Origin of the sequence: Streptomyces sp. NPDC006174, from assembly GCF_040614075.1 — a bacterium.
GTDB lineage: Bacteria > Actinomycetota > Actinomycetes > Streptomycetales > Streptomycetaceae > Streptomyces.
The window spans coordinates 629,200-685,809 of the sequence record NZ_JBEXTJ010000002.1 but is presented as its reverse complement, the minus strand read 5'-3'; the positions used below and the strand labels follow the sequence as shown (position 1 = coordinate 685,809).

The 56,610-nt window shown below is 71.7% G+C and carries 50 protein-coding genes and 1 pseudogene; 20 read left to right on the top strand and 31 right to left on the bottom strand.

All coding sequences use genetic code 11. The annotated features are described in order from the left end of the window. Positions 1–459 precede the first annotated feature (459 nt). The 5 genes from proC to ABZ267_RS07590 form a co-directional block, all read right to left on the bottom strand. Positions 460–1,269 (bottom strand): pyrroline-5-carboxylate reductase, encoded by an 810-nt coding sequence (gene proC / locus ABZ267_RS07610; protein ID WP_356754328.1) that lies wholly within the window; start codon positions 1,267–1,269, stop codon positions 460–462. Between the two features lie 102 nt (positions 1,270–1,371). Beyond that, on the bottom strand, positions 1,372–2,133 hold the full coding sequence (locus ABZ267_RS07605; RefSeq protein WP_356754330.1) for an ABC transporter permease: 762 nt from the start codon (positions 2,131–2,133) through the stop codon (positions 1,372–1,374). Further along, the gene (locus ABZ267_RS07600; protein ID WP_356754332.1) at positions 2,130–2,927 is read right to left on the bottom strand and encodes an ABC transporter ATP-binding protein; all 798 of its coding nucleotides are present in this window, start codon (positions 2,925–2,927) and stop codon (positions 2,130–2,132) included. The genes ABZ267_RS07605 and ABZ267_RS07600 overlap by 4 nt, the downstream gene beginning before the upstream one ends. A gap of 84 nt (positions 2,928–3,011) precedes the next feature. Continuing rightward, positions 3,012–3,536, bottom strand: a complete 525-nt coding sequence (locus tag ABZ267_RS07595; RefSeq protein WP_356754334.1) for a hypothetical protein — start codon at positions 3,534–3,536, stop codon at positions 3,012–3,014. Between the two features lie 58 nt (positions 3,537–3,594). Further along, positions 3,595–3,930 (bottom strand): SH3 domain-containing protein, encoded by a 336-nt coding sequence (locus ABZ267_RS07590; RefSeq protein WP_356754336.1) that lies wholly within the window; start codon positions 3,928–3,930, stop codon positions 3,595–3,597. A gap of 134 nt (positions 3,931–4,064) precedes the next feature. Here ABZ267_RS07590 and ABZ267_RS07585 point away from each other — a divergent pair, with 134 nt between their 5' ends. Further along, a complete protein-coding gene (locus ABZ267_RS07585) occupies positions 4,065–6,224 on the top strand; it encodes a protein kinase (RefSeq protein ID WP_356754530.1) in 2,160 nt (719 codons plus the stop codon). Between the two features lie 220 nt (positions 6,225–6,444). Here the strand turns inward: ABZ267_RS07585 and ilvD are convergent, their stop codons facing one another. The 4 genes from ilvD to ABZ267_RS07565 form a co-directional block, all read right to left on the bottom strand. Further along, entirely contained in the window at positions 6,445–8,295 is a 1,851-nt protein-coding gene (gene ilvD, locus ABZ267_RS07580) for a dihydroxy-acid dehydratase (protein ID WP_356754338.1), read from the bottom strand. 156 nt (positions 8,296–8,451) lie between these two features. Further along, positions 8,452–9,069, bottom strand: a complete 618-nt coding sequence (locus ABZ267_RS07575) for a TetR family transcriptional regulator (RefSeq protein ID WP_356754340.1) — start codon at positions 9,067–9,069, stop codon at positions 8,452–8,454. Between the two features lie 49 nt (positions 9,070–9,118). Beyond that, on the bottom strand, positions 9,119–9,955 hold the full coding sequence (locus tag ABZ267_RS07570; RefSeq protein ID WP_356754532.1) for a sugar phosphate isomerase/epimerase: 837 nt from the start codon (positions 9,953–9,955) through the stop codon (positions 9,119–9,121). A gap of 175 nt (positions 9,956–10,130) precedes the next feature. Continuing rightward, entirely contained in the window at positions 10,131–11,081 is a 951-nt protein-coding gene (locus tag ABZ267_RS07565) for a Ppx/GppA phosphatase family protein (protein ID WP_356754342.1), read from the bottom strand. 39 nt (positions 11,082–11,120) lie between these two features. Here ABZ267_RS07565 and ABZ267_RS07560 point away from each other — a divergent pair, with 39 nt between their 5' ends. Beyond that, a complete protein-coding gene (locus ABZ267_RS07560; RefSeq protein ID WP_356754344.1) occupies positions 11,121–11,972 on the top strand; it encodes a hypothetical protein in 852 nt (283 codons plus the stop codon). 13 nt (positions 11,973–11,985) lie between these two features. On the opposite strand, the gene ABZ267_RS07555 is transcribed toward ABZ267_RS07560, so the two are convergent. Further along, a complete protein-coding gene (locus tag ABZ267_RS07555; protein ID WP_356754346.1) occupies positions 11,986–13,854 on the bottom strand; it encodes a hypothetical protein in 1,869 nt (622 codons plus the stop codon). 158 nt (positions 13,855–14,012) lie between these two features. Between ABZ267_RS07555 and radA the strand changes: the two genes are divergently transcribed. Together radA and disA are read left to right on the top strand one after the other, a co-directional pair. Next, entirely contained in the window at positions 14,013–15,434 is a 1,422-nt protein-coding gene (gene radA, locus ABZ267_RS07550; protein WP_356754348.1) for a DNA repair protein RadA, read from the top strand. 81 nt (positions 15,435–15,515) lie between these two features. Continuing rightward, complete coding sequence (disA, locus tag ABZ267_RS07545) at positions 15,516–16,640, top strand: DNA integrity scanning diadenylate cyclase DisA (protein WP_003968311.1); 1,125 nt, start codon at positions 15,516–15,518, stop codon at positions 16,638–16,640. A gap of 171 nt (positions 16,641–16,811) precedes the next feature. Here disA and ABZ267_RS07540 read toward each other — a convergent pair whose 3' ends face one another. After that, a complete protein-coding gene (locus ABZ267_RS07540; RefSeq protein ID WP_356754534.1) occupies positions 16,812–17,561 on the bottom strand; it encodes a hypothetical protein in 750 nt (249 codons plus the stop codon). A 325-nt stretch (positions 17,562–17,886) separates the two neighbouring features. Here ABZ267_RS07540 and ABZ267_RS07535 point away from each other — a divergent pair, with 325 nt between their 5' ends. The 5 genes and pseudogenes from ABZ267_RS07535 to cseC all read left to right on the top strand — a co-directional run bounded on the left by ABZ267_RS07535 (position 17,887) and on the right by cseC (position 22,659). After that, the gene (locus tag ABZ267_RS07535; RefSeq protein ID WP_356754350.1) at positions 17,887–18,801 is read left to right on the top strand and encodes an A/G-specific adenine glycosylase; all 915 of its coding nucleotides are present in this window, start codon (positions 17,887–17,889) and stop codon (positions 18,799–18,801) included. A gap of 147 nt (positions 18,802–18,948) precedes the next feature. Continuing rightward, a pseudogene (locus ABZ267_RS07530) lies at positions 18,949–19,476 on the top strand (SigE family RNA polymerase sigma factor); the annotation flags it as partial. Positions 19,477–19,913: 437 nt separating this feature from the next. After that, the gene (locus tag ABZ267_RS07525) at positions 19,914–20,564 is read left to right on the top strand and encodes a hypothetical protein (RefSeq protein ID WP_356754352.1); all 651 of its coding nucleotides are present in this window, start codon (positions 19,914–19,916) and stop codon (positions 20,562–20,564) included. A gap of 18 nt (positions 20,565–20,582) precedes the next feature. Then, positions 20,583–21,302 (top strand): two-component system response regulator CseB, encoded by a 720-nt coding sequence (cseB, locus tag ABZ267_RS07520; protein ID WP_356754354.1) that lies wholly within the window; start codon positions 20,583–20,585, stop codon positions 21,300–21,302. A gap of 34 nt (positions 21,303–21,336) precedes the next feature. Beyond that, entirely contained in the window at positions 21,337–22,659 is a 1,323-nt protein-coding gene (gene cseC / locus ABZ267_RS07515) for a two-component system sensor histidine kinase CseC (RefSeq protein WP_356754356.1), read from the top strand. A gap of 203 nt (positions 22,660–22,862) precedes the next feature. Here the strand turns inward: cseC and ABZ267_RS07510 are convergent, their stop codons facing one another. Next, complete coding sequence (locus ABZ267_RS07510; RefSeq protein ID WP_356754358.1) at positions 22,863–23,576, bottom strand: M23 family metallopeptidase; 714 nt, start codon at positions 23,574–23,576, stop codon at positions 22,863–22,865. A gap of 457 nt (positions 23,577–24,033) precedes the next feature. On the opposite strand from ABZ267_RS07510, the gene ABZ267_RS07505 reads away from it, so the two are divergent. Then, positions 24,034–24,390 (top strand): trypco2 family protein, encoded by a 357-nt coding sequence (locus tag ABZ267_RS07505; RefSeq protein ID WP_356754360.1) that lies wholly within the window; start codon positions 24,034–24,036, stop codon positions 24,388–24,390. 2 nt (positions 24,391–24,392) lie between these two features. Beyond that, positions 24,393–27,647, top strand: coding sequence for an NACHT domain-containing protein (locus tag ABZ267_RS07500; protein ID WP_356754536.1), 3,255 nt, complete (start codon positions 24,393–24,395; stop codon positions 27,645–27,647). A gap of 92 nt (positions 27,648–27,739) precedes the next feature. On the opposite strand, the gene ABZ267_RS07495 is transcribed toward ABZ267_RS07500, so the two are convergent. Next, positions 27,740–30,268, bottom strand: coding sequence for an ATP-dependent Clp protease ATP-binding subunit (locus tag ABZ267_RS07495; protein ID WP_151513002.1), 2,529 nt, complete (start codon positions 30,266–30,268; stop codon positions 27,740–27,742). A gap of 450 nt (positions 30,269–30,718) precedes the next feature. Here ABZ267_RS07495 and ABZ267_RS07490 point away from each other — a divergent pair, with 450 nt between their 5' ends. After that, positions 30,719–31,357 carry an SCO3374 family protein gene (locus tag ABZ267_RS07490; RefSeq protein ID WP_356754362.1) on the top strand — a complete coding sequence of 213 codons (639 nt, stop codon included), beginning with the start codon at positions 30,719–30,721 and terminating at the stop codon, positions 31,355–31,357. Here ABZ267_RS07490 and ABZ267_RS07485 read toward each other — a convergent pair. The 10 genes from ABZ267_RS07485 to ABZ267_RS07440 all read right to left on the bottom strand — a co-directional run bounded on the left by ABZ267_RS07485 (position 31,336) and on the right by ABZ267_RS07440 (position 39,610). Beyond that, positions 31,336–31,671, bottom strand: coding sequence for an Lsr2 family protein (locus ABZ267_RS07485; protein WP_356754364.1), 336 nt, complete (start codon positions 31,669–31,671; stop codon positions 31,336–31,338). The genes ABZ267_RS07490 and ABZ267_RS07485 overlap by 22 nt on opposite strands. A 166-nt stretch (positions 31,672–31,837) precedes the next feature. Next, positions 31,838–32,407 carry an amino-acid N-acetyltransferase gene (locus ABZ267_RS07480; protein WP_356754366.1) on the bottom strand — a complete coding sequence of 190 codons (570 nt, stop codon included), beginning with the start codon at positions 32,405–32,407 and terminating at the stop codon, positions 31,838–31,840. A gap of 9 nt (positions 32,408–32,416) precedes the next feature. Beyond that, positions 32,417–32,887, bottom strand: a complete 471-nt coding sequence (locus ABZ267_RS07475; protein ID WP_356754368.1) for a BlaI/MecI/CopY family transcriptional regulator — start codon at positions 32,885–32,887, stop codon at positions 32,417–32,419. Positions 32,888–32,998: 111 nt separating this feature from the next. Further along, complete coding sequence (locus ABZ267_RS07470; RefSeq protein WP_015609335.1) at positions 32,999–33,178, bottom strand: hypothetical protein; 180 nt, start codon at positions 33,176–33,178, stop codon at positions 32,999–33,001. A gap of 84 nt (positions 33,179–33,262) precedes the next feature. Continuing rightward, complete coding sequence (locus tag ABZ267_RS07465) at positions 33,263–33,856, bottom strand: hypothetical protein (RefSeq protein ID WP_356754538.1); 594 nt, start codon at positions 33,854–33,856, stop codon at positions 33,263–33,265. Positions 33,857–34,018: 162 nt separating this feature from the next. Next, on the bottom strand, positions 34,019–34,816 hold the full coding sequence (locus ABZ267_RS07460; protein WP_356754370.1) for a type III pantothenate kinase: 798 nt from the start codon (positions 34,814–34,816) through the stop codon (positions 34,019–34,021). Further along, complete coding sequence (nadC, locus tag ABZ267_RS07455) at positions 34,816–35,871, bottom strand: carboxylating nicotinate-nucleotide diphosphorylase (RefSeq protein WP_356754372.1); 1,056 nt, start codon at positions 35,869–35,871, stop codon at positions 34,816–34,818. The genes ABZ267_RS07460 and nadC overlap by 1 nt, the downstream gene beginning before the upstream one ends. A gap of 69 nt (positions 35,872–35,940) precedes the next feature. Next, positions 35,941–37,626 (bottom strand): L-aspartate oxidase, encoded by a 1,686-nt coding sequence (locus tag ABZ267_RS07450; RefSeq protein ID WP_356754374.1) that lies wholly within the window; start codon positions 37,624–37,626, stop codon positions 35,941–35,943. Next, positions 37,623–38,672 (bottom strand): pantoate--beta-alanine ligase, encoded by a 1,050-nt coding sequence (gene panC, locus ABZ267_RS07445; protein WP_356754376.1) that lies wholly within the window; start codon positions 38,670–38,672, stop codon positions 37,623–37,625. The genes ABZ267_RS07450 and panC overlap by 4 nt, the downstream gene beginning before the upstream one ends. Continuing rightward, positions 38,669–39,610, bottom strand: coding sequence for a DUF2520 domain-containing protein (locus tag ABZ267_RS07440; RefSeq protein WP_356754378.1), 942 nt, complete (start codon positions 39,608–39,610; stop codon positions 38,669–38,671). Before ABZ267_RS07440 ends, panC begins: the two co-directional genes overlap by 4 nt. A 169-nt stretch (positions 39,611–39,779) precedes the next feature. Between ABZ267_RS07440 and ABZ267_RS07435 the strand changes: the two genes are divergently transcribed. Further along, entirely contained in the window at positions 39,780–41,000 is a 1,221-nt protein-coding gene (locus ABZ267_RS07435) for a beta-eliminating lyase-related protein (RefSeq protein WP_356754380.1), read from the top strand. Between the two features lie 59 nt (positions 41,001–41,059). Here ABZ267_RS07435 and ABZ267_RS07430 read toward each other — a convergent pair whose 3' ends face one another. Beyond that, positions 41,060–41,260, bottom strand: a complete 201-nt coding sequence (locus tag ABZ267_RS07430) for a hypothetical protein (RefSeq protein ID WP_356754382.1) — start codon at positions 41,258–41,260, stop codon at positions 41,060–41,062. Between the two features lie 105 nt (positions 41,261–41,365). On the opposite strand from ABZ267_RS07430, the gene ABZ267_RS07425 reads away from it, so the two are divergent. Further along, positions 41,366–42,478 (top strand): DUF5937 family protein, encoded by a 1,113-nt coding sequence (locus tag ABZ267_RS07425; RefSeq protein ID WP_356754540.1) that lies wholly within the window; start codon positions 41,366–41,368, stop codon positions 42,476–42,478. Positions 42,479–42,489: 11 nt separating this feature from the next. On the opposite strand, the gene ABZ267_RS07420 is transcribed toward ABZ267_RS07425, so the two are convergent. Then, a complete protein-coding gene (locus ABZ267_RS07420) occupies positions 42,490–43,161 on the bottom strand; it encodes a response regulator transcription factor (RefSeq protein ID WP_356754383.1) in 672 nt (223 codons plus the stop codon). Between the two features lie 39 nt (positions 43,162–43,200). Then, positions 43,201–44,403: a sensor histidine kinase gene (locus ABZ267_RS07415; protein ID WP_356754385.1), complete on the bottom strand. Its 1,203-nt coding sequence runs from the start codon at positions 44,401–44,403 to the stop codon at positions 43,201–43,203. Between the two features lie 96 nt (positions 44,404–44,499). On the opposite strand from ABZ267_RS07415, the gene ABZ267_RS07410 reads away from it, so the two are divergent. Next, positions 44,500–45,504, top strand: coding sequence for an SAM-dependent methyltransferase (locus tag ABZ267_RS07410; RefSeq protein ID WP_356754387.1), 1,005 nt, complete (start codon positions 44,500–44,502; stop codon positions 45,502–45,504). A 72-nt stretch (positions 45,505–45,576) separates the two neighbouring features. Then, positions 45,577–46,719: an NADH-quinone oxidoreductase subunit D gene (locus ABZ267_RS07405; protein ID WP_356754389.1), complete on the top strand. Its 1,143-nt coding sequence runs from the start codon at positions 45,577–45,579 to the stop codon at positions 46,717–46,719. A 16-nt stretch (positions 46,720–46,735) separates the two neighbouring features. On the opposite strand, the gene ABZ267_RS07400 is transcribed toward ABZ267_RS07405, so the two are convergent. The 4 genes from ABZ267_RS07400 to ABZ267_RS07385 form a co-directional block, all read right to left on the bottom strand. Further along, positions 46,736–47,917 (bottom strand): hypothetical protein, encoded by a 1,182-nt coding sequence (locus ABZ267_RS07400; RefSeq protein WP_356754391.1) that lies wholly within the window; start codon positions 47,915–47,917, stop codon positions 46,736–46,738. A 141-nt stretch (positions 47,918–48,058) separates the two neighbouring features. After that, positions 48,059–49,030 (bottom strand): ABC transporter substrate-binding protein, encoded by a 972-nt coding sequence (locus tag ABZ267_RS07395; protein WP_356754393.1) that lies wholly within the window; start codon positions 49,028–49,030, stop codon positions 48,059–48,061. Between the two features lie 66 nt (positions 49,031–49,096). Further along, positions 49,097–49,771 carry an ABC transporter permease gene (locus tag ABZ267_RS07390; protein ID WP_356754395.1) on the bottom strand — a complete coding sequence of 225 codons (675 nt, stop codon included), beginning with the start codon at positions 49,769–49,771 and terminating at the stop codon, positions 49,097–49,099. Between the two features lie 3 nt (positions 49,772–49,774). Further along, positions 49,775–50,584, bottom strand: coding sequence for an ABC transporter permease (locus tag ABZ267_RS07385; RefSeq protein ID WP_356754397.1), 810 nt, complete (start codon positions 50,582–50,584; stop codon positions 49,775–49,777). Between the two features lie 170 nt (positions 50,585–50,754). On the opposite strand from ABZ267_RS07385, the gene ABZ267_RS07380 reads away from it, so the two are divergent. Then, the gene (locus ABZ267_RS07380; protein ID WP_356754399.1) at positions 50,755–51,927 is read left to right on the top strand and encodes a betaine/proline/choline family ABC transporter ATP-binding protein; all 1,173 of its coding nucleotides are present in this window, start codon (positions 50,755–50,757) and stop codon (positions 51,925–51,927) included. A gap of 51 nt (positions 51,928–51,978) precedes the next feature. Here the strand turns inward: ABZ267_RS07380 and ABZ267_RS07375 are convergent, their stop codons facing one another. Continuing rightward, positions 51,979–53,100, bottom strand: coding sequence for an alpha/beta hydrolase-fold protein (locus tag ABZ267_RS07375; protein ID WP_356754401.1), 1,122 nt, complete (start codon positions 53,098–53,100; stop codon positions 51,979–51,981). A gap of 186 nt (positions 53,101–53,286) precedes the next feature. On the opposite strand from ABZ267_RS07375, the gene ABZ267_RS07370 reads away from it, so the two are divergent. From ABZ267_RS07370 to ABZ267_RS07360, 3 genes are all read left to right on the top strand, one after another. Next, on the top strand, positions 53,287–55,110 hold the full coding sequence (locus tag ABZ267_RS07370) for a phosphatidylglycerol lysyltransferase domain-containing protein (protein WP_356754403.1): 1,824 nt from the start codon (positions 53,287–53,289) through the stop codon (positions 55,108–55,110). Between the two features lie 93 nt (positions 55,111–55,203). Further along, a complete protein-coding gene (folP, locus tag ABZ267_RS07365; RefSeq protein WP_356754542.1) occupies positions 55,204–56,001 on the top strand; it encodes a dihydropteroate synthase in 798 nt (265 codons plus the stop codon). Next, positions 55,998–56,471 carry a nuclear transport factor 2 family protein gene (locus ABZ267_RS07360; RefSeq protein ID WP_356754405.1) on the top strand — a complete coding sequence of 158 codons (474 nt, stop codon included), beginning with the start codon at positions 55,998–56,000 and terminating at the stop codon, positions 56,469–56,471. Before folP ends, ABZ267_RS07360 begins: the two co-directional genes overlap by 4 nt. Positions 56,472–56,610 lie beyond the last annotated feature (139 nt).

Below are 56,610 nucleotides of genomic sequence, written 5' to 3'. Positions count from 1 at the left end.
CGGGCGCTTCCCTTCATGTACTTCTTTGTCTTGCTGTCTTGCGTTTCCGACTCTATCAGACTCTTTCGTGTCCGATTCCCGGTCGAAGCGGGTCGTGCAGTTTCGCTTTCCAGGTTCTTCGCTTTCGCGTTTTCCCTTTCCGGCGAGTCCGACTCTATCAGATCCTTTCGGGTCTGATCCCCAGTCAGCGGGACTTGTCCTCCCGGCTGTTGGGCCGTTCCGACGAGTGAGACATTAGCGGATTCTTGGCCCCCGACGCTAATCGGGGTGCGTCCCTTCGAACGCGGATTCCTCATTTCGCGAATGCGCACGAAAAAGCAGGCGACACGGAGTCGCTGCTGGTCGTGGTCACTGCGGAATGGCTGTCCGGGGACCGACCGAGGTCGGCGCTCACGTCGGACAACTCGGAGCACATTACGGTTCCGGCCGGGGCGTGTCAACCCCCGGCCGGGACGGGGGTCAGCCGTTGCCGGAGGCCAGTTCGCGGCTGCGGTCGCGGGCGGCTTCGAGGGCGGCGATGAGGGCGGCTCGTACGCCGTGGTTCTCCAGCTCGCGGATGGCGCTGATCGTGGTGCCGGCGGGGCTGGTGACGGCCTCGCGGAGCTTGACCGGGTGTTCGCCGCTGTCCCGGAGCATCACGGCGGCGCCGATGGCGGCCTGGACGATGAGGTCGTGGGCCTGGGCTCGCGGCAGGCCGAGCAGGATGCCGGCGTCGGTCATCGCCTCGACCAGGAAGTAGAAGTAGGCGGGGCCGGAGCCGGAGAGGGCGGTGGCCGCGTCCTGCTGGGACTCCGGGACGCGCAGGGTCTTGCCGACGCCGCCGAAGATCTCCTCGGTGGTGGTGAGGTGCGCGCCGGTGGCGTGGCTGCCGGCCGAGATGACGGACATGCCCTCGTCCACGAGGACCGGAGTGTTGGGCATGACCCGGACGACCGGCGTGCCCTGCGTGAGGCGCTCCTCGATGAAGGTGGTCGTGATGCCGGCGGCCGCGCTGATGACCAGGCGGTCGGCGCCGACGTGCGGGGCCAGTTCGTCGAGGAGCTTGCCCATGTCCTGCGGCTTCACGGCCAGGATGAGGATGTCCGCGGCCTTGGCTGCCTCGGCGTTACCGATCGACTCGACTCCGTACCGCGTGTGCAGTTCCTCGGCCCGTTCGCTGCGGCGCGTGGTCACCAGGAGGTCGGCCGGTCGCCAGCCTGCCCGGATCATGCCGCTGAGGAGGGCCTCGCCGATCTTGCCGGTGCCGAGGACTGCGACTGTCTGGGTCATGTGTTCACCCTCCGGGCGGTGCTGGGGTCGGGATGCGTCGGATGCGTAGCCGTCGTCTTGCCGTCATCCTCGCACCGGGGTCCCGGAGCGTGCGGTGGCGTCTCACTGCGTGCGGCGGCGGAGCGTGATCGCGCCCAGGCAGAGGACCAGGAGCGCGCTGCCCGCGACGACCGCGATGTCCCGGAGAAAAGCGCCGGTGAGGTCGGCGTGGTGGAGGACCTGGTTCATGCCGTCGACGGCGTACGACATCGGCAGGACGTTCGAGATCGCCTCCAGGACCGGGTGCATCCGGTCGCGTGGGATGAACAGGCCGCAGAGCAGGAGCTGCGGGAAGATCACCGCCGGCATGAACTGGACCGCCTGGAACTCGGAGGCGGCGAACGCCGAGACGAAGAGGCCGAGCGCCGTGCCGAGCAGGGCGTCGAGCAGCGCGACCAGGAGCAGCAGCCACGGTGAGCCGGTGACGTCCAGGCCGAGCAGCCGGACCGAGACGGCCGTCGCCAGGACCGACTGGAGGACCGCGACCGTGCCGAACGCGAGGGCGTACCCGGCGATCAGGTCGCCCTTGCCGAGCGGAAGGGCGAGGAGGCGTTCGAGCGTGCCCGAGGTGCGTTCGCGCAGCGTGGCGATCGAGGTCACCAGGAACATCGTGATCAGCGGGAAGATGCCGAGGAGCGAGGCTCCGATCGAGTCGAACGTCCCGGGTGCGCCGTCGAAGACGTAACGGAGCAGCGTGATCATCGCTACCGGGACGATGAGGAGGAGTGCGATCGTGCGCCGGTCGTGGTGGAGCTGGCGCAGGACCCGGGCCGCGGTCGCTGTCGTACGGGCGTAGGTGAGCGGGCTGGTGGTGGTCGCCGTCATGGCTGCGGCTCCTTCCCTTGGGTGGCTGCCGCTTCGTCGACCAGGTGGAGGAAGGCCGCCTCCACCGTCTCCGTGCCGGTGCGGGTGCGGAGGGCCTCGGGAGTGTCCTCGGCGAGGATGCGGCCCTCGCGCATGAGGAGGAGGCGGTGGCAGCGTTCGGCCTCGTCCATGACGTGGGACGAGATGAGGAGCGTGGCGCCCCGGTCGGCGGCGAGGCGGTGGAAGAGGTCCCAGAGGTCGCGGCGGAGGACCGGGTCCAGGCCGACCGTCGGTTCGTCCAGGACCAGCAGGTCGGGCGTGGAGAGCAGGGCCACCGCCAGAGAGACGCGGCTGCGCTGGCCGCCGGAGAGTGCGGCAGCGAGCGCGTCGGCGTGGGTGGTGAGGTCCACCTCCGCGATGGCCCGGGTGACGGCGGCCCGGCGCGTGTCCCGGTGGGTGCGGCCGGGGTGGAGGACGGCGGCGAAGTAGTCCAGGTTCTGGCGGACGGTGAGGTCCGTGTAGACGGAGGGCGCCTGGGTGACGTAGCCGATGCGCGGGCGGAGGGCCGGGGCTCCGGCGGGGTGGCCGAGGACGGTGAGCGTGCCCGTCAGCTTGGCCTGGGTGCCGGCGATCGCGCGCATCAGCGTGGTCTTGCCGCAGCCGGAGGGGCCGAGGAGGCCGGTGATGGTGCCGGGTTCGAGCCTGAAGTCGAGGTCGCGAAGGACCGTACGGGTGCCGCGTACGACGGTGAGGCCGTGGGCCCGGACGGCTGGGGCGGGTGGTGGCCGGTTCCTTCCGGGGTCGTTATTCATCATGTGATGAATTAGAGAGCTGACGGGTCCCTTCGTCAAGAGGGTGCGGTGGGTGGAGGAGGTGTTGCCGGTGCTGTGACGGGTCGGTCAGCGGCGCTTGGGGCGCTTGCGGGCCGCCGGGTTGCCCGTGCGGGTCGAGCGGCGCTTCTCGAACTGGGTGCGGGCGGTCTCGTACTCCGTACGGCGCAGCTTCTCGCCCGGGGCCTCGATGAGCGAGCGGACGAAGTAGGCGAGCAGCGAGCCGATGAAGCCGATCGACTTCAGGCCGCGCAGAGCGTCCTCGCGGGCCGGGTCCTTGGGTCGGCCGCCGAAGGACTCCCAGGTCTTGCGGAACGCGACGGCGCTGCAGATCGCGAACATCGCGATCACCAGCATCCCGACCAGGCTGCCGACCTCCGCGATCTGCAGGCCCTGGAAGGCGAAGCGCAGGACGAAGCAGGCGGCCACGGCGGCGGCGAGCGAGCCGATCGCGACGCCGGCGCGCCGCAGGCCGTAACCGCCGTCGTGGTCGACCCAGGTCGTCCCGAAGAAGCGGATGGGCTCGGGCTGCGGGCCTGGCGGTGTGGCCTGGGGCGTGCCGGGTGCTTGGCTGTTCTCGCTGTTCTCGCTCACGGGGTCGATTATCCCCGGGCCGGGGCCGGCCCCGTGAGCGAGCGGCTCGGCCGGCCGGTCAGTCGCAGCGTGGAGCGACGTAGCCGTCGCTGCCCGTGTGGACGTAGGTGTCCGAGATGAACTGGCCGTTGGCGATGTTGCACCAGAGGTTCGACGTGCCGTACGGCCCGGTGACCCGCTCCCCCGGCTTCTGGCAGTAGATCGGGACGCTCATCCCGAGCGGGAGCGTCCGCACGATCCGGTAGCTGGTGCCGGGGCCGGTGCGGACGTTGACCCGGTAGCCAGGGGCGATCGGGTACTTGTGGGTCGACGACGCCGTCGCCGCGGTGGTGGTTTCGTCCGGTGCCGTGGCGGTCTTCGCCGCCTGGTCCGTCGCCTGCTCGTCAACGCCCATGAGGGCCTCCCCCGTTGAGAAACGATGCGTACGAAGCCGTACGACGCGCAGGCTAACAAGCCCCACGCCGCTCGCACGCACCATCGACTAGGCTCCGTGCGTCGCGCTTGCGCATCAACACACGGGGGTGGGCGATGCCGCCGCTGCCAGGGGCCGGAGCGCATCCGGAAGCGGAGTTTCCGGAATATGCGGGTACCTACCGTCTTGAGGCATGTCTCGGCTCGGGCGGCATGGGCGTCGTCCATCTGGCCCGCTCCGCCTCCGGGCTCCAGCTCGCGGTGAAGGTGGTACACCGGCCGTACGCGGCGGACCCCGAGTTCAGGGCCCGGTTCCGGCAGGAGGTGGCGGCCGCGCGGCGGGTGAGCGGAGCGTTCACCGCGCCGGTCGTGGACGCCGATCCGGAGGCCGTACGCCCGTGGATGGCGACCCTGTACGTACCCGGGCCAACCCTCGCCGAGCAGGTCAAGCGGAACGGCCCGCTGGCCCCCGCCGAGCTGCGCAGGCTGACCGCCGGACTGGCCGAGGCGCTGCGGGACATCCACCGGGCCGGTGTCATCCACCGCGACCTCAAGCCGAGCAACGTGCTGCTCTCCGACGCGGGCCCGAAGGTCATCGACTTCGGGATCTCGCGTCCGTACGACAGTGATCTGCGCACCGAGACCGGCAAGCTGATCGGCTCGCCGCCGTACATGGCGCCGGAGCAGTTCCAGCGGCCGCGTGAGGTCGGGCCGGCCGCCGATGTGTTCGCGCTGGGGGCGGTGCTCGTCCATGCGGCGACGGGGCGGGGGCCGTTCGACTCGGACAGCCCGTACATCGTGGCGTACCAGGTGGTGCATGACGAGGCGGATCTGAGCGGAGTGCCGGAGGATCTCGCGGAGTTGGTCGGGCGGTGTCTGTCGAAGGACCCGGCCGCGCGGCCGACGCCGGACGAGGTGATGGCGGAGCTGCGGCCTCCTTCGTACGAGGCGGCCGCGTTCATACCGGCTCAGCGGCGGGTGGGGCCGGGGGCCGTGGAGGCCGGTGCCGGTGGGCGGGAAGGGGCCGAGGACGCTACGCATGTGCGCGGGGCGGCCGTGCCGGCTCGGCCGTGGCGGGTGGGGCGTCGGCGGCTGGGGATCGCGGCGGCGCTGCTTCTGGTGGTGGCGGGGGTGGGGGCCGGTGGGTTCGCGGTGTGGGGCGGTGGCGGTGGTGGTGGGTCTGCGGAGGCGCCGGAGCGGAAAGAGGCTGTCGGGTTCTCGCCGTGGAGCACTACGCTGCGGGCCTCCGGGAGCGCGACGCCTGTCTGTGCCTCCGCCGGGGTCGGTGCGGCGCTGTACTGCGCGGTGGACGGGACCGGGACCGCGCGGATCGACCCCGCGAACGGGCGCGTGCTCTGGTCGGACCGGAACACCGCGCTCCGCGGAGCCTCGGCGCCCGTCGTCTCGGGCGGAGTCGTGCTCTCGGCCGGTCCGGACGGGAAGCTGCGCGCGTACGACCCGGTGAAGGGCGTTCCTGTACGGGAGACCGGCCTCTCCGCGAGTCCCGGCTCCTCGTTTCCGGCCGGCTCCACGCTGCTGGTCGTGGCGGACGGCGGCACGGTCACGGCGCTGGACGGCGCGAGCGGGGTGAAGCGGTGGGAGCGAACGCCGGCGGGGCACGTACGGCCGGACTTCGGGCTGTACGACGAGGCGTCCGGTCTCGCGTACGCCTTCGAGCACGCGGCGGACGGCGCCTCGACCCTGGTCACCGCGGTGGACGCGGGCAGCGGCCGGGCGGCGTGGCAGCGGCGGCTGGACGGGATGCTCACGCCGGTGGCCACCGCCGGGGCCGGCGAGCTGGTCCTGACGGAGATGAACGCGGACATGCAGACGGTCGGGTTGGTGCGGTACGCGCCCGGGAAGCGGGAGGCGGCCCGGATCGTGCTGCCTTTCCGGCTGGAGGAGCCGCAGGTGGTGATGGGTGGGGACGCGGCGTACCTGCTGGCGCGAGGAGGGTCGCTGCTGGCGGTGGACACGGGGGCGCCGGCCGACGGTGATGCGGAGTTGTGGCGGCTGGAGACCGGGGTGGGGCGCGCTTCCGCGCTGGTGCTCGGGGAAGGCGGTCGGCTGTACTTCTCGGCGGCGGACGGGCGGTTGCTGGCCGTCGATACGGGACGGGGGGCGCTGGTGGGGCAGACGCGGGCGCGGCTGAGCGGGGGGAAGCTGAGGTACGCGTCGGACCTGCCGGCGCCGGTGACGGCGGGGCGCGTGGTGGTGGGGACGGCGCCGGACGGGTCGGTGTTCGCGGTGGATGGGGCGGGGGCGGGGAGTTGGTGACGGTGGGGTGAGCGGGGGTGTGGGTGCGGGGCCTGAGTGCCTGTGCGGGCGCTCCCGGGGCTCCGCCCCGCGCCCCGCTCCTCAAACGCCGGAGGGGCTGGAATGGGGCGCCCCGTTCCTCAAGCACCGGACGGGCTGGAATGGGGCGCCCCGTTCCTCAAGCACCGGACGGGCTGGAGAGTGGCGCCCCGCTCCTCAAGCGTCGGAAGGGCTGAAGGTGTCAGCCCAGCTTGGAGACGTCCCTGACCGCGCCCCTGTCCGCGCTCGTTGCCATGGCCGCGTAGGCGCGGAGGGCCGCCGACACCTTGCGGTCGCGGGCCTTCGGCGCGTACACGCCGTTGAGTGCCTCTCGGCGGACCGTCAGTTCGGCGTCGTCGACCAACAGCTCGATCGAGCGGTTCGGGATGTCGATGCGGATGCGGTCGCCGTCCTCCACCAGGGCGATCGTGCCGCCGGAGGCCGCCTCGGGTGAGGCGTGGCCGATGGAGAGGCCCGATGTGCCGCCGGAGAAGCGGCCGTCGGTGACCAGGGCGCAGACCTTGCCGAGGCCCCGGCCCTTGAGGAAGGACGTCGGGTAGAGCATCTCCTGCATGCCGGGGCCGCCGCGCGGGCCCTCGTAACGGATGACGACGACGTCACCGGCCTTGATCTCCTTGCGGAGGATCTTGTCGACGGCCTCGTCCTGCGACTCGCAGACGACGGCCGGGCCCTCGAAGGTCCAGATCGACTCGTCGACGCCGGCCGTCTTCACGACGCAGCCGTCCACGGCGAGGTTGCCCTTGAGGACGGCGAGGCCGCCGTCCTTGGAGTACGCGTGCTCGACATCGCGGATGCAGCCGCCCGCCGCGTCCAGGTCGAGCGTGTCCCACCGCTCGGACTGGGAGAAGGCGGTGGCGGAGCGGACGCAGCCGGGCGCCGCGTGCCACAGCTCGACGGCCTCCGGTGACGGGGAGCCGCCGCGCACGTCCCAGTTCTTCAGCCACTCGGCGAGGGTGTCGGAGTGCACGGAGTGGACGTCCTCGTTGAGGTGGCCGCCGCGGTGCAGCTCGCCGAGGAGGGCCGGGATGCCGCCGGCGCGGTGGACGTCCTCCATGTAGTACGTACCGCCGGGAGCGACGTTCGGTGCGACCTTGGACAGGCACGGGACGCGGCGCGAGACCTCGTTGATGTCGTCCAGGTCGTAGTCCAGCTCGGCCTCCTGAGCGGCGGCCAGCAGGTGCAGGATCGTGTTGGTCGAGCCGCCCATCGCGATGTCCAGCGCCATGGCGTTGTCGAACGCGGCGCGGGTGCCGATGGCGCGCGGCAGGACCGTGGCGTCGTCCTGCTCGTAGTACCGCTTGGTGATCTCGACGACCGTCCGGCCGGCGTCCTCGTACAGCGCCTTGCGGGCGGTGTGGGTGGCGAGGACCGAGCCGTTGCCGGGGAGGGAGAGGCCGAGGACCTCGGTCAGGCAGTTCATCGAGTTGGCGGTGAACATGCCGGAACAGCTGCCGCAGGTCGGGCAGGCGTTCTCCTCGATACGGAGGATGTCCTCGTCCGAGATCGACTCGTCGACCGCGTCGCTGATCGCGTTGACCAGGTCGAGTTTTCGCACGGTGCCGTCGACGAGCGTCGCCTTGCCGGCCTCCATCGGGCCGCCGGAGACGAAGACGGTCGGGATGTTGAGGCGCATGGCGGCCATCAGCATGCCCGGCGTGATCTTGTCGCAGTTGGAGATGCAGATCAGCGCGTCCGCGCAGTGCGCCTCGACCATGTACTCGACGGAGTCGGCGATCAGGTCGCGCGAGGGCAGGCTGTAGAGCATGCCGCCGTGGCCCATCGCGATGCCGTCGTCCACGGCGATGGTGTTGAACTCGCGCGGGACCGCGCCCGCCGCCTGGATCGCCTCGGAGACGATCCGGCCGACCGGCGCGAGGTGGGTGTGGCCGGGGACGAACTCGGTGAACGAGTTGGCGACCGCGATGATCGGCTTGCCGATGTCCGCGCTCGCTACGCCCGACGCGCGCATAAGGGCGCGCGCGCCCGCCATGTTGCGTCCGTGGGTGACCGTGCGGGACCTCAGCTGGGGCATCGTCGCTCGCTCCTTCGGCAGGGGTGCTGCCTCCGACAGTTACAGAAAGACTGTCTTCGAGCGTACGCCTTGGATCCAAGATCTGGACAGGCTGTCCGGAATGCGGGATGCGGTGGCCGGTACGTGGGCACGCGCCGTGTGCGTGCCCGTGTGCCGTCAGCCCTCCGTCAAGTATCGCTGGAGCGTCGGCGCCACCATCGCGACGATGCCCTCCGGGTCCGCCGAGGCGAGCGGCTCGGCCCGGATCACGTACCGCAGCATCGCGATGCCGATCATGTGCGAGGCGGCCAGCTCCGCGCGGAAGGTGGCGTCGGGAACGTCGAGGTCGGCGGCGATCCGCTCCAGCAGCCGCCGCAGGACGAAGCCGCGCAGCACCTTGGCCGCCGCCTCGTGGGTGAGCGCCGAGCGCAGGATCGCCAGGAGCGGGGCACGGGTGGCCGGGTTCTCCCAGACGGAGAGGAAGTAGCGGGCCAGCCGCTCGCCGAGGCCCTCCGGCGGGCCGCCGAGGACCGAGGTGATGACCAGGGCCGGTTCGAAGGAGAGCTCGACGGCGGCCGCGAAGACCTCGTCCTTCGTACCGAAGTAGTGGTGGACGAGGGCCGCGTCGACGCCGGCCGCCTTGGCGACCTGGCGGATGGAGGTCTTGTCGTAGCCGCGCTCGGCGAACTCGGTACGGGCCGCCTGGAGGATGCGCGTACGGGCGTCGGGGCCCTCGGCGGCGGCCTTGCGGGAGGGGCGGCCCCGGCGCCGGGGGGCGGGAGCGTCCTCGGTCACGGGCGGTCCGGGGTCGTGGAGGCCGGGAGCGGGCGCTGGTGGTCCTCGGTCACGGGCGGTGGGTCTCGGCGGCCGGGTCCGTCGGGGTCGCGGCGGCCGAGGCCAGGTGGAGGCGGGTGAAGGCCAGGGCCTCGGCGAGGTCGGCCTCGCGTTCGGCGGAGGACATCGCGCGGCGGGTGTTGACCTCGATGACGACATGGCCGTCGAACGACGTACGGGCCAGCCTCTCCAGCAGCTCCGCGCACGGCTGGTCGCCTCGGCCCGGCACCAGGTGCTCGTCCTTGGCCGAGCCCTTGCCGTCGGCGAGGTGGACGTGCGCGAGCCGGTCGCCCATCCGGGCGACCATGGCGAGGCTGTCGGTGCGCGCGGTCGCGGTGTGCGAGAGGTCGACCGTGAAGTGCCGGTAGTCGTCGTTGGTGACGTCCCAGTCGGGTGCGTACGCGAGCATCTCGCGGTCCCGGTACCGCCACGGGTACATGTTCTCGACGGCGAACCGGACGTCCGTCTCGTCCGCCATCCGCCAGATCCCGGCCACGAAGTCCTTGGCGTAGTTGCGCTGCCACCGGAACGGCGGGTGCACCACGACGGTGGAGGCGCCGAGCTTCTCGGCGGCCGCGCGCGCCCGCTGGAGCTTGACCCACGGGTCGGTGGACCAGACGCGCTGGGTGATCAGGAGGCAGGGCGCGTGGACCGCCAGGATCGGGACCTGGTGGTAGTCGGAGAGCCGGCGCAGGGCCTCGATGTCCTGGCTGACGGGGTCGGTCCAGACCATGACCTCGACGCCGTCGTACCCGAGGCGCGCGGCGATCTCGAAGGCCGTCGCGGTGGACTCGGGATAGACCGAGGCCGTTGACAGGGCGACCTTCGCATCGGGGATGCGCACCACTGGTTCTGCCACCTGGACAGCGTACGGGCACCGGTGCGCGGCGCCGAGAGGCCCTGGCGGAAAGTGATCAGGACCATGGGCCGGTGACCGTACGCGACCGAAGCGGAGCAGCCCGTTCCCGCCGTACGCGTCCCTTTCCGCCGTGCGTCACCGGCTCGCCCCTATCCGCCGTACGTCACCCGGGAAGCGCGGCCCGTTCCACCGGCAGGTGGTCCAGGCGGCGCAGGATGACGCCCTCGCGCAGCGCCCACGGGCAGATCTCCAGCTCCTCCACGCCGAACAGGTCCATCGCGCCCTCCGCCACCAGCGCACCGGCGAGCAGTTGCGCGGCCCGGCCCTCGGAGACGCCGGGCAGCCGGCCGCGCTCCTCGACGGTCATCGACGCGAGCTTCGGAACCCACTCCTCCAGCGCGCTGCGGCTGAGGCAGCGCTGGACGTAGAGGCCCTCGGTGGAGCGGGCCGCGCCGGCGATCCTGGCGAGCTGCTTGAACGTCTTGGAGGTGGCGACGACGTGGTCCGGCCGTCCGGCCCGGCTGAACTCGCCGACCGTCCGCGCGATGCTGGCCCGCACATGGCGGCGCAGCGCCCGTACCTGCTCGGGATCGGCCGGGTCGGCCGTCAGCCAGGTGCCGGTGAGGCGGCCCGCGCCGAGCGGCAGGGAGACGGCGGTGTCCGGCTCCTCGTCGATCCCGGAGGCGATCTCCAGCGAGCCGCCGCCGATGTCCAGCACCAGCAGCTTCCCGGCCGACCAGCCGAACCAGCGGCGGGCGGCCAGGAAGGTCAGCCGCGCCTCCTCCGCTCCGCTGAGGACGGCGAGGTCGACGCCGGTCTCGACCCGTACGCGCTCCAGGACCTCGTCCGCGTTGGTCGCCTCGCGCACCGCTGAGGTGGCGAACGGCAGCACGTCCTCGCACCCCTTGTCCTCCGCCGCCTGCACCGCTCCGGCGATCGTCGCCACCAGCCGGTCCACGCCGAGCGGGCCGATCGCACCGGTCTCGTCGAGCAGTTCGGCGAGCCGGAGCTCGGCCTTGTGCGAGTGGGCGGGCAGCGGGCGGGCGCCGGGGTGGGCGTCCACCACCAGCAGATGAACCGTGTTCGATCCCACGTCGAGGACTCCGAGTCTCATACGGGAACGCTACTGCTCCATCGGACTTACGCTGAGTCCGTGCCAAAGACGAAAAAGGCTAAGCAGGACAAAGCCACGAAGAAGCCGAAGTCGAACAAGCAGGCGTCACAGCCGGAGGCCAACGGACCGGACCCGTCCGACGAGAAGGGCCTCGACTTCGCGCGGGCCTGGGTGGAGTTTCCCGATCCGGCCGACGACGAACAGGTCTTCCGCTGCGATCTGACCTGGCTGACCTCCCGGTGGACCTGCATCTTCGGCAGCGGCTGCCAGGGCATCCAGGCGGGCCGCGCCGACGACGGCTGCTGCACACTGGGCGCGCACTTCTCCGACGAGGACGACGAGAAGCGGGTCGCCGAGAACGTGGCGCGGCTCACCCCTGAGCTGTGGCAGTTCCACGATGTCGGTACGGAGACGGGCTGGGTCGGCGTCGACGAGGACGGCGAACGGCAGACGCGCCGCTGGGATGGGTCCTGCATCTTCCAGAACCGGCCGGGGTTCGCCGCCGGCGCGGGCTGCTCGCTGCACATCCTGGCGCTGCGCGAGGGCCAGGAGCCGCTGGAGACCAAGCCGGACGTGTGCTGGCAGCTGCCGGTACGGCGTACGTACGACTGGATCGACCGGCCCGACGACACCCGGGTGCTCCAGGTGACGATCGGTGAGTACGACCGGCGGGGCTGGGGTCCTGGCGGGCATGACCTGCACTGGTGGTGCACGTCGGCGACCTCCGCGCACGGAGCCGGTGAGCCGGTGTACGTGAGCTATCGGCCGGAGCTGATCGAGCTGATGGGCAAGGAGGGGTACGACCGGCTGGTCGAGCTGTGCGAGGAGCGGCTGTCCTCGCTGCTGCCGATGGCGCCGCATCCGGCGGATCCTCCGGCCGCCGGTAAGTAGCTTGCAGGGGCCGTCACTCCGTCGGGCCCGGGTCGCTCGGGCCGGGGTCCGTCGGGGGCTGGTCGGTGGGGTCCGGGTCGGGCGGGTCCGTGGGGTCGGTCGGGGCGGGGTCGGTGGGTGTGGGGTCCGTGGGAGCCGGGTCGGTCGGGGTCGGGCCCGGATCGGTCGGGCCGGGGTCCGTGGGGGCCGGGTCGGTGGGGCTCGGGCCTGGATCGGTCGGGGTCGGGTCGGTCGGGCGTGGGCCGGGTCCGTCCGTGGGGTCCGGGGTGCCGGGGGCGGGGCGCGTCGGTGCGGGGGTGTTGCCGGTGGGCGGGGCGGTGACGCCGTGACCGTCGATGATCACCGCTGAGCCGGACGGGTCCAGCGCGATACGGGCCCGCCACGGGCCGCGCGGGGCCGCCGCATGGTTGACGGCGACCGTGACGGTGGTGGACTTCCCGGCCGCGAGCGTGCCTGCCGTACGGCTCAGGCGCAGCCAGCGGGCGTCCGTGGCGGCCGTCCAGCCGACCGGGCCGCGGGCCGTGGCGGTCAGCGTGATCGTGGTGAGCGCGCCGGAGGTCCGGGCGGTGACGGTCAGGCGGCCCGCGCTCTCCCGGTCGCCGCCGGTGCTGACCACCTCGGCCGTGACGTCCGGCGAGTGGACACCGCGCCGGTCGCCGGGACGGGCGCTGCCGGCCTTCTCGTACGGCGTCCCCGGATCCTCGCTCAGCTCGCCCGTGCCCTCGATCTCCGTGGCGGTGACCTTGGAGCCGTCGTGGCTCTCGCCGGTGAACGGAGCGCCTCGGTACGCGGCCCACAGCGCGATCACCGGCGCGGCGACCACGGTGGCGACCACCGTCGTCGTCACGACCCGGGCGCGCAGCCGGTCCCGGCGGGCGGCGTGGTCCTTGGGGTCGAGCGGATAGCCGGTGCGGCCGAAGCGCGGGCCGCCGGCGCGGGAGCGGCGGGCCTGGGCCAGGGCGACGTGGACGGAGGGGCGCGGGGCCTCGACGAGCGGCAGGCGGGCGGTGGCCGGGGCGACGGTGGCGCCGGGCCAGGGTCCGGCCGCGTCGACCCGTTCGGCGGCGCGGCGGCAGCGCGGGCAGTCGTCGACGTGGCGGACCAGTTCGCGGCGGAGCGCGGCGGAGAGGAGCACCTGGTGGTCGCCGGTGAGCCGGGCGACGGTGGGACAGCCGGCGGTCTCCACGACGGCGAGCGCGGCGCGGGTGCGCTCGACCTCGCAGGCCGCCGCCGCCAGCAGCTCCCGCGCGGTGACCGGCTCCAGGCCGAGCACGGAGGCGACGGCGCGCGGGGTGAGCCGGTGGCGTACGGCCAGTTCGAGCGCTTCGCGCTGCTCCGGAGTGGTGCCGGCGGCCTCGGGCCAGGCGAGCGTGGCGAGCTCCCGGCGGCGGGCCTCGGCGGCCGGGGACTCGGCGGGGGCGGGGGTGGCGGCGTCTTCGGGGGTGGTGGGCGCGTCCTCGTCGGGCGCGTTTTCCTGGCCCTGCGCGGTGGTCGGCGCCGGAGCGAGCCTGCGGTGGGCCTGGCGGCCGCGTCTGCGTTCGGTGAGGGTGCGCAGGCAGGTCCAGCGGGCCAGGGCGTAGAGCCAGGATTGACGTTCCTCCTCGGCCTCGGGACACCGGGCTCCGTGCCGCTCCGCGATCGCCAGGACGGCACCGAGCGCCTCGGTCGCCGCGTCGTGGTCGCAGAGCACGGAGAGGCAGTAGGTGAAGAGGCCGTCGAGGTGCGGCTCGTAACGCGCGGCCGGTCGCTGGGCGGAGGCGTGAGGTGCTCGTCGGTGCGCCCGGTGTGCGCCGGTGGTGTGCGTGGGGGCCTGCATCCTGCTGCTCGTCACCCGGCGACCGTAGACAGAGGAGTACGTGCCCTTGGCGCCCCTTGAGCACATTTAACCCTTACGGGTGAACGTATCCCGTGAAATCAGGGATTCTGCGGCCGGGGATCACGGAATCCGTGCGGAGTGCTTCCGTGCGCCCTGCGTGCGGCGCCGCCGCCTCGCGCCCCCGCACGGCGGGCGTTGTCAGACCTCACCTATACGGTGACGCCATGGCTGCCCGTACGAAATCCGCGAAGGACCGGCCGTCCTACCGCTGCACCGAATGCGGCTGGACCACCGCCAAATGGCTCGGCCGTTGCCCCGAGTGCCAGGCGTGGGGGACGGTCGAGGAGTTCGGCGGCGCTCCTGCCGTGCGCACCACCGCGGCCGGCCGGGTCTCCACCGCCGCCGTGCCGATCGGCCAGGTGGACAGCCGCCAGGCCACCGCGCGCTCGACCGGCGTCGGTGAGCTGGACCGGGTGCTCGGCGGCGGGCTGGTGCCGGGAGCCGTCGTGCTGCTGGCGGGCGAGCCGGGCGTCGGCAAGTCGACGCTGCTGCTGGACGTGGCGGCCAAGGCGGCGAGCGAGGACCACCGCACGCTCTATGTGACCGCCGAGGAGTCCGCGAGCCAGGTCCGGATGCGGGCCGACCGGATCAAGGCGATCAACGACCACCTCTACCTCGCGGCGGAGACCGATCTGTCGGCGGTGCTCGGTCATCTGGACGCGGTGAAGCCCTCGCTGCTCATCCTGGACTCGGTGCAGACGGTCGCCTCGCCGGAGATCGACGGCGCGCCCGGCGGGATGGCCCAGGTCCGGGAGGTGGCCGGCGCGCTGATCCGGGCCTCCAAGGAGCGCGGCATGGCCACGCTGCTCGTCGGCCATGTCACGAAGGACGGCGCGATCGCCGGGCCGCGGCTGCTGGAGCACCTGGTGGACGTGGTGCTCTCCTTCGAAGGCGACCGGCACGCCCGGCTGCGCCTGGTGCGCGGCGTCAAGAACCGTTACGGAGCGACCGACGAGGTCGGCTGCTTCGAGCTGCACGACGAGGGCATCACCGGGCTCGCCGACCCCTCGGGCCTCTTCCTGACCCGGCGCGACGTGGCGGTGCCGGGCACGTGCCTGACGGTGACGCTGGAAGGAAAGCGGCCGCTGGTCGCCGAGGTGCAGGCGCTCACCGTCGACTCCCAGATTCCCTCGCCCCGGCGCACCACCTCCGGTCTGGAGACCTCCCGGGTCTCGATGATGCTCGCCGTGCTGGAGCAGCGCGGCCGGATCAGCGCGCTCGGCAAGCGGGACATCTACAGCGCGACGGTCGGCGGTGTGAAGCTCACCGAGCCGGCGGCCGACCTGGCGATCGCGCTCGCGCTGGCCAGTGCCGCCAGCGACACCCCGCTCCCGAAGAACCTGGTCGCGATCGGTGAGGTGGGTCTCGCCGGCGAGGTCCGACGGGTCACCGGAGTCCAGCGGAGACTGGCCGAGGCACACCGTCTCGGCTTCACCCACGCCTTGGTCCCGACCGACCCGGGACGGGTTCCTTCGGGTATGAAGGTCACAGAAGTCGCCGACATGGGGGATGCTCTGCGGGTCCTCCCGCGCCGGTCTCCTCAGGAGGCGCCGCAGCCTCGTCAGGAAGACAACGCGCGCCGGTAGACTTTGCCCTGGTCTCGCCCGCCCGTGGACACGGCACGGGGGACGCCAGGGCACCGCAAACCTGTCGACCGGAGGAGTGCAGTGGCAGCCAACGACCGGGCGACAACGCCCGGAAAGTCCGGCCAAGGCACCGGTAACGAGGCGCTGATGCGCGCCTCGCTGAGCGCGGTCGCGCCCGGAATGGCCCTGCGGGACGGCCTGGAGCGCATTCTCCGGGGCAACACCGGCGGGCTGATCGTCCTCGGCATGGACAAGACCGTCGAGTCGATGTGTACCGGCGGGTTCGTGCTGGACGTGGAGTTCACCGCGACCCGGCTGCGCGAGCTGTGCAAGCTCGACGGAGCGCTGATCCTCGACAAGGACATGACCAAGATCCTGCGGGCCGGTGTGCAGCTGGTGCCGGACGCCTCGATCCACACGGAGGAGACGGGGACCCGTCACCGTACGGCGGACCGGGTCTCCAAGGCGTGCGGCTTCCCCGTCGTCTCGGTCTCGCAGTCGATGCGGCTGATCGCGCTGTACGTGGACGGGGAGCGGCGGGTCCTGGAGGAGTCCTCCGCGATCCTGTCCCGGGCCAACCAGGCGCTCGCCACGCTGGAGCGGTACAAGCTCCGGCTGGACGAGGTGGCCGGCACGCTCTCCGCGCTGGAGATCGAGGACCTGGTCACCGTCCGGGACGTCACGGCGGTGGCACAGCGGCTGGAGATGGTGCGGCGGATCGCGACGGAGATCGCGGAGTACGTGGTCGAGCTCGGCACCGACGGCCGGCTCCTCTCGCTCCAGCTGGACGAGCTGATCGCGGGCGTGGAGCCGGAGCGGGAGCTGGTGGTCCGGGACTATGTGCCCGAGCCGACGGCGAAACGGTCGCGCACGGTGGCGGAGGCGCTGACGGAGCTGGACGCGCTGAGCCACACGGAGCTGCTGGAGCTGCCGGTGGTGGCGCGGGCGCTGGGGTACAGCGGCTCGCCGGAGACGCTGGACTCGGCGGTGTCGCCGCGCGGCTTCCGGCTGCTGGCGAAGGTGCCGAGGCTGCCGGGCGCGATCATCGAGCGGCTGGTGGAGCACTTCGGCGGCCTGCAGAAGCTTCTTGCTGCGAGCGTGGACGATCTCCAGACGGTGGACGGCGTCGGCGAGGCGCGGGCGCGCAGCGTGCGGGAGGGGCTGTCGCGGCTGGCGGAGTCGTCGATCCTGGAGCGGTACGTCTGAGTTTCGGCCGCATACATTCAGCCCGTCCGGCGTTTGAGGACGGAACCCTGGGCGGGGTGGGCGGTACGCATGGGGCTGGCCCTGAGCCATGATGGCGACGCCCGTCCACGGGAACGGTTCCGTCCTCAAACGCCGGACGGGCTCAGAGGTTGCCGAACGGGCTGAAGGCGGCTAGTCCTTCTTCAGGACGAAGGAGGCCGGGCGGATCTTCGTTCCCGCGGTCTCCGCCTCCAGGAGGTACGTGCCGGGAGCGGCCTTGCCGGGCGGCGGCGTGGCGCAGTTGGGCGCCGAGCGGACCCGGTTCCAGTCCACCGTGTGCACGATCGTCGCGCCGGCCGGGACCTGGAGGAGGAGCGGGCCCGGAGCCGCGGGGCAGTCCTTCGAGGACCAGATCACGTCGTCGTTCTCCGCGCTCGCCTCGGTGACCGTGAGGACCACGTTCTTCGGCCCGAGGTCGGCCTTGCAGGCGGCCGACGAGGTGTTGCGGGCGATGATCTCGAACTCGGGCCGGTCGTCGGGGCCGTAACTGACCTTCGTACGCAGGGTCAACTCCAGCCCGCCGGGCTCGCATGCGGGGAGCGGGGAGTTGGCCGGGACCTGCTGGCCGGTCGTGGAGCCGCCGGAGCCCGAGCCACCCGAGCCCGCACCACCCGTGTTCGCGCCGCCTGTTGACGTACCGTCGGATCCCGCACCGCCGCCGGAGCCCGCACCCGTGTCACCGCTGCCGCCGCCGGAGCCGTTCTTCCCGTCCCCGCCGCCCGAGCCGTCCGACTCATCACGGCCGCCCGGCTGTTGGCTGATCGCCGGGCCGGAGCTGCCGGGTCCTGGAGTGATCGACTCGACCGGGTCGGAGCCGCCGGGCTTGCCGTCGTCCTTGGTGCCGCCTCCTCCGGCGGTGGTCACCGCCCAGGCGAGCAGCACCGCGAGGAGCGCAACCAGAAGTCCCGCTACCGCCCTTCGGCGCCAGTAGATGCTGGAGGGAAGCGGACCGACCGGATTGCGCATAGATCCCACGCGCCAAACTGTACGAGAGATCGAGGCCGTCTCAGGCCCCACCCGCCGCTCCGGTCACAAGTTTTGCCGATCATCATCAAGTTTTGCCGATCATCATCACGGCGGCCGGTCTCCGGATCCGGCCACAGGGGACAGAACGGGTGGCGTTCTCACCCGCCGGGACCGCCGTGCGGCCCGACACCCCCGCACCCGTGACACCGCTCCCGCCTTCCGTGCCAGGATCGTCAGTGCCATGACTGCCATGACTTCGACTTCCCCCCAGACGCCCTCCGCCGCCGCCTCCCTCCACACGCCCGTCATCGGGTGGTTCGAGCAGCACGCCCGCGACCTTCCCTGGCGCCGCCCCGAAGCGGGCGCGTGGGGGGTGATGGTCAGCGAGTTCATGCTGCAGCAGACCCCGGTGAGCCGGGTCCTCCCGGTGTACGAACAGTGGCTCGCCCGCTGGCCCCGCCCCGCCGACCTGGCCGCCGAGGCGCCCGGTGAGGCGGTCCGCGCCTGGGGCCGGCTCGGCTACCCGCGCCGCGCGCTGCGCCTGCACGGGGCCGCGCAGGCGATAACGGAACGGCACGGCGGCGACGTACCGAGCGAGCACGGCCAGCTGCTGGCGCTGCCCGGGATCGGCGAGTACACGGCGGCGGCCGTGGCCTCGTTCGCGTACGGGCAGCGGCACGCGGTGCTCGACACGAACGTCCGCCGGGTGTTCGCCCGCGCCGCGAGCGGCATCCAGTACCCGCCGAACGCGACCACCGCCGCCGAGCGCAAGCTCGCCCGGGCCCTGCTGCCGGACGAGGACGAGCGCGCGGCCCGGTGGGCGGCGGCCACGATGGAGCTCGGCGCGCTCGTGTGCACCGCGCGCAACGAGAGCTGTGAGCGCTGCCCGATCGCCTCGCAGTGCGCGTGGTTGCTGGCCGGGAAGCCCGCGCACGAAGGGCCGCCGCGCAAGGGCCAGACGTACGCGGGGACCGACCGGCAGGTGCGGGGCCGGTTGCTCGCGGTGTTGCGGGACGCGCTCGCTCCCGTACCGCAGGCAGCTCTGGACGCGGTGTGGGAGGAGCCGGTGCAGCGGGCCCGGGCGCTGGACGGGCTGGTCGCCGACGGTCTCGTGGAACCGCTGGCCGACGGCCGGTACCGGCTGCCGCTGACCTGACGCTCCGAGCGCCTCGCCCGGCGCTGTTACACAACCGATGGACAGCCGTGCGTCGGCGTACGGCTGCTCCGCACAGCTCCGTGACAACGCCTCCGTAGCGTCTCCGACAGCAGCACACGGGGATTCACGGGGACGGAGGCGGTTGTCATGGCGCAGGGCGAGGTGCTCGCATTCGAGGACTACGTACGCACACGGCAGGAGGCGCTGCTGCGCAGCGCACGGCGCCTGGTCCCCGACCCCGTCGACGCCCAGGACCTCCTCCAGACCGCGCTGGTGCGGACGTACGGCCGCTGGGACGGCATCGCCGACAAGTCGCTCGCCGACGCCTACCTGCGCCGCGTCATGATCAACACCCGTACGGAGTGGTGGCGGGCGCGCAAGCTGGACGAGGTGCCCACCGAGCAGCTGCCCGACGCGAGCGTGGACGACGGCAGCGAGCAGCGCGCGGACCGGGCCCTGCTGATGGACATCCTCGGGATCCTGGCTCCGAAGCAGCGCAGCGTCGTCGTACTGCGACACTGGGAGCAGATGAGTACGGAGGAGACGGCGGCGGCGCTCGGCATGTCGGCCGGTACGGTCAAGAGCACGCTGCACCGGGCGCTGGCCCGGCTCCGGCAGGAGCTGGAGAGCCGGGAGCTGACCAGCCGCGAGGCGGTCGCCCGGGAGACCGGTGGCCGCCGAGAGGCCGAGGCACGGCGGGAGGCCGTCAGTGCCCGCGAGGCTGCGAGTGCCCGGACGTCCGGGAACCAGCGGCGGGCAGAGAGCGTCCCGGAGACCGGGAACACGCGGCGGAACGGAAGCGTCCGGAGCGCGGCGCCCGCCGCCACCGGCCGGGTTCCGGCCCAGCGGACGAGGGTCACGGCCAACACGGCGGCGGTCACCTCCGGCGCGACGGCGACCACCTCCACCACGGCGGCGGTCACCTCGGTCACGGCGGCGCGGGGACACACAGCGGCGCTCCGCGACGGGCGTCACGACGAGCGGGGGCGGGAGCGGTGCGCGGCCTGACAGCCAGCAGCGACGGCAGCAGCGAGCACGGCGGGAGCGGTCGGACCGGTGACGACGGAGGCTCCTCCGGGAGACCCCGTCGGAACTGCGGGTTCCGGGCAGGTGTGGCGGCGAGTGGTACGGCCCTGGCCGGACTCGCCGCCTTCGGGCTGTTCTGCGTCGGCTGCGCCACCGGCGGCACCGGTACCCGCGACGAGGGCCCCGCCGGCAGCCAGCCCGTAGCCCAGGTCTCGCCGCGGCCCACCATCTCCGGCACGACCCCGCCCACCCGGCGCGTCGACGTCGTGGCCCTTCTCAAGAGCGACCCGATCGTGAGCGAGCGGGTCCGGGAAGGGCTCCAGCCCTGCGCCGGCAAGGCCTACCCGGTCGACACCTCGTACGGCAGGATGACCGGCGGCCCGTCCGCCGACGTGGTGGTCAACGTGATGAGCTGCGCCGACTCGGTCGGGCTGGGCACGTACGTCTACCGGGCCCGCGAGGACGGTTCGTACGAGAACGTCTTCATGGCCGAGGTGCCGGCCGTCTACGGAACCATCGACCGCGGCGACCTCGTCGTGACCACGCAGATCTACGGCTCGAAGGATCCGCTGGCCTATCCGTCCGGCTCCGAAGTGGTCACCTACCGTTGGGCCGACGAGCGCTTCACCGAGCACGACCGGGTGCACAACGACTTCAGCCGTGCCGTCGACGGCGGCGACATCGAGGCGCCCACGCAGGCGGAACCGGTGGAACCGGCCGACCCGAGCGGGAACTGAAAGCGAGACGCAACGTCCATGGCCGAGACCCACGTCCTCTTCGTCGAGGACGACGATGTCATCCGTGAGGCCACCCAGCTCGCCCTGGAGCGGGTCGGCTTCACGGTCACCGCGATGCCCGACGGGCTCTCCGGCCTGGAGGCCTTCCGCGCCGACCGGCCGGACATCGCGCTGCTCGACGTGATGGTGCCCGGGCTCGACGGCGTGAGCCTGTGCCGCCGTATCCGGGACGAGTCGACCGTACCGGTGATCATGCTCTCCGCGCGGGCCAACTCCATCGACGTGGTGCTCGGCCTGGAGGCCGGCGCGGACGACTACGTCACCAAGCCGTTCGACGGCGCGGTCCTCGTCGCCCGCATCCGCGCCGTGCTGCGCCGCTTCGGCCACGCGGCCGGGCCGGAAGGCGCGGGCCAGGGCCAAGGCGGTACGGAAGGAGAGGCCGCAGGGCTCGGCGGGGTGCTGGTCTTCGGTGACCTGGAGGTCGACACGGACGGCATGGAGGTGCGGCGTGGCGGTGAGCAGGTGGCACTGACGCCGACCGAGATGCGGCTGCTGCTGGAGTTCTCCTCCGCGCCCGGCACCGTCCTCTCCCGCGACAAGCTCCTGGAGCGGGTCTGGGACTACGGCTGGGGCGGCGACACCCGGGTCGTGGACGTCCACGTCCAGCGGCTGCGCACCAAGATCGGCCAGGACCGGATCGAGACGGTCCGCGGCTTCGGCTACAAGCTGCGCGGATGAGGCGGCTCCAGGTGAGGCGGCCGGTGAGGTGCCCATGAAGCGGCTGGCGCTGCGGACCGGCGTCCGCTGGAAGATCAGCGTCGCCATCGCCGCGGTCGGCGCGCTCATCGCGGTGGCGCTGAGCCTCGTCGTCCACAACGCGGCCCGCGTCTCGATGATCGAGAACGCGCGCGAGGTGCAGCTGGAGCGGCTGCTCGGCGCGCAGCGGTTCTACGAGGCGACGAGCATGCAGAAGAACGGGCCGAAGTTCGGCGCGAAGCTCAACGACCCCGCCATCCCGCCGAGCCTGCGCGACGAGGTCCGCAAGAACCGCCGGGCCACACACGTCGCGGAGACCGCCGACGGCGTGCCCGACGTGTGGGCGGCCGTGCCGCTGGCCAACGGGGACGTGCTCTCGCTGCACACCCGGTTCGCGGACCGTTCCGCCACGATCATGGACGACCTGGACCGGGCGCTGATCATCGGATCGGTCTCCGTCGTCTTCGGCGGCTGCGCGCTCGGCGTCCTCATCGGCGGCCAGCTCTCGCGCCGGCTGCGCAAGGCGGCGGCCGCGGCGGGCCGGGTCGCCGAGGGCCACACCGACGTACGGGTCCGCGAGGCGGTCGGCGGAGTCGTCCGCGACGAGACGGACGAGCTGGCACGGGCGGTCGACGCGCTGACCGACGCGCTGAACGAGCGGATCGAGGCGGAGCGCCGGGTCACCGCGGACATCGCCCACGAGCTGCGGACTCCGGTGACCGGCCTGCTCACGGCGGCCGAGCTGCTGCCGCCGGGCCGCCCGACCGAGCTGGTACGGGACCGGGCGCAGGCGATGCGGACGCTGGTCGAGGACGTGCTGGAGGTGGCCCGGCTGGACAGCGCCTCGGAGCGGGCGGAACTTCAGGAGCTGCCGCTCGGCGAGTTCGTCAGCCGGCGGATCGCGTCGCTGGACCCGGACGTGACCGTGCAGGTGGTGCACGAGTCGTGGGTCTCCACGGACCCACGCCGCCTGGAACGCATCCTCGGCAACCTCCTCGGCAACGCCGCCAAGCACGGCTCCACGCCGGTGGAGGTCACGGTGGAGGGCCGGGTGGTACGGGTCCGGGACCACGGTCCGGGGTTCCCGGAGGAGCTGCTGCGGGACGGGCCGAGCCGGTTCCGTACGGGGTCGATGGACCGGGCCGGGCACGGGCACGGGCTGGGTCTGACGATCGCGGCGGGCCAGGCGCGGGTGCTGGGGGCCCGGCTGACCTTCCGGAACGCGGGGCCGGTGGGTGCGGTGGAAGGCACGGGCGGAGCGATCGCGGTGCTGTGGCTGCCGGAACACGCGCCGACGGCGACGGGCAGCTTTCCGATGCTGCGGACGGCGGAGGGATGAGGCCCGTCCCTGCGTGGCGTGCGACAACGCCGACGGCGACCCCGAGGAGTCAGCCATGAGGCTGTCCTCGACGTCGCCGTCGGTCGGGTGACCCGGGCGCACGCCCCGGGTACCGGGGTGTAACGGGTCCACTGAACTCTCTTCGGTTGTGCTGCGCGACCGCCGGGTCTCTCCGGCAGGTCCGCGCGGTTACGCCGGCCGGATCAGATGGAGACGTGCACCGAGCGGAGGAACGCGGCCGGGTTGAGCGCCGAGCCGTAGTTCGGGCTGGTGCGGATCTCGAAGTGCAGGTGCGGGCCGCTGGAGTTGCCGGTGTTGCCGGACAGAGCGATCTTCTCGCCCGTCTTGACCTGCTCGCCAATCCTCACGTTGACCTTCGACAGGTGCGCGTACTGCGAGAACTTGCCGTTGGAGTGCTTGATCACGATGGCGTTGCCGTACGCCGGGCCGTCGCCGGCGCCGTTCGGGCCGGCCTTCACGACGGTGCCGGTGTGGGCGGCGGTGACCGGGGTGCCGATCGGCACGGCGAAGTCCTGGCCGGAGTGCTTGGCGGCCCAGCGGGCGCCGCCGGTGCCGTAGCTGGCGGTCAGCGTGTACTTCTTGACCGGGGTCTTCCAGGAGGCGGCGTTCTTCTTGGCCGCCTTCTTCTTGTCCTCGGCCTTCTTCTTCGCGTCGGAGGCCTTCTTGGCCGCCGTCTTCTTGGCCGTCTCGGCGGCCTTGCTCTGCGCGGCCGCCTGCTGGGCGACCGACTCGGCGGCACTGCCCGCGGCGAGCGGGGCGGCGGCGTCGGCGTTGCCGGCCGCGAACGCCGAGCCCGCACCCAGCACCACGGACGCTCCCAGGCCGGCGGCCAGGACGGCGCCACGGATGCGGGAGGCGGACGGGTGGATGGTGTGCTGGTTCGTTGCGCGCTTCATACGGTGAAGTCCTCCGAAGGTGAGTGGACCCGGCGTGCTGTCCGGGCTTGCTCCACCTTGGTAACCCGCACCCCAGCCGATGCTCAAACACCCCGTCTACGAAGAAAAGCCGTAGAGAGGGGGCCGGGAATTCGTCTCGGTTGTCCCGTTTCAGGAGGTGGGACCGAGCGACGAAATCCCTCACCCGAATGTGGTTTAAACGCTGTTCTGCGGGCACTTTTCCGGACATGGCACCGTGAAAGGGCCGTATCGGCCGCCTCGTGGTCCCGACCTGCTTCCGCCGGGCCGAAGGTCCCTCATCCTGCTTCGGCGCCATCTCCTAGCACGGGTAGTAGGCCTGTTTCGGCCTGTGCGCCTTGTCACCGCCGGTGGGACCTAAGTCCGTCCGATTCGGGACCTTCGGCCCGCTCCATCACTACGCTGACGGGACAGCGGATCCGCATCTTGGGGGAACACCATGACGGCCGAGAACACCCATGACCTGGACGGCATCGAGCTCGCCGATGCCGTCGAATCCATCCGCAACCAGCTGGTGGAGGCGGCCTCACGAGCCACGGGCCGACCGCTGGCCTTCGCGGTCGGGGACATCCAGATGGAGTTCACCCTGGAACTCCGCAAGGAGGCCAAGGCGGGCGGAAAGGTGAGGGCCTGGGTGGTCGAGGCGGGCGCGGACGCGTCCCGGGCCACGGGCCGCACGCACAAGGTGGCCTTCACGCTGAGCCCGCGGAACACGGTGACCGGGGAGGCGTGGGAGGTGGGGACGGAGGATGACGGGTCCACGGCGGGGTTCGGTGAGGGGGCGGGTCGGCCGTGAGCATGTCGTACATACGCCTCACCCAGCCCGCCGACCGTACGGTGGCGGTCTTCGGCGCCCGCCAGGGCAGCGGCGTGCTCCTCACCGAGCGGCTGGTGCTGACCTGCGCCCATGTCGTCGGGACCGGCACCGCCCAGGTGGCCCACCCCGCCAACCGGGACCGTACCCGGGCCACCGTCGCCTGGCACGACCCCGGCCTGGACGCGGCTCTCCTCCTGGCCGACGAACCGGTGCGGCCGGTGGCGCCCGCCCGGCTGGGCGTGGTGAGCACCCACCAGGCGATTCCCGGGTGCGAGATCACGGGCTTCCCCAGCGTCCAGCGCTACGGCCCCGACCGGCGGCTGGAAGCGGACCAGTACACGGCGACGGTCCTGCCCCTGGCCGGCCGGCTCCGTGACCTGCTGGTCTGCGAGCTGGACGCCCCACCCGCCGCCCGTCCGGACGACGAGGCACCGGCCCTGTCCGGCCTTTCCGGCGGCCCGGTCTTCGCCGGAGACGTCCTTCTGGGCATCGCCCGGCAGATCCCGCTCCAGCGGGACGGCCGACGGGTGGAGTGCGTTGCGCTCGGCCCGATCGTCGATGCCGAGTCCTTCGCGCAGACCTACCGCAGGACCGGCGAGCTGTTCCGGGAGGAACGCGTCTACGGCAACTTCCCGGCAGACCTGCGGTACGAGGCGGAGTACGCACAGGCGCTGGGCGTCGCGTACCGCCGCACGAAGGTCTTCGGCCTGGACGAGCTGAGGCGGCACGACTCCGAGTGGGACCTGGACACGGCCTACCTCAGCCTGGAGGCCCTGGCCGAGAACCGCGACGCCCAGAGCCCTCCCCTCCCCCAGCGCATCGACACACTCCTCACCGACCGTCCCCGGGTCCTGCTGCGCGGCGAGGCGGGTGTCGGCAAGACGACCCTGCTCTCGTGGCTGGCCGCGCACGCTTCGGCCCGCACCCTGGACGCCGGCCTGGCCCCCTTGAACGGGCTCGTCCCGTTCGTCGTGCCACTGCGCACCCTGCGAAACCGTGGAGGGACGTTCCCGGGCCCGGCGGAGCTGTCGGGCTCGGCAGGTCTGGTGATCGACACGGCCCCGGAGGGGTGGGCGGGCCGGGTCCTGGTGTCCGGGCGGGCCCTTCTGCTGGTGGACGGGCTGGACGAGGTGCTGCCGGAGGAGCGTGAGCAGGCGTACACCTGGCTGTCGCAGCTCCTGGCCCGCTACCCGGAGACCCGGTGCGTGGTCACCGTACGGCCGCTCGCCGTCGAGACGGACTGGCTACGGTCGGAGGGATTCGCGGATATGCAGCTGCTGAAGATGCGGAACGCGGATATCCAGGCATTCCTGACCTTGTGGCACCGGGCTGCGCGGTTGTCCGAGCCGGACGACGCCGAGGCATTGGACGAACTGGAACGCGACCTGTCCCGCCAGTTCGAGCAGAACCCCGCACTGCGTGACCTCGCCCGTACGCCGTTGCTCTGCGCGGTCATCTGCGCCCTGCACCGCCATCGTGAAGGTTTCCTCCCGGAGACCCGGTGGCAGCTGTACCGCTCGGCCCTGGAGATGCTACTCGGCAACCGCGACCGCCTCCGCCGGGTCGGGGACCCCGAGGGCATCGGGCTGGCGGTCGAGGAACACACGCAGTTACTCCAACGGATCGCGGTGCGGCTGGTGCGCGAGGGCCAGCTGGAGTTCACGCGGGCGCAAGGGCTGCGCCAGATCTGCCGGGCGCTGGCGGGGATGGAGCGGGTCGCCGAGCAGGGTCCGCCGGAGAAGATCCTGACCCACCTGCTCAACCGGATCGGCCTGCTCCAGGAATCCCGGGACGGCACCTACCAGTTCATCCACCGGACGTTCCAGGACTACCTGGCCGCGAAGGAGTTCGTCGAGGACGACTACATCAAGGAGCTGGTGCTCAACTCCGGCCACGAACGCTGGCAGGACGTGATCCTCCTGGCCGCTGGACACTGCGACCGCCGCCAGCTCGGCGTCCTGGTGCTGGGTCTGCTGGACGCCGGCCTGGCCCATCGGGAGGGGACCCGGCAGCGCTCCTTCCTCCACGTGCTGGCCGCCCTGTGCGCGCAGCATGCCGCCTGGCTGGACGGTTCCGTACGGGAACGGGTTCGGGCGAGTGTCGCAGCTCTGTTCCCGCCGGCCGGTGACGAACAACGCAAGACACTGGCGCGGCTCGGGCAGGAAGCGCTCGCGGTCCTCCCGCAGCCGGACAGCGTCCCGGTCGACGGCACGATCGCCGAAGAGGCCGTGCGGCTCCTCTGCCTGATCGGAGGCGAGGCGACGATCCCGGCCGCCAAGGCATGGGCCCGCGCACACCCCGGCCTGGGCGGAACGATGGCGGACGGTTGGAACGCCTTCCCGCCCGAGGCGTTCGCCCGCGAGGTGCTGAGCCACTACCGCCTGGCTGGGACGACGGTCACCGTCGCCGACCCGCGGGAGGCGAAAGCCCTACGCCAACTGCCGTCCGCCGACGCACTCGCCGTCGGAGGTGTTTTCTCCGAGTCGGAACTGAGCGAGGCATTCCACGACAGGGCCGTGACTTTCCTCGTCATCGCCGAGAACCCCTCGATCCGCGACCTTTCCGCGCTGCGCTCGTGCGCCGAGAGCCTGTCGCACCTCTTCCTCCGCGCCTGTCCGCGGATAGACGACCTGGGCCCACTGAGGGAACTGAGGGCCCTCCTGTCCCTGAAGCTGGACCTTCCGCACCTTCCAACGGCGCTCCTGGCCCCGCTGACGGACCTCCCGTGCCTGGCCTCGTTGGGGCTGACCAGCGCGGATGTAGGGAGACTCAGCGAGCTACCCGCGTTCGTGCAGGTGAGGCGTCTGGCGCTGGAGACCGGGCAACCCGTGACCCTGGACGCCCTGGATGCCTGGCCGGCGCTGACCGCCCTGGAGCTCGTGACCGCTGACGCGTCCTTCGACACCCTCGCGGTCCTGCGGGACCATCCGCGGATCACCCGACTCGAATTGACGGGGTTCCCCCGGCACTCTCCGGGGCCGACGACCGTAGATCTGGCGTCCATCACCGATCTGACCGTGCCACCGCCTCCGGCGAGCGAGAACCTGAAGTCCGTCCTGCGCGCTTTCCCCGCGCTTACCCGCCTGTCCCTCCGCGTGCCCGGCGCGGCCGAGGAGGTGGATCTCACCGCGCTGCGTGACCGGCCTGGTGTTCACGTGACCGTCGACGGACCAGTCGGATTGCCCCTCGTCGGGGCGGAGGAGCTGGGCGACCGACTGAAGGTCACCGCTTCCTGAGCGCACAAAAAGGGGCTGCCCCGGAACCGGTACGAATACCGGTTCCGGGGCAGCCCCTTCACACACGCTCGGGCTCACGCCCTACAAACGCGTCACGCGTCCTTCGAAAGGTTCGGACCCGCGCCGCCTGCCGCCTGCTCGATCGGGGGGACGTCGGGCAGAGCCGACTTCTCCTCGCCGCGGAACGAGAACTTCTTCTCGTCGCCCTCGCCCTCCACGCCGACGACCACGATGTGACCGGGGCGCAGCTCGCCGAAGAGGATCTTCTCGGAGAGGATGTCCTCGATCTCGCGCTGGATCGTCCGGCGCAGCGGCCGGGCGCCCATCACGGGGTCGTAGCCCTTCTTCGCCAGGAGCGACTTGGCCTCGGAGCTGAGCTCGATGCCCATGTCGCGGTCCTTGAGACGCTCGTCGACCTTGGCGAGCATGAGGTCGACGATCTGGATGATGTCTTCCTCGGTCAGCTGGTGGAAGACCACCGTGTCGTCGACACGGTTGAGGAATTCCGGCCGGAAGTGCTGCTTAAGCTCTTCGTTGACCTTGACCTTCATGCGCTCGTAGTTGGTCTTGACGTCGCCCTGGGCGGCGAAGCCCAGGTTGAAGCCCTTGGAGATGTCCCGGGTCCCGAGGTTGGTCGTCATGATGATGACCGTGTTCTTGAAGTCCACGACCCGGCCCTGGGAGTCGGTCAGGCGACCGTCCTCCAGGATCTGGAGCAGGGAATTGAAGATATCGGGGTGGGCCTTCTCGACCTCGTCGAAGAGGACGACGGAGAACGGCTTGCGGCGCACCTTCTCGGTGAGCTGGCCGCCCTCCTCGTACCCCACGTAACCGGGAGGCGAACCGAAGAGGCGGGAAACCGTGTGCTTCTCGCTGAACTCCGACATGTCGAGGGAGATCAGCGCGTCCTCGTCGCCGAAGAGGAATTCGGCGAGCGTCTTGGAGAGCTCCGTCTTACCGACACCGGACGGGCCGGCGAAGATGAACGAGCCACCGGGGCGCTTCGGGTCCTTCAGGCCGGCTCGCGTACGGCGGATCGCCTGCGAGAGGGCCTTGATGGCGTCCTTCTGGCCGATGACGCGCTTGTGGAGCTCGTCCTCCATGCGCAGCAGACGGGAGGACTCCTCCTCCGTCAGCTTGAAGACCGGGATACCGGTCGCCGTGGCCAGGACTTCGGCGATGAGCTCGCCGTCGACCTCGGCGACGACGTCCATGTCGCCGGCCTTCCACTCCTTCTCGCGCTTGGCCTTCGCCGCCAGCAGCTGCTTCTCCTTGTCGCGGAGGGAGGCTGCCTTCTCGAAGTCCTGGGAGTCGATGGCCGACTCCTTGTCGCGGCGGACACCCGCGATCTTCTCGTCGAACTCGCGGAGGTCCGGCGGCGCGGTCATCCGGCGGATGCGCATCCGGGAACCGGCCTCGTCGATCAGGTCGATCGCCTTGTCCGGCAGGAAGCGGTCCGAGATGTACCGGTCGGCCAGGGTCGCGGCCTGGACGAGGGCCTCGTCCGTGATGGAGACCCGGTGGTGGGCCTCGTAACGGTCGCGCAGGCCCTTCAGGATCTCGATGGTGTGCGGCAGCGACGGCTCCGCGACCTGGATCGGCTGGAAGCGGCGCTCGAGGGCCGCGTCCTTCTCCAGGTGCTTGCGGTACTCGTCGAGCGTGGTGGCACCGATGGTCTGGAGCTCGCCTCGCGCCAGCATCGGCTTCAGGATCGAAGCCGCGTCGATGGCGCCCTCCGCGGCACCCGCACCGACGAGCGTGTGGAGCTCGTCGATGAACAGGATGATGTCGCCGCGGGTGCGGATCTCCTTGAGGACCTTCTTCAGGCGCTCCTCGAAGTCACCCCGGTACCGCGAACCGGCGACCAGGGCGCCGAGGTCCAGGGTGTAGAGGTGCTTGTCCTTGAGGGTCTCGGGCACCTCGCCCTTGACGATCGCCTGGGCCAGGCCCTCGACGACCGCCGTCTTGCCGACGCCGGGCTCGCCGATGAGGACCGGGTTGTTCTTGGTCCGGCGGGACAGCACCTGCATGACCCGCTCGATCTCCTTCTCGCGCCCGATGACCGGGTCGAGCTTGGATTCACGAGCGGCCTGGGTGAGGTTCCGGCCGAACTGGTCGAGCACCAGGGAGGTGGAGGGTGTGCCCTCCGCGGGGCCGCCTGCGGCCGCCGTCTCCTTGCCGCCCGAGTACCCGGAAAGCAGCTGGATGACCTGCTGCCGGACCCGGTTCAGGTCGGCGCCCAGCTTCACGAGGACCTGGGCGGCGACGCCCTCGCCCTCGCGGATCAGGCCGAGCAGGATGTGCTCGGTGCCGATGTAGTTGTGGCCCAGCTGAAGGGCCTCGCGGAGCGACAGCTCCAGGACCTTCTTGGCTCGCGGGGTGAAGGGGATGTGCCCGGAAGGAGCCTGCTGCCCCTGCCCGATGATCTCCTCCACCTGCTGGCGGACCGCCTCGAGCGAAATCCCGAGGCTCTCCAGGGCCTTAGCGGCGACACCCTCACCCTCATGGATCAGGCCCAGGAGGATGTGCTCGGTGCCGATGTAGTTGTGGTTGAGCATCCGGGCTTCTTCCTGAGCCAGGACGACAACCCGCCGCGCGCGGTCGGTGAACCTCTCGAACATCGTTAATCGCTCCTCAGAGCGGTCGGTCAGTGAGGGGTCGGTCCCCTCCCAGTCCTTCCGCATGCTAGTCCCGCAGGACGGGACAGCTCATTCCAACTGCCGACATCCGTCCGGATCACCCCGCACCGGGCGGGGATTCTTACTGCCGAACAGCTGACAACTGCTCCAACCCGATGGTGCGAGACGATGTTCCCGCAGGCCAGGCAGATACCCCTTTCGCCAGTACGCCGATGGCGAACGTGAGACGCCTCGGCCCGCGTGTCGCCCCTTCCCACTAGGAAAGTCTTACCCGCAATCACTGACAGTCCATGCGGCGCGCCCCGGTTCCCTCCGCTACGGGCGAACAACCTTGCGCTCCGACACGCTCCTGCGCGCCCCCGGAAGCCGGACCCAGCGTGTTCGTCCCGGAACCCTGCGTAACTCCACCGTCGGTTCAGCGGTTCATCGGACATGGCCTTCATCGTTCCGCCACCCCGGTCGTCAGCCGATGCCGGTCCCGGCCGTGCCGGTCCGGGTGCCAACGCTCCGGGTTCCGTTCCTCCCGGTCCCGCCGCTCTCGCCCGGTGGTACGAGCGCGAGCTCGGCTGGACGACCGAGGGGCGCGATCCGGTGCGGCTGGTCACCGGGGTCCGCTTCGACGTGCTGGAGCTTCCCGCCGAGGCGGGTCACGCCCTGCTGCGCCGCCCGGTACGGACCGGGCCGGTGCTGCTGAGCGGTGTACGGATGGGGCTGCTGGTCGCCGCGGGCGGCGCCGATGAGCTGCCGGGGCTGCTCGACTGGCTGGAGTGGGGCCCGATCGCGCTGGATCTGACCGCCGTGGGGACGGGCGGCCGGATCACGGCTCCGTCACCCCGGGGTGGTGCGGGCTCGCCGGGGGCCGCTGTGTGGCTGCGGCCCCCCGAGCCGAGGCTTGCGCCCGGGCCGGCGCTTCCCGCTCTCGCGGGCTTCGGGAGCAGCGGTGGGGATGCCCCCGATCTCGTACGACTGGTGGACGCCGCGGCGACGGAATGCCATCGCGTCCGGTTGTCGCGTGCCCGGGCCGGGCTGCGGAGGAACAGTCCGGCAGATCAGCCGTTGGCCTTCTCGTAAGCCTCACGGATCTCGGCGGGAACGCGGCCGCGGTCATTCACGTTGTGGCCGTTCTCCCGCGCCCACCGGCGGATTTCCGCGGTGTCCTTGTTGCCACCGGCCACGGCACGGCCCTTGCCACGGCCCGTCGCTCCACGGCCACCGGTGCGGCGGCCGCCCTTGGTGTAGGGCTCGAGAAGACCGCGAAGCTTGTCCGCATTGGCCGTGGTGAGGTCGATCTCGTACGTCTTGCCGTCGAGCGCGAACGTCACGGTCTCGTCCGCCTCGACACCGTCGAGGTCATCGACAAGAAGGACCTGAACCTTCTGTGCCACGGGATTTCCTTTCATCGAAAATGGAGTACGCGGAAAGGAAACCGCTTTTCTCGGGAAAACACAAACCCCCGGGAGAGGTTCAGGAGCGCGAGAACGCGGGAAACGTGCGCGATTCGGACATAGGGATGCCAGGATGATGCGGCGGCTTGAGCGCATCATCCGCGCATCACAGGTGCAGAAGCATCCGGCTGTTGCCCAAGGTGTTCGGCTTCACCCGTTCGAGACCGAGGAACTCGGCGACGCCCTCGTCGTACGAACGCAGCAGCTCACTGTAGACATCCGTGTCGACCGGAGTCTCTCCGATCTCGACGAACCCGTGCTTCGCGAAGAAGTCCACTTCGAAGGTGAGGCAGAAAACCTTGCGGACGCCGAGCCAGCGGGCGGTCTGCAGAAGCTTCTCCAGTACGTGATGCCCCACGCCCGCCCCCTTGACGCGAGGGTCGACGGCAAGTGTCCGGACTTCCGCGAGGTCTTCCCACATCACGTGGAGAGCGCCGCAGCCGATGACCCGGGCATCCTCGTCGCGTTCCGCGACCCAGAACTCCTGGATGTCCTCGTAAAGGGTGACGGTGGCTTTGTCGAGCAGGATGCCGCCGGAGACGTAGCCGTCGAGGAGCCGGCGTACGGATGGCACATCACTCGTCCTGGCCCGGCGGACGGTGATGGCGGGCCTATTTACCGACGGGTCGGTATGAAAGTCGGTATCCGGTTCGGTTTGCGGCTGCTCTGAGGACATGGACCGACGCTATCGCCCGCTCCCGGACTCCGTGCCATCGGCCGGGTCAGCGCCTTCGCCGGCCGCGGCGGTCGGTTCCGGCGGGGTGTCCGCCGGATTACCCGCCGGTGTGTCTCCTTGGCCGGGAGAAACCATACGGACGGCGTCCTGAAGTGCTTCGCGCTGCTCCGGCGACATCATGCCGAAGAACGCGACCAGTGCGGCGGCCGGGTTGTCACTGTGCGACCAGGCTTCGTTCATCAGAGCGGCCGAGTAGGCGGCCCTGGTGGAGACGGCCGTATATCGATATGCCCGGCCGTCCACTTCCCTGCGGACCCAGCCCTTCTGATGGAGATTGTCCATTACCGTCATCACCGTCGTGTAGGCGATGGACCGTTCCTGCTGGAGGTCCTCGAGGACTTCCCGCACGGTGACCGGACGGTTCCATTGCCAGACGCGTGTCATCACGGCGTCTTCCAGCTCTCCCAATTGACGGGGCACGGGATCACTTTAGTGTCAGATGTCCTGAATGGCAGGTTATTTACAGAGCCAAAAGAGCGCACGGCTCTCATGAGCCGTGCGCTCCAGGGATGCGAGGGGCGGATCGTGCGGTCAGGCATTCTCCGGACGAGCGGTCTGCTTTACGGATTCCGCGCGGGCGATCGCCGCGTCCACGGCGTCGTCCTCCTTGGCCTTGTTCGGACCGCCCTGGCTCTTGACGATCGTCACGACCAGGCCGATGAAGAAGATGGCCATCACCACGGGGGGCACGAGCGCGGATACGTAGTCCATACCGTCCAGAGTAGCGAGCCCGGTACGGCGGATTGCGGCGGCCTCCCGGTGGAGGCCGCCGCAATCCGGAACCTGCGGGCCGGATCAGCCCGCGGCGCGCTCCTCCTCCGCCGGTGGCGGCGTGGGCCGGCGGCGTGGCGGGAAGACCTCGGAGGGCTTGGGCGCCGGACGCGGGCCCGGAGCCGGTGAGCGGCCGGGGGCCGGGGCGGCCGGGGCCTTCGGGCGGTCCGGCTCCCGGTCGGCGACCCGGCCTCCGGGAAGGGCCAGCAGCCTGGAGCGCGGACCCGGGGCCGACGCGGCGGCGGAGCGGCCGGCGAGCCGGGCCCGTACGGAGCGCTCGGCGAGGATCTGGCAGCGCTCCAGGAGCGCCGCCGCGACGGGTTTCCCGCGCAGCGCGCGCAGGGCCGCCAGATCGTCCGGGCGCGGGTCGTAACCGGCCGCCAGAGCGTCCTGGAGCAGCTCCAGGTAGCCGGTGACGGAGCCGGGGAGGGCGGCGCGGTAGCGGGCGAGGTCGGCGAGGAGGAACGCTCGCAGCCGGCCCGCCTCCCCGACCGCCTCGTCCACGGAGCCCGCGAGCCGCAGGCAGTCCTGGACATCCTCGTCGGACAGGGGCATGGGGTGGAGGGCGATGGCGAGGGCACGTCGGAGCACCCGCAGCTCGTCCGCGCTGAACGCCATGCCGCCTCGTGAACCGTAGGGCGTGGGCATAACGCGACAATACGTGCTAAATGGACAAAATCCGTTTAACTGGTCGTCGGTGGCGCGGCGCCCGCGAACAATGTCCCGGAGCCTCGCCCACCGCCGTTCCCGCAGGTACGCCGCGCCGTGCGGCCGGATCCACTACGACCGGGACACGTTCCGCTCGTACACCAGGCGCAGCCCGATCAGCGTCAGCCACGGCTCGTGCTCGTCGATGGCGGAGGACTCGCCCAACACCATCGGAGCAAGGCCACCGGTCGCGATGACCGTGACGTCGTCCGGGTCGGCGGTCAGCTCCTTCTTCATCCGGGCCACCACGCCGTCGACCTGGCCCGCGAAGCCGTAGACGATGCCGGACTGCATGGCCTCGACGGTGTTCTTGCCGATCACGCTGCGCGGCCGGGCCAGCTCGATCTTGCGGAGCTGCGCGCCCTTGACGCCGAGCGCCTCGACGGAGATCTCGATGCCGGGAGCGATGACGCCGCCCGCGTACTCGCCGCGTGCGGAGACCGCGTCGAAGGTGGTGGCGGTGCCGAAGTCGACGACGATCGCCGGGCCTCCGTACAGCTCGACGGCGGCGACCGCGTTGATGATGCGGTCCGCGCCGACCTCCTTCGGGTTGTCCATCAGGATCGGCACGCCGGTCTTGACGCCGGGCTCCACGAGGACGGCGGGCACGTCGCCGTAGTAGCGGCGGGTGACCTCGCGCAGCTCGTGCAGGACGGACGGGACGGTCGCGCAGATCGCGATGCCCTCGATGCCGTCGCCGAGCTCCATGCCGAGCAGCGGGTGCATGCCCATCAGGCCCTGGAGGAGGACGGCCAGCTCGTCGGCGGTGCGTCGGGCGTCGGTGGAGATCCGCCAGTGCTCGACGATCTCCTCACCGTCGAAGAGGCCGAGGACCGTGTGCGTGTTGCCGACGTCGATGGTGAGCAGCATCAGGCGTCGGCCCCGTCACTGGTGGCGGACGCGTCACGGAAGTCCAGGCCGATGTCGAGGATCGGCGAGGAGTGGGTGAGCGCGCCGACGGCCAGGTAGTCCACGCCGGCGTCCGCGTAGGCGCGGGCCGAGTCGAGCGTGAGGCGGCCGGAGGACTCCAGGATCGCGCGGCCGTCGACCAGGGCCACCGCCTCGGCGGTCCCGGCCGGCGTGAAGTTGTCCAGCAGGATCAGGTCGACGCCGGCCTCCAGCACCTCGCGGACCTGCTCCAGCGTGTCGACCTCGACCTCGATCGGCAGGTCGGGGAATTCTGCGCGGACCCGCTTGAACGCCTCCGCGACGCCGCCCGCCGCGATGACGTGGTTGTCCTTGACCAGGGCCGCGTCGGAGAGCGACATCCGGTGGTTGACGCCGCCGCCGCACCGTACGGCGTACTTCTCCAGCGCGCGCAGGCCCGGCGTCGTCTTGCGGGTGTCGCGGACCTGGGCCCTGGAGCCCTCCAGCACGTCCGCCCAGGCACGGGTCGCGGTGGCGATGCCGGAGAGGCGGCAGAGCAGGTTCAGCGCGCTGCGCTCGCCGGTCAGCAGGTCGCGGGTGCGGGTGGTGACGGTGAGCAGCTTCTGGCCGGGAGCGACGCGCTCGCCGTCCTCGACGTGCCGCTCGACCTCGAACTCGTCGCTGCAGACGATCGACAGGACCGCCTCCGCGACCCGCAGCCCGGCCACGACACCGGCCTCGCGCGCGGTGAAGTCGCCGGTGATCACGGCGTCCTCGGGAACGGTCGCCACGGTCGTGACGTCCACCCCGCCGTCCAGGTCCTCCTCGATCGCCACATGGGCGACGTCCTCGACCTGGACCGGGTCGAGACCCGCCTCGGCCAGGAGCAGCGCGAGCGCCGGGTCCAGGCCGCACTCCAAAGCGTCGGGGTCGAAGCCGTCACCGCAGCCGCAGTCGTCGCCGCAGCCTTCCGCGGGCGCGGACTGTGCGGGCGCGCCGACCCGGATCAGCGGTACGTCCACAGGTGTGGGGCGCGGATTCTCTTCGGGCGTGGACACGGTTGCGGCTCCTCGGGGGCGTGGCGGGTGGTGCGGGTGCGGCTCGCGCCGCTGCTTCCAGCAGTCTGGTCAATCCGCCAGGCGTACGGGCGGGAATGCGGCGGTCTCCGTACGGTGGACGACCGGCGTGCGGTCGGCGGCGATCCGGACGACCAGGTGGCGGCGCCAGTGCGCGTCGTCGCGGTCGGGCCGGTCCTCGCGCCAGTGGCAGCCGCGGGTCTCCTCACGCTCCCGGGCGGCGGCGACCAGGACCCGCGAGACCAGCAGCAGGTTGGTGACCTCCCAGCTGTCGACGCCCGGCACCGCGTCCTTCGGGTCGGCGGCGTCCGCGTCGGCTGCGGCGGTGCGGTGCAGGGCCTCCAGCTCCTCGGCGGCGGCGGCCAGCGACCCGGCGGAGCGGAGGACTCCGGCGCCTCGGGTCATGGTGCGCTGGATCGCCGTACGGGTCTCGGGCGCGAGCAGCGCGACGGGCTCGCCGTCCGTGCTCCTGGCCGGTTCGGTGCGCGGCGGGCGGGTCTCGGCGATGTCGGCGGCGATGCGCTCGGCGAAGACCAGGCCCTCCAGGAGCGAGTTCGACGCCAGCCGGTTGGCGCCGTGCACGCCGGTGCAGGCGACCTCGCCGCAGGCGTACAGGCCGGGAACGGTCGTACGGCCGCGCAGGTCGGTGCGGATGCCGCCGGAGGCGTAGTGCGCGGCCGGCGCGACCGGGATCGGCTCGGTGACCGGGTCGATGCCGTGGGCGCGGCAGGCGGCCAGGATGGTCGGGAAGCGCTGCTCCCACATCCGCGCGCCGAAGTGCCGGGCGTCGAGATACATGTGCTCGGTGCCGTGCTCGTGCATCTGGCGGGTGATGGCCTTGGCGACGATGTCGCGCGGGGCCAGCTCGGCCAGCTCGTGCTGGCCGGCCATGAAGCGCGTGCCGGTGGCGTCGACGAGGTGCGCGCCTTCGCCGCGTACCGCCTCGGAGACCAGCGGCTGCTGGCCCTCGGAGTCGGCGCCGAGGAAGAGGACGGTCGGGTGGAACTGGACGAACTCCAGGTCCGAGACCTCCGCTCCGGCCCGCAGCGCCAGCGCCACGCCGTCGCCGGTGGAGACCGACGGGTTGGTGGTGGCGGAGAAGACCTGGCCCATGCCGCCGGTGGCGAGGACGACCGAAGGTGCCCGGACCGCGCCGACGCCGTCGTGCTGGCCTTCGCCCATGACGTGCAGCGAGACCCCTGCCGTACGGCCTTCGGCGTCGGTGAGGAGGTCCAGGACGAGCGCGTTCTCGATGGTGTGCAGCGCCGCCTCGCGGACCGCTTCGACCAGGGCCCGGGAGATCTCGGCGCCGGTGGCGTCGCCGCCGGCGTGGGCGATGCGGCGGCGGTGGTGGCCGCCTTCGCGGGTCAGCGCTATGTCGCCGCTGTCGGTGGTGTCGAAGTGCGCGCCGGTGGTGATCAGGCGGCGTACGGCGTCGGGGCCCTCGGTGACCAGGGTCCGTACGGCCTCCTCGTCGCAGAGGCCCGCGCCGGCGACCAGCGTGTCGTCCAGGTGCTGCTCAGGAGTGTCGCCCTCGCCGAGCGCGGCGGCGATACCGCCCTGCGCCCAGCGGGTCGAGCCGTCGTCCAGCCGCGCCTTGGTGACGACCACGGTGTCCAGGCCGGCGGCCGCACAGCGCAGCGCGGTGGTGAGACCGGCGACTCCGGAGCCGACCACCACGACGTCCGCGTCGATGGCCCAGCCGGGTGCGGGGGCGGTCAGCCGTATGCCGGTCACGTCAGGGCTCCGAAGGTGAGGGGGATGTTGTCGATGAGGCGGGTCTCCCCGACCCGGGCGGCGACGGCGAGGACCGCCTCTCCGCTCTCGCGGTCGTCGGGGATCTCGGTGAAGTCCGCCGGGTCGACCAGGGCCAGGTAGTCCAGGACCAGCGGATGCCGGTCGCGGGCGGCCGCCTCGTCCAGGATCGCGCGCGCGGTGGCCCGCACGGCGGCGGGTGCCCCGTTCGGCCGGGCCAGCGCCACGGCCTGGGCGTCGGCGGCGGCGCGGGCCTCGCCGAGCCGGTTGAGCCCGGCGGCCCGGTCGCCGCCGGGTGCGGTGGCCTTGGCGCGCTCGTGCAGGGCCTGCTGCGCGGCGAGCCGGTCCTGGGCCGCGAACAGCGCGCGGGACAGCGCGAGAGCGGTGTGGCGCTCCTGCGGGGACAGGAACCGGTTGCGGCTGGAGAGCGCGAGGCCGTCGGGGTCGCGGACGGTGGGCACGCCGGTGATCCGGACGCCGAAATTCAGGTCGCGGACCATGCGGGCGATCAGCGCGAGCTGCTGGGCGTCCTTCTGGCCGTAGAACGCCTCGTCGGGACGGGTGAGGTGGAGGAGCTTGGCGACGACGGTGAGCATGCCGTCGAAGTGGCCGGGCCGGGAGGCGCCTTCGAGGCGCTCCCCCATGGGTCCTGCGGTGATCCGGACCTGAGGTTCGCCGCCGGGGTAGACCTCGTCCACGCCGGGAGCGAAGACGGCGTCGGCGCCGGCCGCCGCGGCGGTGGCCAGGTCGGCGTCCAAGGTGCGCGGATAGCGGTCGAGGTCGGCCGCCTCGCCGAACTGGAGGGGGTTCACGAAGACGGTGACCACGACCTGGCCGTCCGGTCCCGCGGCCTCGCGAGCCGTACGGATCAAGGTGGCGTGGCCGTCGTGGAGCGCGCCCATGGTCATGACCACGGCCCGCTCGGCACCGGCGGGACGGGTGAGCGCGTCGAGCTCGGCGGCGGTGCGGAGGAGGACGGGAGCGCGGCCTGCGGTGTCCGTGGTTCCCGTACGGCTGCTGGTCGTCATCGGCTCTCCTCCGGTCCCGGGCGGCTCTCCTGGTCGGCCAGGGCGACGAGGAGGTCCTCCGCCAGCTCCGGCTTGAGCAGGCCGTGGGCCAGCGCCCGGTCGGCCGTGGCGCGGGCCATCGCGAGGTAGCCGCCGACCATCTGCGGCGCGTGCGCGCGCAGCTCGCCGACATGAGCGGCGACCGTGCCCGCGTCGCCTCGGGCCACCGGGCCGGTCAGCGCTCCGTCGCCGGAGCGCAGCGCGTTGTCCAGAGCGGCGCCGAGGAGCGGCCCGAGCATCCGGTCCGGGGCGGTGACGCCGGCCTTGGCCAGCAGCTCCATCGACTCGGCGACCAGCGTGACCAGGTGGTTCGCGCCGAGAGCCAGGGCCGCGTGGTAGAGCGGACGGGACTCCTCGGCGATCCACTCCGGCTCGCCGCCCATCTCGATGACCAGCGCCTCGGCGGCCAGCCGCAGCTCCTCGGGTGCGGTGACGCCGAACGAGCAGCCCGCCAGCCGCTGGACGTCGACGGAGGACCCGGTGAACGTCATCGCCGGATGCAGCGCGAGCGGCAGGGCCCCGGCCCGCAGCGCGGGGTCCAGGACTCGGGCCCCGTATCGGCCGGAGGTGTGGACGAGGAGCTGTCCCGGCCGTACGGCACCGGTCTCGGCGAGGCCCTCGACCAGGCCGGGCAGCGCGTCGTCCGGGACGGTCAGCAGGACCAGCTCGGCGCGGGCGAGGACCTCGGCGGGCGTCACCACGGGCACGTCGGGCAGCAGGGCGGCGGCGCGGCGGCGGGAGGCGTCGGAGACACCGGAGACGGCCACCGGGCGGTGGCCGGCGAGCTGGAGCGCGGCGGCGAGTGCGGGACCGACGCGGCCCGCTCCCACGACGCCGACGGTGAGGCGGGCGGGGCGGTCCCTCGCGTCGAGGGGTTCCTTCGGAACTGTCGTATTCACGCGGCGATGGCCTTCCGTTCCAGTCCGCGGCGGGTACCGGACGATTTCTCTGCATGCTACGCCAGCGTTTCGGCGAAGCCCGCCCGCCGCCCACAGCCTGTGGATAACTCTGCGGAGCGGGCCGGGATCGTGCGGGCGTGGAGCCGGTCGTCCAGGGGATGATCGTCCCATGACAGCCATGGATGAGCAGGAGCAGCGGCGGCGCCGACTGGCCGCCTGGCGCGGATCGCACCGGGCGCTGGAGCGCCGGTCCACTGACGGCACGGTGGGCGAGGGGCTCGCGGCGCTGGTGGCCGGGGTCGGGGCCGGTTCCGGTACTGGTTCTGGTTCTGGTTCTGGAGCCGGCTCGGGTTCTGAGGCCGGTTCCGGTTTCGTACACGATCCGGATGATTCGGTTGATGTGTACGGAGGCGGGGTCGTCGCCGAGCTGGAGCGGCGGGTGGCCGGGCTGCTGGGGACGGAGGCGGCGGCGTTCTTCCCGACCGGGACCATGGCGCAGCAGGTGGCGCTGCGGTGCTGGGCCGGGCGGACCGGCAACGCGACCGTGGCGCTGCATCCGCTGGCCCATCCGGAGCGGCACGAGGAAGATGCGCTCGCGGCGGTGAGCGGGCTGCGGACGGTGCATCTGACGTCGGAGCCGCGGATGCCGAGCGCCGATGAGGTGCGGGACCATCCGGAGCCGTTCGGCACGCTGATGCTGGAGCTGCCGTTGCGGGACGCCGGGTTCATGTTGCCGACCTGGGACGAGCTGGAGGCGACCGTGGTGGCGGCCCGGGAGCGGGACGCGGTGGTGCATCTGGACGGGGCGCGGCTCTATGAGTGCGGGCCGCACTTCGGGCGGAGCCTCCAGGAGATCGCGGCGCTGGCGGACAGCGTGTACGTGTCCTTCTACAAGTCGCTGGACGGGCTGTCGGGTGCGGCGCTGGCGGGGCCTTCGGTGCTGGTGGAGGAGGCGCGGGTGTGGCGCCACCGGTACGGAGGTCAGCTCTTCCAGCAGTATCCGGCGGCGCTCTCCGCGCTGATCGGGCTGGAGAAGGAGCTGCCTCGGCTGCCGTCGTACGTGGCCCACGCGAAGGTGGTGGCCTCGGCGATGGCGGAGGGGTTCGCGGCGGCCGGGGTGCCGTGGTTCCGGGTGCGTCCGGAGCCGCCGCACACGCACCAGTTCCAGGTGTGGCTGCCGTACGGGACGGAGGTGCTGGACGAGGCGTCTCTGCGGCAGGCGGAGGAGACGGGCGTGACGTTGTTCCGGCGGTGGGGGCCGGGCGTGGGCGGTGCCGGGTTGCCGGGTGGGGTTTCTGTCACCGAGGTGACGGTGGCCGGGGCCGGGCTGGAGTGGTCGGCTGAGGAGGTTCGGGAGGCGGTGGGCGTTTTCGTGGGGTTGCTGGAGTAGGGGTTCCTGGCGCAGGGGGCCTTGTCGAGTGGCCGGGCCCCGGCCTCAGGGTTCCGTCCTCAAACGCCGGACGGGCTGGAGTAGCCGGACCGGCTGGATTGACCACGTACGGGCTGATGTGGCGTCGGCGGGTGGGTCAGCCAGTGGTGGTACAGGTCGCGCAACGTCGTTCGGTCGTGGCGGCCCGGCAGGGGTGGGGCCGGCCGGCCCAGGCGGGCTGCGCGGTAGGTGTCGAACATGTGCTGCTGGATGGCGTCCATGCGTCCAGCGTCCGCCTGTCGCCGCAGCTCCGCGCGCTGATTGACGGCGGCCGTCAAATGAGGCGACGGCCCGCCCCCGTACCCCGCACCATGGGACGCGTGAGCGTGAACATAGACATCGCCGGCCTGCCCTCCGACCGCATCGTTTTCGCGGTCTCCCCGCTCACCGAGCTGGGGGTCGCGCTGCACGCGCTCTCCGAGCCCGGCCACCACCCCGGTGTGCACGGCTGGGCCACCGCGACCTCGGCCGCGCTGGAGCCCGATCTCGCCGACCGGCTGCTGGAGGCGGAGTTCCTCTGGCGGCACACCTTCTCCGACATCTTCCTGCCGTACGCCGGGGTGCGCGGCGGTGACGGCAGGCCCGGGGCGAACCTCGCCGAGGACCTGGACATCCTGGACCGGATCGACGACGAACGGTTCGTCACCTCGGCGCTGGAGTTCACCTGCGCCGGGCTGGTCGAGCCGGGCAACCCCTCGCCGCTGACGAACGCCGCGATGCGGGCCCGCGCCCTGGACATGGCGGCGGCGCGCGGCCCGCGGCAGGTGAAGTTCACCGAGCGGCTGCTGGCCGACCCCGTCCGCGTACGCGGCTGGATCAGGCGGCTCATCGAGGACTGCGACCAGGCGTTCTTCGCGGACACCTGGCGCCGGGTCTCCGTCCAGCTGGTCGCCGACGCCCGGCACAAGACGGAGGTGCTGCGCCGCAAGGGCGTCCAGGAGGCGATGGGCGCGGTCTCCGCCGCCCTGACCCTGGACGAGGAGGCGGGCAGGCTCTCCGTCGACAAACTGGCCGAGGCCCGGACCACCGCCGTCGACCCGGACATCGGCACCGGCCTCACCCTCCTGCCCAGCAGCTTCGGCTGGCCGCACCTGATGGTGCTGTACGCCCCGGGCTGGCGGCCGGTGATCCAGTACCCGGTCCGCCTCCCCGACCTGCCGGCCCCCGCCTCCGTGGAGCTGCTCCAGCTCCGGATGGAGGCCCTGGCCCACCCGATGCGGATGCGCCTGTGCCGCAACCTCGCCCGCGCGGCGTACACCACCGGCGAACTGGCCGACTCCCACCGGATCACCGCCCCCGAGGTCTCCCGGCATCTGTCGGTGCTCAAGAAGGCGGGCCTGATCACGACGCGCCGCCGCGGCCGCTACGTACTGCACCAGCTGGACCTGACGGTCGTCGCCCGTATCGGCAGCGACTTCCTGGAGGGTGTGCTGCGTTAGCCGAGGCCTCCTCAGCCCGCGCCGCCCGCGCGCACCAGGCCCGTCTCGTAGGCGAGGACGACGACCTGGACCCGGTCGCGCAGGCTCAGCTTGGTGAGAATGCGGCCGACGTGGGTCTTGACCGTGGCCTCGGAGAGGACGAGCCGGGCGGCGATCTCGCCGTTGGAGAGGCCCTGCGCGACCAGGAGCATCACCTCGCGTTCGCGTTCGGTGAGCTTCTGGATGTGCTTGTTCTTCGGCTCCTTCTCGCTGCTCGGCAGCATCGGCGAGAAGCGGTCGAGGAGGCGGCGGGTGGTGGAAGGCGCCACGACCGCGTCGCCGCTGTGCACCGAGCGGATCGCGGAGAGCAGTTCGGCCGGCGGCACGTCCTTGAGCATGAAGCCGCTCGCGCCCGCCTTCAGCCCGGAGAACGCGTACTCGTCCAGGTCGAACGTCGTCAGGATCAGCACCTTCGGCGGATTTTGCTGCGCGCAGATCCGGCGGGTCGCCTCGACTCCGTCCAGGCGGGGCATGCGCACGTCCATCAGGACCACGTCGACCGCCGTGGCACGCAGGATCTCGATCGCCTCCGCGCCGTCCCCGGCCTCCGCCACCACCTCCATGTCCGGCTGAGCGGCCAGGACCATCCGGAAGCCCGTGCGCAGCAGCACCTGATCGTCGACGAGCATCACGCGGATGGCCATGGGAGGTCTGTCCTGTCCTGTGGGTGGTGGGTCAAAACGTTACTCGGCGGGCTTCAGCGGCAGCAGTGCGCTGATCCGGAAGCCGCCGCCCGGACGCGGGCCCGCGTCCAGCGTGCCGCCGACCATGCCGACGCGCTCCCGCATCCCGATCATCCCGTGCCCGGCGCCGTCCGCGCCGCCGTCCGCGTACAGCTCGTGCGCCGCACCCCGCCCGTCGTCCTCGACCAGCAGCCCGAGGCCGTCGTCGAAGTAGACCAGCCGGACGCTGGCACCGGCGTCGGGACCGCCGTGCTTGCGGGTGTTGGTGAGCGCCTCCTGCACGATGCGGTACGCGGTCAGCTCCACGCCGCTCGGCAGCGGACGCGCGGTGCCCTCCACCTTGAAGTCCACCGCCAGACCGGTCCGGCGCACCTGGTCGACCAGGTCCTCGATCTGCTCCACGTCGGGCTGCGGAACGTACTCACCGCTCTCCGGCGCGTCACCGGTCCGCAGCACCCCGAGCAGCCGCCGCATCTCCGCCAGCGCCTGCCGGCCGGTGGAGGAGATCGTCTCCAGCGCCTGGCGGGCCTGGTCCGGCGCCGCGTCCATCACGTACGCGGCGCCGTCGGCCTGAACCACCATCACGGAGACGTTGTGCGCGACGACGTCGTGCAGCTCCCGGGCGATCCGGGCCCGCTCGGCGGCGACCGCCACCTTGGACTGCGCCTCGCGCTCGCGCTCCAGCCGGGCGGCGCGCTCCTCCAGCTGGCTGAAGTAGGCCCGCCGGGTCCGCAGCGAGTCGCCCATCACCCAGGCCAGCACGAACGGCACCGTCATGATCACCGTCACGAAGATCTGCTGCGGCCAGGAGCCGCCCGGCTCGGCCTCCCAGCGCACCTGCGAGAGCGCGGCCGCGCTCAGGCTGCAGATCAGCGCGAGCCGGGAGGCCCAGCGCTCGCCGATCGTGGCCACCGTGAAGGTGATCACCAGCATCGCGAAGTTGCCGATGCCCGGCCGGACGTCACCGACCAGCTGGAGCACGCCGACCGCGATGGCGAGCAGCAGCATCTTCTCGGGCAGCCGTCGGCGCAGCGCCACGACCGTGGAGAGGCCGAGCGCAACCGGAATCGCGAGGATCTCCTCCCGCCCGGCGTCGTACATGCCCGACACCATCGACATGCCGGAGAGCCCGAGGAGGACGACCGCCCAGAAGACGTCGACGCCCAGCGGGTGTCTGCGGAGAAAATCGTAGAGGCGCTGCACGCAGCCCAGCGTAAGGACAGCGGATAGGTGCCCGGGTCAACCGGAGGGTCGATCCAGATCCCGGGACCGTACTCCCCAAGGTGGAGACTGGCCCACATGACGGAGGAGTGGCGCGGTTGGCGGGAGGCGGCTCGGACCGCTTTGTACGGGGACGAGGGCTTCTACCGGAGTCCGGTCCGCAGCCCTCAGGGGCCGGCGGGCCACTTCCGTACGTCGGTCCACGCATCGCCGCTGTTCGCGCGGGCCGTGGCCGGGCTGCTGGCCTCGACCGCGCGGGAGTTGTCCACCCGTACGGTCGCGCTGGTCGATGTCGGCGCCGGGCGCGGTGAGCTGCTGACCGGTGTGCTCGGCGCGGTCCCGGAGGGGCTGGAGGTGATCCCGTACGGGGTGGAGGTCGCCGCCCGTCCGCCGGAGCTGGATCCGCGCGTCGTCTGGTGCGCCGAGGTGCCTTCGGACGTCACCGGAGTGCTCTTCGCCAACGAGTGGCTGGACAACGTGCCGGTGGAGGTGGCGGAGGTGGACGGGGACGGCACCGCCCGGTACGTACAGGTGCGGACCTCGGACGGTGCCGAGCGGCTCGGCGCGCCGGTGACGGGGGCGGACGCGGAATGGCTGGAGCGGTGGTGGCCGCTGTCGGCGCCGGGTGAGCGGGCGGAGATCGGCCGGCCTCGGGACGCGGCGTGGGCGGGCGCGGTCGGCTCGCTGGCGGCCGGGCTGGCGGTGGCGGTGGACTACGCGCATGTACGGGATGCGCGGCCGCCCTTCGGGACGCTGACCGGGTTCCGGGACGGGCGGGAGGTGCGGCCGGTGCCGGACGGGTCGTGCGACCTGACCGCGCATGTGGCGCTGGACGCGTGCGCGGCGGCGGTCGCTCGCGGAGTCGCCGAACTCACCGACCAGCGGACGGCGCTCGGGCGGCTCGGCGTGTCCGGGGAGCGGCCGGCGCTGAGTCTGGCGGCCGCCGATCCGGCGGCGTACGTACGGGGCCTGTCCTCGGCCGGCGAGGCGGCGGAGCTGACCGCGCGCGGCGGGCTCGGCGACTTCGGGTGGCTGCTGCACCGGGTGGGGCCGGGGACGGAGGTGATGGCGGGCGCGGGGTGAGCGCCTGCGTGGTGGGGCCGGGTCTGGAGCGACCGCCGGTGCGGCGCGGCCGGGCAGGGAATACTGGCCTCCATGACGGAGACGACCATCGGCATCGGCGGCGCGGCGGAGAGCACCGACATGGTGCTGAACATCGGCCCGCAGCACCCCTCCACGCACGGCGTGCTCCGGCTCCGGATCGTCCTGGACGGTGAGCGCATCCAGCAGGCCGAGCCGGTCATCGGCTATATGCACCGCGGCGCGGAGAAGCTCTTCGAGGCGCGCGACTACCGGCAGATCATCATGCTCGCCAACCGCCACGACTGGCTCTCCGCCTTCTCCAACGAGCTGGGCGTCGTCATGGCCGTCGAGCGGATGCTCGGCATGGAGGTCCCGGAGCGCGCGGTCTGGACGCGGACGCTGCTCGCCGAGCTGAACCGGGTCCTCAACCACCTGATGTTCCTCGGCTCCTATCCGCTCGAACTCGGCGGCATCACACCGGTCTTCCACGCCTTCCGCGAGCGCGAGGAGCTCCAGGCGGTGATGGAGGAGGTCTCCGGCGGCCGGATGCACTACATGTTCAACCGGGTCGGCGGCCTCAAGGAGGACGTGCCGGCGGGCTGGTCGGGCCGGGTCCGGGACGCCGTCGCCTCGGTCCGTTCGCGGATGGACGTGTACGAGAACCTGGTCCTCGGCAACGAGATCTTCCGGGCCCGTACGCGCGATGTCGGCGTGCTCTCGGCCGGAGCCGTGCACGCGTACGGCGTTTCGGGGCCGATCGCGCGCGCCTCGGGCGTCGACTTCGACCTGCGGCGCGACGAGCCGTACCTCGCGTACGGAGAGCTGCAGGAGACCCTGAAGGTGGTCACCCGGACCGAAGGCGACTGCCTGGCCCGCTTCGAGTGCCTGCTGGACCAGACCCTCAACTCGCTGGATCTGGCGGACGCCTGCCTGGACCGGATGGCCGGCCTGGAGCCGGGGCCGGTCAACCAGCGGCTGCCCAAGGTGCTGAAGGCGCCCGAGGGCCACACGTACGCCTGGACGGAGAACCCGCTCGGCCTCAACGGCTACTACCTGGTCTCCAAGGGCGAGAAGACCCCGTACCGGCTGAAGCTGCGGTCCGCCTCCTTCAACAACATCCAGGCGCTCACCGAGCTGCTGCCGGGGACGCTGGTCTCCGACATGGTGGCGATCCTGGGGTCGCTCTTCTTCGTCGTCGGGGACATCGACAAGTAGGAGCGCGCGTGGGCTCCTAGGAGACCGCGCCGCGCAGCTCCGCCACGTCGATCTGCTCGGTCTCGTCGTGCGCGGTGAGGTCGATGACCTTGCCCACGGCCCGGTTCTGCACGGCTCCGGTGCGGTGGACGGCGAGCGCCTCCTCGCCGACGACGTCCGCGAGGTCCTCGTTCTGCACGGACTCGATCGCGGCGTTGGCCTTCTGGGCGTTCTGCGTGCCGAAGAAGTCGAAGTTGCCCTGCGGGACGAGGTGGCGGCGGGCCGCCGCGTACGGCACGACGGCCGAAGCGGCTGCGACCGTACGCGGTACGTGGACGGGCGCGGCGGAGGCCGAGGCGCCGGCACCGAGGGCCTGGGGCTGCGGCCAGGCACCGAGGGCTTGCGGCTTGGGCTGAGCCACCGGGACGTGCGCGGCAGGGACGTTCGCGGTTGGGACGTTCGCGGCTGGGACGTCGGCGTTCACCGTCGGGGTCTTCGCGGCCGGGGCGGGCGGGGTGGTCGACGGGCGGCGGTGCTGGTGGTGCTCGCCCGCCCCGGAGGCCGCCGCCTCCTTCCCTTGCGGGCCTTCCCCGTCCGCGCTCTGCTCAGCACTCTGCTTCGCGGTAACGGCGGCGGCTACGGCATTCGCGCGACGGGCTTCCTGGAGTGCGGCGTTCCGCGTGAGGTTCAGCAGGGCCTCGTCCGCGCGGCGGTAGGCGTCCGGGGTCGGCGTGGAGCGACCGGTGGGCAGCTCGGCCGGCGCGGCGGCCTCGATGGCGAGCTGCCGGCGGCCCTCCAGCGCACTGGCCCGCTCGGTCTCGGCGTTGGCGTACCGGCGGAGCAGACCCGCGTGCTCGCCGCGCAGTCCGGCGAGCTCCACGCGCTTGCGGCGGAGCTTGGTCTCCAGGCGGGTGCGCAGCTCGCGCGACTCCTCCAGATCCTGCTCCAGCTCGGCTATGCGCTCCTCGGCCCGCCACTCGTCACGGGTGCGGGCCCGCTCCAGCTCGGCGACCCGCAGCCCCGCGGCCCGGTCCCAGCTGCGCATCAGATACGCGCCGGTCAGAGCGGCGGCGGCCACGGCGGCCACCAGGCCGCGCAGCGCGAGGGGTTCGGCGAGGAACCAGGCGCCGGTGGCACCGACGACCGACACTCCCGCCACCACGGAGGGCGGCAGGATTCTGTGAAGGGGTGGCGAATGGCGGTGGCGTCCACGTGGCATGGCCTGAAATTTACCGTGTGTACGCGCTACTTGGGGGGCCGCCCGGCAATCTTTCCCCGCCGGTTACCTGGCGGCCCCCCGAAGCTCGCTAGTTCTTGATCAAGAACTCTCCGCGGCCGGGGCTTACTTCTTGATCAAGCCCTACTTCTTGATCAGGCCCTTCGACTCCAGGTACTCCTTCGCCACGTCGGTCGGCTTCGCGCGCTCGGCGTCGACCTTGCGGTTCAGCTCGGCGAGATCTTCCGTGGTGAGGGTGTCGGTGAGCTTTCCGAGCGCGGCGGCGATCTCCGGAGCGCCCGCGTCCTTGGCATTGAGGACCGGCAGGACGTTGTCGGCGTTCTGGAGCTTCTTGTCGTCCTCCAGGAACACCAGCCCGTCCAGCACCGCGTCGGTGGTGGTCGTCAGGACCAGCTCGACCTTCCCGTCACGGACGGCCTGCTTGGACTGCGGGGTGCCGACGCCCTTCGGGTCGATACCGGTGACGTCGATGCCGTACGTCTTCTTCAGACCCGGTGCGCAGAAGGGCCGCACCTCGCACTCGTCGCCCGCCGCGATCTTCACCTTGAGCTTCGACTTTCCGAGATCGGAAAGCGTCTTGAGGTTGTTCTTCTCGGCGAATTCCTTGGAGACCGCGAAGGCGTTCTGGTCGACGGCCTTCCCGGCCGGGAGCACCTTGAGGCCCAGCGGTTCGGCGAGCTTCTCGAGCGCGGCGACCGTGGCGGCGGCGTCACCGGAGGCGAGCGGAGCGTTCTGGGCCTTCTCGGCCCCGTTCACCTTGGCGTTGAGGAATTCGGTGATCGTGGCGGCGTATTCGGGTACGACGTCGATCTCGCCCTTCTCCAGCGAGGGCTCGTACAGCTCGCGGTTCTTCACCGTGGTGATCGAGGTGCTGTACCCGGCGTCGCCCAGGATCTGCGCGTACAGCTCGGCGAGCACCTTGGACTCGGTGAAGGCGGCCGAACCGACCACGAGCGAGCCCTTCTTGCTGTCGCCGCCCGAGGAGCCGGAGCCGCCCTTCTCCTTCTCCAGGCTGTCGCCGCCGCAGGCCGCGAGCGACCCGGTCAGCGCCACGATGCCGATGACCGCTCCGGCTATCCGCGAGGTTCTGCTCATGTCTGTTCTCCGTCCGAACGCAAAAAAGGATGACTACTGGGGGAAGTTGATGAGCCGCCGGGTCCCTCACGCGATCCGGCGGCGGCGCAGCGGTGACAGGACCCGGTCCAGCGCCACCAGCACACCCTCCACCAGCAGGGCCAGCGCGGCGACCAGGATCGCCCCCGCGAAGACCTGCGCGGTGTCGTAGGTGTTGAATCCGGCGGTGATGATCCGGCCGAGGCCGCCGAGGCCGACCATGGCGGCGATCGAGGCGGTGGCCACGACCTGGACGGCGGCGGAGCGCAGCCCGGTCATGATCATCGGGTAGGCGAGCGGCAGCTCGACCCGGACGAAGAGCTGCCCGCCGGACATCCCCATGCCCCGCGCGGCCTCCACCACGGACCGGTCCACCTCCCGCATCCCGACATAGGCGTTGGTCAGCAGCGGCGGCATGGCGAACAGCACCAGCGCGATGATCGTGGGCCAGTAGCCGGAGTTACGGAGAGGCGTGAGCATGAAGAGCGCCAGGACCGCGAAGACCGGGATGGCCCGGCCCGCGTTGGAGATGTTGACCGCGAGCGCGCCGCCCTTGCCGATGTGGCCCAGGCAGAGCGCGAGCGGCAGGGCGATGGCGCAGGCAGCCGCGAGGGCCACTCCGCTGACGTACAGATGCTCGCCGAGCCGGTGCGCGGCTCCGCCGTCGCCCGACCAGTTGGCCCCGGTGGTCAGCCAGGTCCAGGCTTCGCCGATGACTCCCACGGGTCAGCCCGCCTCCACCTTCGCCGGGGCGGACAAGCCCGCCGGTCCACCCGAACCGCCTGACCCGTCGAGCTCACGAGAACCGTCCGGACCACGTGCGCCACGGGAACCGTGCGCGCCACCCGTATCCCTATCCCCCGTCGCCGCCCGTATACGCGTCCACGGCGTCAGCAGCCGCTGAAGGCCCAGGAGCAGCAGATCGGCGGTGACCGCGAGCAGCACGCACAGCACCGAGGCGGCGAGCACCTGCGCCTTGAAGAAGCTCGGCAGCGCGTCCTCGATGAGGTTGCCGAGGCCGCCCTTGCCGACGAGCGAGCCGACCGTGGTCAGCGCGACCGTCGACACGGTGGCTATGCGCAGTCCCGCCATCAGCGCGGGCAGCGCCAGCGGGAGCTCCACCTCCCACAGCAGCCGCCACGGCCCGTATCCCATGCCCCGGGCGGCCTCCTTGGCCTCCTCCGGCACGGCTTCGAGGCCGGCCAGGATGTTCCGTACAAGGATGGTCAGCGAATAGAGCACCAGGCCCGTGACGACCAGCGCGGCCGAGAGCCCGAAGAGCGGCAGCAGCAGCGAGAACATCGCCAGCGAGGGCACGGTGTAGAGGATCGTCGTCAGCCCGAGCACCGGTCCGGCGAAACCGCGGCCCTGGCGGGCGAGCAGCGCTAGCGGGAAGGCGACGGCCAGCCCGATGAGCACCGAGACCACCGTGATCCCGATGTGCTGCACGGTGGCGTCGGTCAACTCCTGGCTGCGGGTGCGCAGATACTCGCCGCAGATCCAGTCGTTCGTCGCCAGGCAGTTCGCTCCGGCCATCCGGCCCCACCTCCCGTTTCCCTGTCGCGTCTCCGTGGCGCCCGTGTTCCCCGTCGCGCCCGATGCCGAACTGATGCCTGGCGAGCCTATCCTCGACCACTGACAATCGCGGAGGGCTGTCGCATTCCGGCAACACGCCCTTCACAGAACGCCCTCCACAATGGGGAATCATGATCCGTTTCGAGCACGTCACCAAGCGGTACGCGGACGGCACCACCGCCGTCGACGACCTTTCCTTCGAGGTCGCCGAGGGTGAACTGGTCACGCTCGTCGGACCTTCCGGCTGCGGCAAGACGACCACCATGAAGATGGTGAACCGGCTGATCGAACCGACCGAGGGCACGATATTCCTCGACGGGGACGACATATCCGCCATCGACCCCGTCGAACTCCGCCGCCGTATCGGCTATGTGATCCAGCAGGTGGGCCTCTTCCCGCACAAGACGGTGCTGGAGAACACCGCGACCGTCCCGCATCTCCTGGGATGGAAGCGCGGAAAGGGACGCGAACGCGCCGCGGAACTCCTCGACCTCGTCGGACTCGACCCCTCCGTTTACGGTGACCGCTATCCGGAACAGCTGTCCGGTGGCCAGCGCCAGCGCGTCGGAGTGGCCCGCGCCCTGGCCGCCGACCCGCCCGTCCTGCTGATGGACGAGCCTTTCGGAGCGGTCGACCCGGTCGTCCGCGAACGGCTCCAGAACGAATTCCTGAAACTCCAGGCCCAGGTCCGTAAAACCGTGCTGTTCGTCACGCACGACATCGAGGAAGCCGTCCGTCTCGGCGACCGGATCGCGGTGTACGGGAACGGCCGCATCGAGCAGTTCGACTCTCCGGCCACCGTCCTCGGCGCTCCCGCGACCCCGTACGTGGCCGACTTCGTCGGCGCCGACCGCGGGCTCAAGCGGCTCTCGGTGACGCCGATCGAGGAGAGCGACCTCGACCAGCCGCCGGTCGTCCACCTGGACGACCCGCTCGCCGAGGCCACCGCGCGCCTCCGCACCGAGGGCGCGCGCTGGGCGGTCGTCCTGGACGGCCGGGACAACCTGCACGGCTGGATCCCGGCCGACAGTGCGGCCGACCCGGACGCGAAGGGCACCGTCCGCGAGCACGCCCGCCGCATGGAGGCATGGCTCCCGCTCGGCGCGCCGCTCAAGCAGGCGTTCGCCACCATGCTCCAGCACGACGCCGGCTGGATCGCGGTCATCGACAAGGAGAGCGAGGGCCGCTTCCTCGGCGTACTGACCCCGGCCCGGCTGCACGAGGCGCTGCGCCGCTCGATCGACGCCGACGCGCAGGCGCTGCCGCGCGCGGAGGTGGCGGTGGAGACGGTGGCCTCCGCCTAGTGGAGACGGTCGCCACCGCTGGACGTGGCACCGCTGGACGTGGCCGGCGCCTCACTGCGCGCTGAGGCGCCCGTTCAGCCACTCCAGCGCCGGCGGGATCTCACGCCGCCAGGTCGTGAAATTGTGCCCGCCGCTGCCCAGCACGATCGAGGACACCTGGGCGGGCGCCTTCACCCGGTCGATGAACTCCATCGTGCTCCTCAGGTTGTTCTCGCCCTGGCGTGAGGTCGTCACCAGGAAGGAGCCGCCGGACGGAGGCCGGTTCTTCAGCGTCCACATCAGGTCCGCGCGGTCGCGCAGCTCCTGCTTCCCGTGGAACAGGTCGCCGGTCGTCGGATCCTCGGCGGCCTTGTAGTACGCGGACAGCCCGGCGCTCGCCGCGTACCGGTCCGGGTGGTGCAGGCCGATCTTCAACGCGCAGTAGCCGCCGGTCGAGTTGCCGATGATGCCCCAGTTACGGGCGTGCTTGCCGACCCGGTACGACTGTCCGATCGCCTCGGGGAGGTCCTTCGCGAAGAACGTCTCCGTCTGCGGGCCCTTCGGTATGTCCACGCACTCGGTGTCGCGCGGCGGCGCCACCGAGGGCCGCAGCATCACCAGGATCATCGGCTGCGCCTTGCCCGCCTTCACGCGCTCGTGCGCCGTCCGCGGATACCGCAGGCCCGTGAGCAGGCCCTCCGCCATTCCCGGATAGCCGGTCAGCACCACCACCGCCGGGAACGTCCGCTTGGCGTACGCGCTCTGGAAGTACTCCGGCGGCAGATAGACGTACGCCGGTGACTCGATGCCCGAGAGCCGCCCGGAGACCACCACCTTGTCGATCCGCCCGCCCACCGACGGCACTCCGCCGCCCGGCACGTCCGGGCGTTGCGTACCGATCCGCGTCATGTACCGGGAGCCGGGACCGCCGTCCGCGTGGTCGGTGACCACGCCCAACTCCTGCTTCTGGCCGAAGAGGTCGGCCCAGGAACCGTAGAAGAGGAACGCGTTGTTCACCGCCAGGCCGACCGAGGCGAACAGCGTCAGCTGGGTCGCCAGCAGCAGCCCCACCCGGCCCGTCACGGCGGCGGCGCTCCGCCGGGCCAGCCGTGGCCAGAGCCGGACCGTGGCGGCGAACAGTGCCACGGCCAAGGCCGCCACGACCGCCAGAACTACCTTGCTGGTGAGACCCATGAGCGCGCTTTCTCTCCGTTTTCGCTACTTGTCCGCTGCGTTCCCGCCGCGTTTCCGAGGGGAAATTTCCGGAATGTGGATGAACCCCCGCGACCCGGCCCCCGTCCTAGAGGGAGCACATCGTCCGGAACGGCCGACCGCCGACGGACCAAAGAACCTGCACTCTCATCTGGAGCCACGGAAGCGATGTCTGTCACGGTAGATGGGGATAAATCGGTATCGGTTCCGCAGTGGATGCGGCGGCTCCTGCGCGGCCCGCGCCCCGAAGCCGTACCGGCCGTCGTCGGCACCGCCAGCACCGTCGCCGGCCTGATCGACGTCGCCGCCGGGGTCTTCCCGCGCTTCCGGCACAGCCGGATGCACACGCTCGCCGAGGTGCTGCCCGGAGCGCTCGGCCCGTTCGCCGCCGCACTCTCGCTGAGCGCGGGCATCCTGCTGCTCCTGCTCGCGCACGGGCTGAAGCGGCACAAGCGGCGGGCCTGGCGGGCGGCGGTGGTACTGCTTCCGGCGGGGGCCGTGGCGCAGTTCGCGTACCGTCACTCGGTCGTCGGCGTGCTGGTCTCACTGACGCTCTGCGCGCTCCTGGTACGCCACCGGGACCAGTTCCGCGCGCTGCCCGATCCGCGCAGCCGCTGGCGGGCGCTGGCCAACTTCGTGCTCCTCGGGGCCTCTTCGCTGGCGCTCGGCCTGGTCATCGTCTCCGTCCATCCCGGCCGCGTCGTCGGTGACCCGTCCATCGCGGACCGGCTCCAGCACGTGCTGTACGGCCTGTTCGGCGTGGAAGGGCCGGTCGACTACGCCGGGCGGACCACCTGGACCGTGGCGTACTCGCTCGGCGCGCTCGGCCTGCTGACCGCCGTCACCACGATCTACCTCGCCTTCCGGCCCGAGCACCCGGCGGCCCGGCTCACCGAGGACGACGAGAGCCGGCTGCGGGCGCTGCTGGCGACGCACGGCGGCCGCGACTCGCTCGGCCACTTCGCGCTCCGCCGCGACAAGGCCGTCGTCTTCTCTCCCAGCGGCAAGGCCGCCGTCTGCTACCGGGTCGTCTCCGGAGTGATGCTGGCCGGCGGCGACCCGATCGGCGATGTGGAAGCGTGGCCGGGCGCCATCGAGCGGTTCATGGACGAGGCGAAGGCGCACTCCTGGACGCCGGCCGTGGTGGGGTGCAGCGAGCGCGGCGGCGAGGTCTGGACCCGCGAGACCGGCCTCACCGCGCTGGAGCTGGGCGACGAGGCGGTGGTGGACGTCGCGGATTTCTCCCTCGCCGGGCGGGCCATGCGGAACGTACGCCAGATGGTGGGGCGCATCGAACGCAACGGCTACGAGACCCGGGTCCGGCGAGCACGTGACATCGGCCCCACCGAGCTGGAGCGCATCCGCCGCGCCGCCGCCGACTGGCGCGGCACCGACACCGAGCGCGGCTTCTCCATGGCGCTCGGCCGGATCGGCGACCCGGCCGACGGCGACTGCGTGATCGCCACCGCACACCTGCCCGGCACCGGCGACGGACCGCACGGCGACCTGAAGGCCGTCCTCCACTTCGTACCGTGGGGCCGCGACGGGATGTCGCTGGAGCTGATGCGCCGCGACCGCTCGGCTGATCCCGGCATGAACGAGCTGCTGATCGTCGCCTCGCTCCAGGCCGCCGGAAAGCTCGGCGTCCAGCGGGTCTCGCTCAACTTCGCGATGTTCCGCTCGGCGCTGGCACGCGGCGAGCGGCTCGGCGCCGGGCCGGTGCTGCGCTGCTGGCGCGGGCTGCTGATCTTCCTCTCGCGCTGGTTCCAGATCGAGTCGCTGTACAAGTTCAACGCCAAGTTCAAGCCGCGCTGGGAGCCGCGCTTCGTGGTCTTCCGCACCAGCCGCCACCTGCCGCGCATCGGGATCGCGGCGATGCAGGCGGAAGGGTTCGTGAACGTCTCGCCGCCCCGCCCGTTCCGCTCCCGCGCCCGCCGCCCGTGCGGCCACGCGCAGCCCACCGCACCGGAGCGCGAGGTGAGCGCGGCGTAGAGGGCGGCGTGGCGGGCCTAGGCTGGAAGCATGAGTACGTCACGCGTGCGCGGCACAGTCCGGGGACTGCCGGAGTGGGACCGCTGTGCGGTCATGGGGGTCGTCAACGTGACGCCCGACTCCTTCTCCGACGGCGGCCGCTGGTTCGACACCACGGCCGCCGTCAAGCACGGCCTCGACCTGGTGTCCGAAGGCGCCGACCTGGTCGACGTCGGCGGCGAGTCGACCCGGCCGGGTGCCAGCCGGGTGGACGCGTCGGAGGAGCTTCGGCGGGTCATCCCGGTCGTCAAGGGGCTGGCCTCCGAAGGCGTCACCGTCTCCGTGGACACCATGCGCGCCCGCGTCGCCGAGGAGGCCGTCGCCGCCGGAGCCGTCCTGGTCAACGACGTGAGCGGCGGCCTCGCGGACCCGGACATGATCCCGGCCGTCGCCGCCGCCGAGGTGCCGTTCGTGGTGATGCACTGGCGCGGCTTCAGCGAGTCGATGAACAGCCGGGCGGTGTACGAGGACGTGGTCGCCGAAGTCCTCGACGAGCTGCGGCAGCGGATGGACGCGGTGGTCGCGGGCGGAGTGGCCCCGGAACGCGTGGTGATCGACCCCGGCCTCGGCTTCGCGAAGATGGCCCCGCACGACCTGGCCCTCGTCGCGCACCTGGACGAGCTCCACGCGCTGGGCCGCCCGCTCCTGGTGGCCGCCTCCCGCAAACGCTTCCTCGGCCACGTCCTGGCCGGCCCCGGCGCCACCCTGCCGCCCGCCCGCGAACGCGACGCGGCCACCGCGGCCATCTCCGCCCTCGCGGCCCGGGCCGGGGCCTGGGCGGTCCGGGTCCACGAGGTCGGCGCCACCGCCGACGCCGTACGCGTGGCCCGCGCCGTCGAGGGAGCCACGTGAACGAGGACCACGCGTCGGCCGCCGCCGACATCGCGGAGGTCGAGGCCGCCAACACCGCCTTCTACGAGGCGCTGGAGCGCGGCGACCACGAGGCGCTCTCCGACCGGTGGCTGCCGGGCGAGGACCTCACCGTCTCGTGCGTCCACCCGGGGTGGCCGGTGCTCACGGGCCGCGGCGACGTGCTCCGCAGCTACGCGCTGATCATGGCGAACACCGAGTACATCCAGTTCTTCCTCACCGACGTCAACATCGCGATGACCGGCGACACCGCGTTGGTGACCTGCACGGAGAACATCCTCAGCGGCGGTCCGGCCGAGGAGGGCAGCGACCTGGGGCCACTGGTAGGCCAGCTGGTCGTCGCCACGAACGTGTTCCGGCGCACGCCCGAGGGCTGGAAGCTCTGGTCCCACCACGGCTCGCCGGTCCTGGCGGAGACCGACGAGGACGACGACGAGGAACTGTCGTCCTGACGACGCGCAGCCACCCTCCCGAGTGGGTAGGGGCCGGGCAGGGATTGGAGTCCACGACCGCGGGGTATGGGCGGCTACCAGTCCCGTGAGGCGCTGTCCATGGCCCCCACGGGCGAGCACGGTCGGTGCTCGCAGGTAG

Excerpts from the sequence above, each read along its gene's own strand:
- proC (WP_356754328.1), bottom strand. The coding sequence starts at position 1,269 with ATGACCCAGACAGTCGCAGTCCTCGGCACCGGCAAGATCGGCGAGGCC.
- ABZ267_RS07605 (WP_356754330.1), bottom strand. The coding sequence starts at position 2,133 with ATGACGGCGACCACCACCAGCCCGCTCACCTACGCCCGTACGACAGCG.
- ABZ267_RS07600 (WP_356754332.1), bottom strand. The coding sequence starts at position 2,927 with ATGATGAATAACGACCCCGGAAGGAACCGGCCACCACCCGCCCCAGCC.
- ABZ267_RS07590 (WP_356754336.1), bottom strand. The coding sequence starts at position 3,930 with ATGGGCGTTGACGAGCAGGCGACGGACCAGGCGGCGAAGACCGCCACG.
- ABZ267_RS07585 (WP_356754530.1), top strand. The coding sequence starts at position 4,065 with ATGCCGCCGCTGCCAGGGGCCGGAGCGCATCCGGAAGCGGAGTTTCCG.
- ilvD (WP_356754338.1), bottom strand. The coding sequence starts at position 8,295 with ATGCCCCAGCTGAGGTCCCGCACGGTCACCCACGGACGCAACATGGCG.
- ABZ267_RS07565 (WP_356754342.1), bottom strand. The coding sequence starts at position 11,081 with ATGAGACTCGGAGTCCTCGACGTGGGATCGAACACGGTTCATCTGCTG.
- ABZ267_RS07555 (WP_356754346.1), bottom strand. The coding sequence starts at position 13,854 with ATGTGCTCAAGGGGCGCCAAGGGCACGTACTCCTCTGTCTACGGTCGC.
- radA (WP_356754348.1), top strand. The coding sequence starts at position 14,013 with ATGGCTGCCCGTACGAAATCCGCGAAGGACCGGCCGTCCTACCGCTGC.
- ABZ267_RS07535 (WP_356754350.1), top strand. The coding sequence starts at position 17,887 with ATGACTGCCATGACTTCGACTTCCCCCCAGACGCCCTCCGCCGCCGCC.
- cseB (WP_356754354.1), top strand. The coding sequence starts at position 20,583 with ATGGCCGAGACCCACGTCCTCTTCGTCGAGGACGACGATGTCATCCGT.
- cseC (WP_356754356.1), top strand. The coding sequence starts at position 21,337 with ATGAAGCGGCTGGCGCTGCGGACCGGCGTCCGCTGGAAGATCAGCGTC.
- ABZ267_RS07510 (WP_356754358.1), bottom strand. The coding sequence starts at position 23,576 with ATGAAGCGCGCAACGAACCAGCACACCATCCACCCGTCCGCCTCCCGC.
- ABZ267_RS07505 (WP_356754360.1), top strand. The coding sequence starts at position 24,034 with ATGACGGCCGAGAACACCCATGACCTGGACGGCATCGAGCTCGCCGAT.
- ABZ267_RS07500 (WP_356754536.1), top strand. The coding sequence starts at position 24,393 with ATGTCGTACATACGCCTCACCCAGCCCGCCGACCGTACGGTGGCGGTC.
- ABZ267_RS07495 (WP_151513002.1), bottom strand. The coding sequence starts at position 30,268 with ATGTTCGAGAGGTTCACCGACCGCGCGCGGCGGGTTGTCGTCCTGGCT.
- ABZ267_RS07490 (WP_356754362.1), top strand. The coding sequence starts at position 30,719 with ATGGCCTTCATCGTTCCGCCACCCCGGTCGTCAGCCGATGCCGGTCCC.
- ABZ267_RS07480 (WP_356754366.1), bottom strand. The coding sequence starts at position 32,407 with ATGTCCTCAGAGCAGCCGCAAACCGAACCGGATACCGACTTTCATACC.
- ABZ267_RS07470 (WP_015609335.1), bottom strand. The coding sequence starts at position 33,178 with ATGGACTACGTATCCGCGCTCGTGCCCCCCGTGGTGATGGCCATCTTC.
- ABZ267_RS07465 (WP_356754538.1), bottom strand. The coding sequence starts at position 33,856 with ATGGCGTTCAGCGCGGACGAGCTGCGGGTGCTCCGACGTGCCCTCGCC.
- ABZ267_RS07460 (WP_356754370.1), bottom strand. The coding sequence starts at position 34,816 with ATGCTGCTCACCATCGACGTCGGCAACACGCACACGGTCCTCGGCCTC.
- panC (WP_356754376.1), bottom strand. The coding sequence starts at position 38,672 with ATGACGACCAGCAGCCGTACGGGAACCACGGACACCGCAGGCCGCGCT.
- ABZ267_RS07435 (WP_356754380.1), top strand. The coding sequence starts at position 39,780 with ATGACAGCCATGGATGAGCAGGAGCAGCGGCGGCGCCGACTGGCCGCC.
- ABZ267_RS07430 (WP_356754382.1), bottom strand. The coding sequence starts at position 41,260 with ATGGACGCCATCCAGCAGCACATGTTCGACACCTACCGCGCAGCCCGC.
- ABZ267_RS07420 (WP_356754383.1), bottom strand. The coding sequence starts at position 43,161 with ATGGCCATCCGCGTGATGCTCGTCGACGATCAGGTGCTGCTGCGCACG.
- ABZ267_RS07410 (WP_356754387.1), top strand. The coding sequence starts at position 44,500 with ATGACGGAGGAGTGGCGCGGTTGGCGGGAGGCGGCTCGGACCGCTTTG.
- ABZ267_RS07405 (WP_356754389.1), top strand. The coding sequence starts at position 45,577 with ATGACGGAGACGACCATCGGCATCGGCGGCGCGGCGGAGAGCACCGAC.
- ABZ267_RS07400 (WP_356754391.1), bottom strand. The coding sequence starts at position 47,917 with ATGCCACGTGGACGCCACCGCCATTCGCCACCCCTTCACAGAATCCTG.
- ABZ267_RS07395 (WP_356754393.1), bottom strand. The coding sequence starts at position 49,030 with ATGAGCAGAACCTCGCGGATAGCCGGAGCGGTCATCGGCATCGTGGCG.
- ABZ267_RS07385 (WP_356754397.1), bottom strand. The coding sequence starts at position 50,584 with ATGGCCGGAGCGAACTGCCTGGCGACGAACGACTGGATCTGCGGCGAG.
- ABZ267_RS07380 (WP_356754399.1), top strand. The coding sequence starts at position 50,755 with ATGATCCGTTTCGAGCACGTCACCAAGCGGTACGCGGACGGCACCACC.
- ABZ267_RS07375 (WP_356754401.1), bottom strand. The coding sequence starts at position 53,100 with ATGGGTCTCACCAGCAAGGTAGTTCTGGCGGTCGTGGCGGCCTTGGCC.
- ABZ267_RS07370 (WP_356754403.1), top strand. The coding sequence starts at position 53,287 with ATGTCTGTCACGGTAGATGGGGATAAATCGGTATCGGTTCCGCAGTGG.
- folP (WP_356754542.1), top strand. The coding sequence starts at position 55,204 with ATGGGGGTCGTCAACGTGACGCCCGACTCCTTCTCCGACGGCGGCCGC.